33 protein-coding genes and 2 pseudogenes are annotated in these 51,531 nt (G+C 43.4%); 19 read left to right on the top strand and 16 right to left on the bottom strand.

Annotated elements, in window-relative coordinates:
- Positions 1–204: 204 nt before the first annotated feature.
- Both JMX92_RS07170 and JMX92_RS07165 read right to left on the bottom strand, forming a co-directional pair.
- A complete protein-coding gene (locus JMX92_RS07170) occupies positions 205–1,464 on the bottom strand; it encodes a cation:proton antiporter (RefSeq protein ID WP_110816631.1) in 1,260 nt (419 codons plus the stop codon).
- Between the two features lie 356 nt (positions 1,465–1,820).
- Complete coding sequence (locus JMX92_RS07165) at positions 1,821–2,282, bottom strand: DIP1984 family protein (RefSeq protein WP_201544789.1); 462 nt, start codon at positions 2,280–2,282, stop codon at positions 1,821–1,823.
- 146 nt (positions 2,283–2,428) lie between these two features.
- Here JMX92_RS07165 and JMX92_RS07160 point away from each other — a divergent pair, with 146 nt between their 5' ends.
- The gene (locus JMX92_RS07160; protein ID WP_011960624.1) at positions 2,429–2,725 is read left to right on the top strand and encodes a DUF4298 domain-containing protein; all 297 of its coding nucleotides are present in this window, start codon (positions 2,429–2,431) and stop codon (positions 2,723–2,725) included.
- A gap of 93 nt (positions 2,726–2,818) precedes the next feature.
- Here the strand turns inward: JMX92_RS07160 and ilvD are convergent, their stop codons facing one another.
- From ilvD to lipB, 3 genes are all read right to left on the bottom strand, one after another.
- Complete coding sequence (gene ilvD / locus JMX92_RS07155; RefSeq protein WP_011960623.1) at positions 2,819–4,723, bottom strand: dihydroxy-acid dehydratase; 1,905 nt, start codon at positions 4,721–4,723, stop codon at positions 2,819–2,821.
- 126 nt (positions 4,724–4,849) lie between these two features.
- Entirely contained in the window at positions 4,850–5,533 is a 684-nt protein-coding gene (locus JMX92_RS07150) for a hypothetical protein (protein WP_201544787.1), read from the bottom strand.
- A gap of 26 nt (positions 5,534–5,559) precedes the next feature.
- Complete coding sequence (gene lipB, locus JMX92_RS07145) at positions 5,560–6,363, bottom strand: lipoyl(octanoyl) transferase LipB (RefSeq protein ID WP_413786863.1); 804 nt, start codon at positions 6,361–6,363, stop codon at positions 5,560–5,562.
- A 236-nt stretch (positions 6,364–6,599) separates the two neighbouring features.
- Between lipB and JMX92_RS07140 the strand changes: the two genes are divergently transcribed.
- From JMX92_RS07140 to msrAB, 6 genes are all read left to right on the top strand, one after another.
- A complete protein-coding gene (locus JMX92_RS07140; RefSeq protein ID WP_011960620.1) occupies positions 6,600–7,478 on the top strand; it encodes an SDR family NAD(P)-dependent oxidoreductase in 879 nt (292 codons plus the stop codon).
- Between the two features lie 194 nt (positions 7,479–7,672).
- On the top strand, positions 7,673–9,085 hold the full coding sequence (locus JMX92_RS07135; protein WP_155587375.1) for a coniferyl aldehyde dehydrogenase: 1,413 nt from the start codon (positions 7,673–7,675) through the stop codon (positions 9,083–9,085).
- Positions 9,086–9,246: 161 nt separating this feature from the next.
- A complete protein-coding gene (gene arfB / locus JMX92_RS07130) occupies positions 9,247–9,663 on the top strand; it encodes an alternative ribosome rescue aminoacyl-tRNA hydrolase ArfB (protein WP_201544785.1) in 417 nt (138 codons plus the stop codon).
- A gap of 224 nt (positions 9,664–9,887) precedes the next feature.
- Positions 9,888–11,846 carry a glycine betaine ABC transporter substrate-binding protein gene (locus tag JMX92_RS07125; RefSeq protein WP_201544795.1) on the top strand — a complete coding sequence of 653 codons (1,959 nt, stop codon included), beginning with the start codon at positions 9,888–9,890 and terminating at the stop codon, positions 11,844–11,846.
- Positions 11,847–11,899: 53 nt separating this feature from the next.
- On the top strand, positions 11,900–12,781 hold the full coding sequence (locus tag JMX92_RS07120) for an ATP-binding cassette domain-containing protein (protein ID WP_201544783.1): 882 nt from the start codon (positions 11,900–11,902) through the stop codon (positions 12,779–12,781).
- A gap of 156 nt (positions 12,782–12,937) precedes the next feature.
- Positions 12,938–14,710: a bifunctional peptide-methionine (S)-S-oxide reductase MsrA/peptide-methionine (R)-S-oxide reductase MsrB gene (msrAB, locus tag JMX92_RS07115; RefSeq protein ID WP_201544775.1), complete on the top strand. Its 1,773-nt coding sequence runs from the start codon at positions 12,938–12,940 to the stop codon at positions 14,708–14,710.
- Positions 14,711–14,733: 23 nt separating this feature from the next.
- On the opposite strand, the gene ggt is transcribed toward msrAB, so the two are convergent.
- The 4 genes and pseudogenes from ggt to xseA form a co-directional block, all read right to left on the bottom strand.
- The gene (gene ggt, locus JMX92_RS07110; protein WP_201544773.1) at positions 14,734–16,587 is read right to left on the bottom strand and encodes a gamma-glutamyltransferase; all 1,854 of its coding nucleotides are present in this window, start codon (positions 16,585–16,587) and stop codon (positions 14,734–14,736) included.
- 109 nt (positions 16,588–16,696) lie between these two features.
- The gene (locus tag JMX92_RS07105) at positions 16,697–17,890 is read right to left on the bottom strand and encodes a glycerate kinase (protein WP_201544771.1); all 1,194 of its coding nucleotides are present in this window, start codon (positions 17,888–17,890) and stop codon (positions 16,697–16,699) included.
- Between the two features lie 207 nt (positions 17,891–18,097).
- Positions 18,098–18,307, bottom strand: a pseudogene (gene xseB / locus JMX92_RS13515) (exodeoxyribonuclease VII small subunit); the annotation flags it as partial.
- Between the two features lie 79 nt (positions 18,308–18,386).
- Positions 18,387–19,913, bottom strand: coding sequence for an exodeoxyribonuclease VII large subunit (gene xseA / locus JMX92_RS07095; RefSeq protein ID WP_201544769.1), 1,527 nt, complete (start codon positions 19,911–19,913; stop codon positions 18,387–18,389).
- Between the two features lie 193 nt (positions 19,914–20,106).
- Between xseA and JMX92_RS07090 the strand changes: the two genes are divergently transcribed.
- From JMX92_RS07090 to JMX92_RS13510, 3 genes and pseudogenes are all read left to right on the top strand, one after another.
- Positions 20,107–20,634, top strand: coding sequence for a peroxiredoxin (locus JMX92_RS07090; RefSeq protein WP_011960609.1), 528 nt, complete (start codon positions 20,107–20,109; stop codon positions 20,632–20,634).
- Between the two features lie 654 nt (positions 20,635–21,288).
- Entirely contained in the window at positions 21,289–30,183 is an 8,895-nt protein-coding gene (locus tag JMX92_RS07085; RefSeq protein WP_201544767.1) for a beta strand repeat-containing protein, read from the top strand.
- A gap of 662 nt (positions 30,184–30,845) precedes the next feature.
- Positions 30,846–31,111 (top strand): annotated as a pseudogene (locus JMX92_RS13510) (DDE-type integrase/transposase/recombinase); the annotation flags it as partial.
- A 43-nt stretch (positions 31,112–31,154) separates the two neighbouring features.
- Here JMX92_RS13510 and argE read toward each other — a convergent pair.
- From argE to JMX92_RS07065, 4 genes are all read right to left on the bottom strand, one after another.
- Positions 31,155–32,300 (bottom strand): acetylornithine deacetylase, encoded by a 1,146-nt coding sequence (gene argE, locus JMX92_RS07080; protein WP_265089770.1) that lies wholly within the window; start codon positions 32,298–32,300, stop codon positions 31,155–31,157.
- 36 nt (positions 32,301–32,336) lie between these two features.
- On the bottom strand, positions 32,337–33,269 hold the full coding sequence (locus tag JMX92_RS07075; protein WP_201544765.1) for a LysR family transcriptional regulator: 933 nt from the start codon (positions 33,267–33,269) through the stop codon (positions 32,337–32,339).
- An 84-nt stretch (positions 33,270–33,353) separates the two neighbouring features.
- On the bottom strand, positions 33,354–34,028 hold the full coding sequence (locus JMX92_RS07070; RefSeq protein ID WP_201544763.1) for a DUF1028 domain-containing protein: 675 nt from the start codon (positions 34,026–34,028) through the stop codon (positions 33,354–33,356).
- 53 nt (positions 34,029–34,081) lie between these two features.
- Positions 34,082–34,495, bottom strand: coding sequence for a RidA family protein (locus JMX92_RS07065; protein WP_110924355.1), 414 nt, complete (start codon positions 34,493–34,495; stop codon positions 34,082–34,084).
- A gap of 254 nt (positions 34,496–34,749) precedes the next feature.
- On the opposite strand from JMX92_RS07065, the gene JMX92_RS07060 reads away from it, so the two are divergent.
- From JMX92_RS07060 to hisD, 9 genes are all read left to right on the top strand, one after another.
- On the top strand, positions 34,750–35,982 hold the full coding sequence (locus JMX92_RS07060; RefSeq protein ID WP_201544761.1) for a flavin-containing monooxygenase: 1,233 nt from the start codon (positions 34,750–34,752) through the stop codon (positions 35,980–35,982).
- A gap of 45 nt (positions 35,983–36,027) precedes the next feature.
- Positions 36,028–37,509: an aldehyde dehydrogenase family protein gene (locus tag JMX92_RS07055; RefSeq protein WP_201544759.1), complete on the top strand. Its 1,482-nt coding sequence runs from the start codon at positions 36,028–36,030 to the stop codon at positions 37,507–37,509.
- Between the two features lie 210 nt (positions 37,510–37,719).
- Positions 37,720–39,162, top strand: a complete 1,443-nt coding sequence (locus JMX92_RS07050) for a Na+/H+ antiporter NhaC family protein (RefSeq protein WP_201544757.1) — start codon at positions 37,720–37,722, stop codon at positions 39,160–39,162.
- Between the two features lie 82 nt (positions 39,163–39,244).
- Positions 39,245–40,045 (top strand): helix-turn-helix domain-containing protein, encoded by an 801-nt coding sequence (locus JMX92_RS07045; RefSeq protein ID WP_201544755.1) that lies wholly within the window; start codon positions 39,245–39,247, stop codon positions 40,043–40,045.
- A gap of 366 nt (positions 40,046–40,411) precedes the next feature.
- Positions 40,412–41,560, top strand: coding sequence for a tyramine oxidase subunit B (locus JMX92_RS07040; RefSeq protein WP_201544753.1), 1,149 nt, complete (start codon positions 40,412–40,414; stop codon positions 41,558–41,560).
- Between the two features lie 123 nt (positions 41,561–41,683).
- Positions 41,684–42,106, top strand: a complete 423-nt coding sequence (locus tag JMX92_RS07035; RefSeq protein WP_201544751.1) for a RidA family protein — start codon at positions 41,684–41,686, stop codon at positions 42,104–42,106.
- A gap of 24 nt (positions 42,107–42,130) precedes the next feature.
- Positions 42,131–43,429 (top strand): NAD(P)/FAD-dependent oxidoreductase, encoded by a 1,299-nt coding sequence (locus JMX92_RS07030; RefSeq protein ID WP_201544749.1) that lies wholly within the window; start codon positions 42,131–42,133, stop codon positions 43,427–43,429.
- Between the two features lie 214 nt (positions 43,430–43,643).
- Positions 43,644–45,056: an aspartate ammonia-lyase gene (locus JMX92_RS07025; protein WP_201544747.1), complete on the top strand. Its 1,413-nt coding sequence runs from the start codon at positions 43,644–43,646 to the stop codon at positions 45,054–45,056.
- A 247-nt stretch (positions 45,057–45,303) separates the two neighbouring features.
- A complete protein-coding gene (hisD, locus tag JMX92_RS07020; RefSeq protein WP_201544745.1) occupies positions 45,304–46,599 on the top strand; it encodes a histidinol dehydrogenase in 1,296 nt (431 codons plus the stop codon).
- 557 nt (positions 46,600–47,156) lie between these two features.
- Here hisD and JMX92_RS07015 read toward each other — a convergent pair.
- From JMX92_RS07015 to JMX92_RS07005, 3 genes are all read right to left on the bottom strand, one after another.
- Complete coding sequence (locus tag JMX92_RS07015) at positions 47,157–48,281, bottom strand: dicarboxylate/amino acid:cation symporter (RefSeq protein WP_265089769.1); 1,125 nt, start codon at positions 48,279–48,281, stop codon at positions 47,157–47,159.
- Between the two features lie 304 nt (positions 48,282–48,585).
- Positions 48,586–51,099 (bottom strand): hypothetical protein, encoded by a 2,514-nt coding sequence (locus JMX92_RS07010; protein WP_227675302.1) that lies wholly within the window; start codon positions 51,097–51,099, stop codon positions 48,586–48,588.
- A gap of 128 nt (positions 51,100–51,227) precedes the next feature.
- Positions 51,228–51,531 (bottom strand): integrase core domain-containing protein (locus JMX92_RS07005; protein ID WP_201544737.1); only part of this gene is annotated, 304 nt, incomplete at its 5' end.

Below are 51,531 nucleotides of genomic sequence, written 5' to 3'. Positions count from 1 at the left end.
TGACAGTTATGAGGCTATTGTCGATGCCACTTGCTTGGCTTGGAATAATTTGCTTAAACAGCCACAAAGAATTCGGTCGTTAACTGCTCGTGCTTGGGCGCAACTTTAATTGTTGGGTTTGGTATAAAACCAGTCAGGTTTAATTTACTTGGCGATTTTACAAGATCTGCTAGAGGTGGGCCGCTTGGCGAGATGCCTTTGCCGTTAAGCAGGTTTATTAGTGCTGCTAGGTTTAGCGTCATCAATAAGTCTGGGTGCCACTATACCGTGCAAAAATATAGAGACAATAATGACGATGCTACAGATAATCCATAAGTCTGTGGCATCATCGAGTGCAAAGACGTCTTGATTTAGAGCATAGGCTAAGTAATAAAAAGATCCGATACCGCGGATGCCTAAGCTTGAGATGACAAAACGCTCCTTATTGGGCAAATTAAGCCCCGCCAGTCCTATCCACCCAGCAGCGGGTCTTACCACGAATAAGAACAGTAGGCTTGTGGCATATACTTGCCAGCTTAAGCTTACATCTGAGCTTAAACCTTGACCCAACGCCATCCCAAATACCACCAATACCAAGGACATAAGCAGCCCCTCTGATTGTTCAGAGAAGTCATGTAATGCGGTATGGTAATCATGAGTGTGCTCGCTGTGACGGAAGGTGAAAGCGGCAATAAACACAGAGATAAAGCCGTAGGCATGCACAAATTCTGCCACACCATAAGCCAATAACGTCATCGCAATGACCACATAGCCTTGCGACATAACGGTGTCTTTATTGCTTTTTGAGAAAACCAGCTTGCTAAGCAGCTTACCAACCAAGACACCAACGGCGACACCAGCACCGACTTTCCAGAGCACATCTACACTAAGCCAGTCGACTAAAAGAGACAAGGACAGCTCATTTGCCTTACCGTAATACTCCGCAATTTTTATTGCCAGATAGACAAAAGGAAAGGCCAGACCATCATTGAGTCCTGCCTCAGAGGTAAGGGTAAAGCGCGGGGTGTCCTCATTACCAGAGTTAGGCGGGCCTACTTGAATGCTAGAGGCCAATACCGGGTCTGTCGGCGCCAAAATAGCACCCAGTAAGATAGCTGCCGCCAAGCTCAAGCCAAAAATATAATAGCCAAGCGCTGCCATTGCCGCGATACATAAAGGCATGGTGATGAGCAATAGCCGAAAGGTGGGCCGCCAATGCTTATAGCTAAGCGGGGTATCAATCTTTATACCGGCACCAACTAAGGACACCAGTACCACAAGCTCACATACCTTTTCGACCACCTCACCATTGGCGATAGGATTTAAAAAGGGGAGCGCAGACCAAAAATAACCCATGAGTAAGCCAAAGCTTACCTGTAGCATCGGCAAAGATAAGGGCAGACGTTTTAAAAAAACAGGGGATAGGGCACCAAACAAAAAGGCGATGCCACACACTAGAAGAAACTGATTGTAGTTTTCAAGCATCAGAGTATCGATAATTTGAGTTAAGAAGAAAAAACACTGTCAATAGTAGGGCTTAGTATTGGTCAGTAACAGAGATTAATAATGGCGTATCTGCCCAGCATTAAACATTGTTTTTAGGTAATATTTATCGAAAGAAGCCGACTGTCAGTGACGGGTAGTGAGCTTTAAATAGTGACTTATGCTAAGTGACAAGTGCGGGGCATAAGAGGTAAAAAAAACGTCTGCCCACAACGCATGGTCTGCCACTGCAGTATATTTTCAACCCCCTGCTGTGGAGATAAGGGGTCTGTCACTCGCCCAGTCGGCCTCAAAAGTATTGTAACAAATAAAGCGGATAACATAGCGGTTATTATGCGTTACTCTTGTACTAAGTCGATTTGCCAATTGCTGGCTTGAATGATTAGATTTAAGTTACGCAGCTTCATTGCTAAGTCATCTGCTTGTTTTTGAAGTGCGGATACTGAAATCATAACCCGCCATTTGATTTCGCGCGGGCTATAGCGGTCCACCTCATTACTGGCGGCTGCTATGGCCTCGACAAGCAACTTGTGACGCATCTGCAGCATATCGCGCTGTGCCAATAGGCTTAGCATGGACTGACCTTGTTCCGTGGTGGCAATGGCATTAGTGCGATGAATGCGCTCTATTAAATTGGAAAGCTCGCTTATGACTTGATTGGCCTCGACAAGCAACTCCTCAGGTGCTTCATTGGGAGTGTCTTCCTCTTGTACTTTGACATTATTGGCAATTCTGGCGTTAAGCTGAGCCAGTTTTTTTTGTAAGTCACTGCGAATAAGTAAGGCTTCGGCAAGTTTCATAATATCTCAACTTCTCTTTATTTATAGGATTGTAAGATAACCTCTGCCGGTGTTATTGTCTATAAGGATTATGAGAATCGATAGTGTCATTAAGCATAAACCAACGTAGTTTTATTGATTTTTATACTAAAAAAAAGGGTAATGTGATGGAAAATTATGATGCACAAGCACTACAGAAAAAATATGAGCATTGGCATGATTTGCATCAGCAGATACATGAAGCTCAGGAGAAATGGCGAGAAGCCAGTGCCTTATTGTCTGAATTGCAAACGTATTACCAAAGTGAGCAGTGGCGAAGAGATTATGAAAACAACGTCGCTGTTGAGTGTGCAGATAATGTGCACTCTATCCTCAGCGAAGATGCGCTATGGAGTGCATTAACTGACCATCAAGAGCAGGCCATTCGTTGGATGCGGCTGGGATTAGATGCTATAGACCATTAGCGTCTGGCCTAAAATAAGCTGTGGCCTAACACTGTACAAAAAAAGCCAGCATCGGCTGGCTTTTTTTTGAGTTTTTATTCATTTTACAGCGTATTAACGTTCAACTTGACTCACATCACGTACCGCACCGGTATCCGCGCTGGTGGTCATGGCGGCGTAGGCACGTAGGGCTTGACTGACATGGCGCTCGCGACTTTCAGGTTTCCAAGCTTTGCTACCACGTGCTTCCATCTCTTCACGGCGGCGGGCAAGCTCACTGTCAGAGACTTCCAGGTTAATGCTGCGATTTGGAATGTCGATGTGGATGGTATCACCCTCATTTACTAGACCAATAGCGCCACCTTCGGCAGCTTCCGGGCTGGCATGGCCGATTGATAGACCCGAGGTGCCCCCAGAGAAGCGGCCATCGGTTAATAGCGCACACTCTTTACCCAAGCCTTTTGATTTTAAGTAAGAAGTCGGGTAGAGCATCTCTTGCATGCCCGGTCCACCTTTCGGGCCTTCATAACGGATAATGACAATATCACCGGCCACGACTTTGTCCGCCAAGATGGCCTCTACGGCGTCATCTTGTGACTCAAACACACGGGCACGGCCAGTAAAGGTTAGGATGCTGTCATCAACGCCAGCAGTTTTTACCACGCAGCCACGCTCAGCAATGTTGCCGAACAATACGGCCAGACCGCCGTCTTTAGAATAAGCATGCTCGGCAGAGCGGATACAGCCAGACTCACGGTTTAGATCCAGATTGGACCAGGCTTTATTTTGTGAGAAAGCTTGGGTGGTACGTACGCCGCCTGGTGCTGCGATATACAAATCACGTGCCGCTTCATGATTGGGATGATCAGTATTCATCACATCCCACATCTCAAGCGCTTCTTGCAAGGTCTTGGCGTGAACGGTTGGCAAGTTTGTGTGCAATAGACCGGCACGATTTAGCTCGGCCAAAATTGCCAATACCCCGCCGGCACGGTGCACATCTTCCATATGGTATTTTTGGGTAGCAGGCGCCACTTTTGATAAGCAAGGCACGCGGCGACTTAACTGATCGATATCGGCCATTTTAAAGTCAACTTCTGCTTCATGCGCAGCGGCCAATAAATGCAAAATGGTATTGGTTGAGCCGCCCATGGCGATATCAAGGCTCATGGCGTTTTCAAAGGCTTCTTTGGTAGCAATAGAGCGTGGCAGGGTCGACTCATCGTCCTGCTCATAGCGGCGTTTTGCTAAGTCAACAATACGGCGACCGGCTTCTAAGAAAAGGGCTTCACGCTTGGCATGAGTGGCTAGCAATGAACCGTTACCGGGCAAAGATAGACCTAAGGCTTCGGTTAAGCAGTTCATTGAGTTGGCGGTGAACATGCCTGAGCATGAGCCGCACGTTGGGCAAGCGGAGCGCTCAATCTCTAACACGTCAGCATCGCTTACGTTGTCATCAGCGGCGTCAATCATGGCATCCACAAGATCTAGCTTACGGATTTTTTTGCCATCTTCATTGACGGGGGCATCAAGATTATGACTGGGCGCTAAATCTTCAGCCAATACCTTGCCGGCCTCCATAGGGCCACCCGAGACAAAGATAACTGGGATGTTTAGGCGCATGGCTGCCATTAACATACCTGGGGTGATTTTGTCGCAGTTTGAGATACATACTAACGCATCTGCGCAGTGGGCATTGACCATATACTCTACAGAATCTGCGATTAAGTCACGGCTTGGCAAGGAGTACAGCATACCGCTGTGACCCATGGCAATGCCATCATCAACCGCGATGGTGTTAAATTCTTTGGCAACCCCGCCCACACGCTCAATCTCACGGGCAACCAGTTGGCCCATGTCTTTTAGATGGACGTGACCTGGAACAAACTGGGTGAAGGAGTTGGCAATGGCGATAATTGGCTTATCAAAGTCACCATCAGTCATACCTGTGGCACGCCATAATGCACGGGCACCAGCCATATTGCGGCCTGAAGTTGAGGTCTTAGAGCGGTATTGCATATAGCATCCTTTTTATCTTAGGTATTGAATTACTCAATAGGTATTGTAACCTATAAACACAGATTTGGTTAAAGCAAAAAATATTGATTAAGTATAAATTAAAATTATGATTTAACTCAAAAAATATTAGACCAAGCGGAGCTCAATGGCCTCTTGTAATTGGGTAAGTTGTGGTTTTTGATCCTCAAGTAATGCCAATATTGTCAGCGCATATTGAGCCGGTAGTACCTGATAGCCCTCTAAGCGCTCAAGCGCCATCCACTCATCCTCTGCTGTGACTACCAAAGGCTGAGTGCTTTTATTAAGTACAAACACATCGCCATAAAAGTGCCAATCTTGCATAGAGGCTTGTAGGGCCTCGGCCTTATTTTGGGTATAAATAGGATCACGATCTTTAGCCGTGTTGGTGAATTTTAGGCGCAGTGCAATTTGCAACCGATCACAAAACATCACTAAGGTGCCGGTGACTTTCACTTGCCAAGGGGTTTTTACCAAGTCTTCACTGATGCCTATAAGTTTGGCCGCGTCTGCGGCAAACATAGGGGTTTGAAACTGTTTTAATAGCTCGGCAGTTAGGGGGTGAGCGGACTTAATATCATCGCTTAGCGCATCATAATGATATAAAAATGGCAACTTCTCATCTTGACTGATGCTTTTGTCAATAATTTTGCAATTGTGAATCTGCCACGGCGTATCATTGGTGAGTAAGTCATTGAGTATCAAGGTGTTAGGATCGGCGGTAAGCTTTGGTGCATCCGTTAGGCTCAGATGGGATGCTTGTAAATTAGGGGCGGGGAAATCTGTATTCATAACAGGCTCTCAAAAGTAGCGTGGGATTAAGGAGCAGCGCTGCGCAAAGAAATGGCACCCATATCACGCTGGATAATATTCGTCAGTAGCAGCTTGGTCACCTCAAGCTCAGTGACGGCGCCTGGCAGCACCTCAAAGCCATGATATGGGGAGGTGTCAATGCTATTTAACGCCACAAAATCAGCCAATCTAAGCATTTGCATGCCGGCATAACCACAAGGGTTAATGGCATTAAAGGCACCCAGATCACAAGTGAGGTTTAGGGCAATGCCGTGGTAGCTAAAGCCGTGCTTAATCTTAAAGCCCAATGAGGCAATCTTACCGAGCATCAGCTCATCTTTGTTATAAATATAAACACCGGGCGCATCTTTACGGGCTTTGGCATAAAACTCTGTAGCGGCTGGCTGACGGCTTAATACCGTATTTAACACATCTTCAATGCTTTGCTCTGCATGTGATACCAAGTCTCGCACCGACCAGCCGGCATTATTTAAGTCAATCAGCCAATAAATGACCAATTGCCCTTTGCCATGCCAGGTGACTTGGCCACCACGATCGGTATGGATAATGGGTGTATCACCGCGCTGTAATATGTGCTCTTCTTTGCCGGCTTGACCGAGGGTATAAACATCCTTATGCTCGACAATCCACAGCTCATCGGGGGTGATAATGCCTTGGCGTTTTTGTTCGATACGCTTTAAAGTATGGCTCAGCATAGCAGCGTGCGTCTGCTCATAATCGGCATCAATTAAGGTACGTAATTTAAAAGCGCTTGGCGCTTTGGCGTCGCCTATAGCGTCGCTTTGGGTTTGGTTGTGAGTAGAAATCATAATCAGCTATTGTTTTATTTGGAGGTTATAGCATATCATGGGGTCATCGAGCTCGCCATAGCTGAACACTGCTATATTGATTGCTTTTTTTAAGTGTCGCATGAGCGACCAAAACTTTCATGTTATGACCTTTGTTTGACTTTGCTCTGTATTATTTGTAAACCTGTTGTCTTCCTAATTCTTCTACTTTGTTGTATCGATTCCATGCAATCGATGCCTTAAAAGGACTTTGTTCAATGAAAAAATCTGCCTTACGTAAAGCTGTAAAAAACAAAAACATCGTAATCACTGGAGGCTCTAGTGGTATTGGCGAGAGCACCGCTTACTTGCTAGCAGAGGCGGGCGCGCATGTGATTTTAATTGCCCGATCTGTCGATAAGCTTGAGGCAGTACAGGCTAAAATTACAGCCTTTGCCGGTAAGGCCAGCATTTATAGCTGTGACTTAACGGACATGGACGCCATTGTAGAGACAGCCCAACAGATTTTAAAAGAGCATAAGCATGTAGATATCTTAGTCAATAATGCAGGCCGCTCAATCCGCCGCTCTGTTAATGAGTCACTCGATCGCTTTCATGACTTTGAGCGGACCATGAGCATCAACTATTTTGGTGCCGTTAAGTTGGTGTTAGAGTTTATCCCAGGTATGATGAAGCGCAAAAAGGGTCAGATTATTAATATCTCATCGATTGGGGTACTGGCCAATACGCCTCGTTTTTCGGCCTATGTGGCATCAAAAGCTGCCCTTGATGCGTTCAGCCGCTGTGTGGCTGCTGAAGTAAAAGGCAAAAAAATCCATCTGACTTCTATTTATATGCCTCTGGTGCGTACGCCTATGATTGCGCCGACCAAGATGTACAACTACATGCCCGCGCTAAGCCCGCAAGAGGCGGCAAACTTGGTGGCCAAGGCCATTATCGAAAAGCCGGTGAGCATCTCAAGCAACATGGGCCGTTTTGCATCAGCCACCTATTCTTTAGTGCCCAAATTTAACTTAGGTATTCAGTCTTTAGGCTATCGCATTTTCCCAGACTTTAAGGCCGCTAAGCAGAAAAATGCGAAGCCCAATGTGCTTCAAAGAGCCTTTGCTCGGATTTTGCCTGGTGAGCCACATTAATAATTTATTACGTTATATGAATGATTTAAAGCAGAATACGACTCTTATTTATGCTATCTTTTTTAGTCATTAGTTTAAGTTAACCTATGTTTAGCTAAAGCTTGGTGTTATTGGCCGGATCATAACGGGTTGTTCACTCTTGGATTATCGTTATGCTGCATAAATTTACTCATAACCATCAAAAGGATATTTGAATGAGTCAAAGTATAGTTAGGACCACTGAGCAATTGAACGCTCAATTTGAGCATATGCGTGAGCTGACTCGAAAAAAGCCCATTAACGACTGGTCAGATAGAGAGGCTTTATTAAATAGTTTGTCGGCGATGCTTACCGAAAACAAAAAGCGTTTTGCCGAAGTGATTAGCCAAGATTTTGGCAATCGTAGCCAAGATGAAACTCAGTTTGCAGAAATTTTTCCAAGCTTACAAGGCATCGCGCATGCCAAAAAACATGGCAAGTCTTGGATGAAGACCCGACGCGTGTCTATTTCTACCTTTTACCGCCCTGCCCATAATGAGCTTCAGCCGCAGCCTTTAGGGTTGGTGGGTATTATGGTGCCTTGGAATTATCCGCTGTTTTTAGCTGTCGGTCCGATGATTGATGCGCTGACTGCAGGCAACCGTATTATGATAAAAATGAGTGAATCGGCGCCGTTATTTGCCGAAACCTTTGCCGAAGCGGTGGCTGAATATTTTCCGTCTGATGTGGTGTCTGTGGCCGTCGGTGAGTTAGATTTGGCAGTGGCTTTTAGTGGCTTGCCATTTGATCATCTGCTCTATACTGGGTCGACCAATGTGGGTAAGCAGGTTATGGCGGCAGCAGCGCCGAATTTAACCCCAGTAACTTTAGAGCTTGGCGGAAAATCTCCAGTTGTGGTACTAGAAGATGCCAATTTAGAGACAGTGGTTAATCGCATTATGATGGGTAAGACGCTTAATGCTGGCCAAACCTGTATTGCGCCGGATTATGTGCTTATTCATTCAAATCTGCACAGCAAGTTTGTGAAGCTTGCTAAAGAGTGGATGATTAACCATTATCCAGATATTGCCAACAATGCTGACTATACACGTATTATTAATGCCAGTCAGTTTAAGCGGGTGCAAGGCTATCTTGAGAAATTGCCACATGAGCAACTGGTCCCGTTAACCGACATCGCGGCCAATGCAGATACCCAGTTTATGCCGCCGGTAGCGGTACTTAATCCAGCCCCTGACAGTGAGGTTATGCAAAATGAGCTGTTTGCGCCGATTGTTCCGCTAGTGCATGTCAATGGGGTGCGTGATGCGGTAGAGTTTATCAATAGCCGTCCCAGACCTTTGGCATTATATATCTTTGGCGAGGACAATTCAGATATTGAGTATGTGCGTAATTATACCGTATCGGGCGGTGTGGCCATTAATGAAGTGATTATGCACGTGGCTCAGCATGAGCTGCCCTTTGGTGGTGTGGGTCATTCAGGCATGGGTGCTTATCATGGTCAAGCAGGTTTTGAGCGTCTAAGTCACATGAAGCCGGTGTTTGTGCAATCAAAATTCAATGCGCTAAACATCATGTTGCCGCCTTATAGCGACTTATTTAGAAAAGGGTTGGACTTTTTGTCTAAGTAAAGGTTGTGAATTAACCTAGGACACTCAAGACAATGACCACACCCAATTTACCAAGTCTATATTAGTCTCATAAAAGGCCCTTCTATCATAGAGGGGCCTTTGTTTTTGGTAGCTGTGATCAACACCAAAACCTAACTAAAACAAAGAGATAAAAGGAAATTATGATTGTTATCAATAAACATATTCATTTAACCGACAAAGAGGTCGAGCTTCACCCAATGCGGGCGCAAGGCGTGGGTGGCCAACATGTGAATAAGGTGTCCTCTGCCATTCATCTGCGCTTTGATATTGTTGCCTCAAGTCTGAGTGATGCTGTCAAGCAGCGGCTGCTTGATAGCAAAGACAGCCGCATTAGCAAAGAGGGCGTGCTTATTATAAAAGCGCAGCAGCACCGCACCCAAGAGCGCAATAAACTTGATGCTATTGAGCGCTTAAAAGACTTTATAAAAAAGGGTACTGAGGTTAGCAAAACTCGAACACCGACCAAGCCTAGCCGCAGTGCCAAACGCAAACGTACCGACAGTAAAGTGCAGCGCGGCAGAACCAAGGCGCTACGTGGTAAGGTCGATTTTGAGTAGGGCACAATGTTGGCTTGGGGGGCAGGCTGTGGGGCAGGCGTTGTTTAGTGATCGTCAAGTGTAACGCTACACTCTGTATTGGTAATTTTTAACAGATTACGGTATAAACAATATAGATATTTTTCACAATAATATAAAACAATTTTGACCCCCATAATAAAATAGGTACTCCCTTGCGCCCACTTAACTTGCGTCACCCTCGCTCTATCAAACATTACTCCCTGATGGGCTTGCTGCTACTGTGTCTGTCTATGTGGTCTGCGCCGGTTATGGCCGCTTGTGGTGCAGGCGATGGCAAGCCGGTGAAGTTTGGCTCCTTAACTTGGGAGAGTGGCCAATTTATCTCCTCTGTGCTACAAATCATCGCAGAAGATGGCTATGGCTGTGATACCGATCTGGTGCCGGGTGCAGGCCCTGCGTTAGAGACGGCATTGGCACAAGATGACATACAAGTGATTGGCGAGCAGTGGGTGGGGCGCTCGCCTATCATGGAGGAGGCGATTGCCGCAAATAAGGCTGCCGTCATTGGGGATACCTTACAGGGCGGTGCTACTCAAGGTTGGTATGTGCCCAAATACGTCCTTGATGACAATCCTGGGCTAAAAAGCTATCAAGATTTACCTAAATATGCCCATCTATTCACCGATCCTGAAGACCCTACCAATGCGCGATTTTTAAATTGTCCCACGGGGTGGACTTGTGAGATATTTAATACGCATTTGCTAAAAAACACCGGCTTGACCACACCCAATAGTGAGGGCATAAAATTTAATAACGTCCATCCAGGCACCGGTGCGGCGCTAGATGCTGCGATAGCCTCAGCCTTTGAGCAGCGCAGGCCTTTGTTGTTTTATTACTGGCAGCCAACCGGTCTTATGGCCAAATATGACTTTGCTGAACTTGCTTTTGCCAAACACGATGAGCTGTGTTGGGATAAGCTGCTTGATGCAGAGAGTCAGACCGATTGTGTGTCAGGTTTTCCGGTATCCAATCTAGGGATTGCGGTCTCCACCCCTTTTATAAATACCTATCCACAGCTGGCCACTGCCTTTAAAAAAGTGCAGTTCGCCCCTGATACCCTAAACGGCGCTATTTTGCAGATGAGTGAGAATAAGCGCAGTGGGGAGGCGCAAGCCCGTCTGTTTTTACAACAAAACCCTAAGCTATGGCAGCAATGGGTGACACCTGAAGCAGCACAAAAGTTAGCCACAGCGCTTAACGTATCTTTAGATGGCTCTACAGCTGACATGGGTACTAATATGGGTACTAACCCTATCAATACTAGTGCGGCAGCTTTTAGCGGATTTCCTGAGTGGTCATTTGAAAATCAATTAAATAACTCACTTAGCTATGTGGTACAAAACTTTGGCACTGTATTTCGGTCAATTAGCCACGGCACCTTGACCTATTTGTTACTGCCGATAGAAAAGCTTATGCATCTGACGCCGCCGTGGCTGATTATTGGCTTAGTGGCGCTGTTGGGCTGGCTGGCAACCCGAAAGATTTGGTTTGCGGTGAGTTGTGCGCTTGGTTTGTTCTTAATTGGTGCGTTTGGACTGTGGCCTGCTTTGGTGCAGACCATGGCGCTGCTGATTGTGTCGGTAATTGTGACTATGGTCGTGGGTATTCCCATGGGTATCTTAATGGCCGGCAGTAGCAGCTTAAGAAAAGTAGTCACTCCGGTGCTCGATGTGATGCAGACCATGCCAAGCTTTGTGTATTTAATTCCAGTGCTCATGCTATTTGGTATTGGTAAAGTACCTGCCTTATTTGCCACCATTATTTATGCCTTACCGCCACTGATTCGTTTGACCATGCTGGGTATTAAGCAAGTGCCACATGAGATGATAGAGGCCGGCCGCTCTTTTGGTAGCAATCACAAACAGCTGCTAATTTGGATCAAATTGCCACAAGCACTACCCAGTATTATGGCCGGCATCAATCAGGCGGTCATGATGTCGCTGTCGATGGTGGTACTGGCCTCTATGATTGGGGCGCCAGGGCTTGGGGAGGATGTGCTGCAATCGATTCAGACGCTAAATATCGGTCAAGGTTTGCAGGCAGGCACCGCCATTGTGATTATGGCGATTATTATTGATCGTATCACTCAAGCCTTTGGGCAAGGACGGCGCGCACGTGATGAGCTTCGGCACTCAAACCACAGTCATAAGCTGTCGCCTTAACCCACTTTGTTCGCCCTATTTAGTTTTTATTCATTTAGCAAAAGATGACCGCCATGAGCCACATTCAATTACAAAACGTCAGTAAAGTTTTTGATGCCACGCCAAATGAGGCTAAGCAAGTGCTTAGCCTGTTACAGCAGGGCATGAGCAGCAGTGAAGTGCGTGAGCAGACCGGATATTCGGTAGGCTTATATGATATTAATTTGAGTATAGAGGCGGGCGAGCTGCACTGTATTATGGGGCTATCAGGCTCCGGTAAGTCCACTTTAATTCGTCATATTAATCGGCTTATTGGCCCAACTGACGGCAAAATCTGGATAGACACTCAGCACAGTGTGGGGAGCGCTGATTATTTGGACGGTGCTGAGCATATCTCTGATCAGCCGAAAGTGATTAATGTGTTAAGCCTAAGCGATAAGCCATTACAGCAGTTTCGTCAGAACAATGTCAGCATGGTGTTTCAGCATTTTGGCTTAGTGCCGCACATGACTGTGATTCAAAATGTGGCGTATGGACTGCGGGTACGAAAAATGACCAAGTCCAAGCGTCATGAGATAGCACGTCATTGGTTGCATGAGGTGGGATTAGAGGGCATAGAGACCAGCTATCCTGATGAGCTGTCGGGCGGTATGCAGCAGCGAGTGGGCTTGGCGCGCGCCCTAGCGGTAGATACGCCCATTATCTTAATGGATGAAGCCTTCTCAGCACTTGACCCGTTAATTCGTGGTCAATTGCAAGACCAATTGCTTGAGCTGCAGCATAAGCTTAATAAAACTATCGTATTTATCACCCATGACATTGATGAGGCGATTAGACTAGGTAGTCGTATCAGTATCTTAAATGGGGGACGTTTGGTACAAACAGGCACACCGCAGCAATTAAAGGCGCATCCTGCCGATGCGTATGTGGAACGCTTTATGGTGGCCAGAGGCTGACCTCTTATGTGGTAGTTATATTGCAGGCTTGTATTTTGCACAAATCAGCCTTTGCAATCTACATCAACAGCCGCCATTATAAGGACATAGCCTACAGGTTATCACTATAAATAGCTTAGGTAAAATAGCCTAAGCAAATAAAAAGGTCCTATGCCCATGTCACACTCAGCCACTCAAACACCCGCTGACAAGCGCCCGCAATTAAAGCGCCTTGTCATTCTAACCGGCTTTATAGTCGCCAGTGGCACCTTATTGCCTGCCTGCGGCAAAGTATCTCAAGATAACACGCCCAAACCCACAGCAGAATCTTCGAACACAGGGGTTACTGACAGCCGTGATATGCTGCCAAGCGACGTGATTAACCAACTAAAGGCTTTGCCACAGCTAACCCAAGGCCTTGGGCGTAATGGGGCTGAGGTTTTGGATCCTAATAAGCCAACTTTGGTGAAGTTTTGGGCAAGTTGGTGTCCGCTTTGTTTAGGGACGCTTGAGGAGACCGAAAGCTGGCGTAAAGATAACGCCTTTGACGGACTCAATGTGGTCACAGTGGCAAGCCCTGGCCATCTGAATGAAAAACAAGCGGCAGACTTTACTCAGTGGTATGCAGGCGTGCAGGCAGATTATCCTAAGTTGCCGGTATTAGCGGACAGCTCGGGCAGCTTAATTAAACAGCTGGGCGTGCAAGTGTATCCAAGCTGGGCTATTTTGGATAAGCGCGGTAATCTGGTGCGCCTGATTAAAGGTAATTTGAGCAAAGAGCAGGCGTATGCGTTAGCTGAAAACGCAGACAATGATTTTGCAGCGCTTAAAAATAGCAAAGCCAAGCCCACTCAAACGGGCGCTGATAGTACGGTAAGCGCTAAGTCTGGTAGTCCTAATAATAAAAACGGGGTGTATTACAATTCAGCTGGCACGCCGATTAATACCAAGACCATTTATTTGGCAGGAGGCTGCTTTTGGGGGCTAGAGGCCTATATGGAGCGAGTTGATGGGGTCGTAGATGCCATCTCTGGCTATGCCAATGGCAACCCAAAAGTGACTGACCCAAGCTACGAGCAAGTGATCGCTGGGTCTGGTCATGCTGAGACGGTCAAAGTAGTCTATGACGCTGATAAAATCGATTTGGAAACGGTTTTAAAGTACTATCTAAGGGTAATTGACCCGACCAGTCTGAACAAACAAGGCAACGACCGTGGTGTGCAATATCGTACCGGTATTTATTATACTGATGCGTCCGATAAAGCAGCAGTTGACAAGGCGTTAGCTTCTATTAAATCTAAATATACTAAGCCAATTGTGGTTGAGCACCAGCCCTTACAAAACTTCTCATTGGCCGAAGAGTATCATCAAGATTACTTGGCTAAAAACCCCAATGGCTATTGTCATATTGATTTAAGTCTAGCGGACGATAAGCTACAGTCAACCAATAAAACAGTCAAGTTGGCGGCGGCCAATACAGTTGCTGAAGCACTTAACCCCAAGCGTTATGCAAATTTTGATAAAAATGCATTAAAAAACACCCTAACTAAGGCGCAGTATGACATTACCCAAAAGGCAGGTACGGAGCGCGCTTTTAGTCATGAATACGATCATTTATTTGCGCCAGGTATCTATGTGGATGTGGTAAGCGGTGAGCCCTTGTTCTTATCCACTCATAAGTATGACTCAGGCTGTGGGTGGCCAAGCTTTTGGCAGCCGATTGCCCCTGAAGTAGTTACTGAACATAAGGATATGGCCTTTAATATGGTGCGCACTGAAGTACGTTCGCGCGTGGCTGACTCACATCTGGGTCATGTCTTTAATGATGGCCCAAAAGATAAAACAGGTCTGCGCTACTGTATCAATGGCGGCGCGCTACAGTTTATTCCAGTCGATAAAATGCCGCAGTCAGGCTACGGCGTTTTTGTCGATCAAGTGGCGGTTAAGTAAATACTCGTTTAATTAGTGGCTGATTAGTAGCCCACTACTGCAGCATCTACCTGTCTTGGATCAGTGGCCCCATATTTGCCTTTTGGGGTTACCATGATGGATTGAGTAGAGCCCATGGTCTCTTTTGGAGATATCTTATGGCCCATGGATTCAAGCTTGCGGATGGTGTCCACATTAAGCGCTTTTTCAATACGAATTTCATCCGGCATCCACTGATCATGGATACGCGGAGCATGAGTGGCGTCCGCAATGTTCATGTCATGGTCAATGACGTTGGAGATTATCTGAGTCACTGTGGTGATAATACGGCTACCACCTGGACTGCCAGTCACTATGTAAGGCTGATTGTCTTTAAAGACAATTGTCGGGCTCATAGAGGACAGCGGGCGCTTGCTGGCAGCAACAGCATTGGCGTCATTACCCAATAAGCCATAAGCATTTGCGGTGCCAGGTTTGGCCGAGAAGTCATCCATTTCGTTATTTAATAAGATCCCTGTGCCTTCAGCGACTAGGCCGGTGCCATAAGAGAAGTTTAGGGTATAGGTATTGGCCACCGCATTGCCATATTTATCGACAATAGAGAAGTGCGTGGTCTCATCGCTTTCGTAAGGGACAGGGTTATCCGGCTTAACTTGGCTGGCAGGGGTGGCTTTATTGGGATTAATCTTTGCCCGAAGCTTCTGAGCATAAGCCTTAGAAGTAATACCAGATAGGGGAACATCGATAAAGTCTGAATCACCCAGATACTCTGCACGATCTGCATAGGCCAATTGCATCGCCTCAGACATTAAATGAATGGTCTGGGCACTGTTTTGCCCATAGTCCTTAAGCGGATAACCCTCCAAGATATTAAGAATCTGCACAATGTGGGCACCCCCCGATGATGGTGGCGGCATAGAGGCAATCTCATAGCCGCGGTAGGTACCACGTACAGGCTCACGCATCACCGCTTTGTAATTAGCAAAGTCTTGTAGGCTCATGATACCGCCTGCTTCATTAACTGCTTTGACGATTTGCTGTGCTGTTTTGCTTTTATAAAATCCATCGGCACCTTGTTTGGCAATGAGCTTAAGCGAGGCGGCAAGCTGTGGCTGATACAAACGCTCGCCGACGTCATAAGCACTGCCGTCGGGCTTAAAGAATATCTTAGCCGTACTGGGCCATTTTTTTAGTCTGTCCTCTAAGGCGTTCAATGAATCAGCCAGGCCAGGTGTCACCTCAATGCCATTCTCAGCTAAGTCAATGGCGGGTGCCATGACTTTACTTAGCGGCATACTGCCAAATTGCTCAAGTGCTGTGACCAGGCCTGCCACGGTACCTGGTACGCCAACAGCCAAACCATGATAGCGAGACAGCTCAGCGTCTGCTTCTCCATCTGCGCCCAGATACATGTCCTTGTATGCCTTAATCGGCGCCTTTTCACGATAATCCAGAGCCACAGTTTTACCGGTTTTGGCATCATAAATCATCATAAAGCCACCACCACCGATATTGCCTGCGCGCGGTAAGGTGACTGCCAATGCAAAGCCGACAGCCACGGCGGCATCTACTGCATTGCCGCCATCTTTGAGGATTTGCAAGCCAATCTCTGAAGCCAGTGCTTCTTGAGATGCCACCATGCCATTTTTTGCCCATAGCGGGTGGTGAATGGCATCGGGTGAAAATATAGCAGTGTCATCTAAGCTTGCCGTGGTGCTCGTGGGTTTAAGAGCAGTTGTCTGGCTAGAGGGGGGAAGGGCTTTTAAGGTTTTGGTTTCAAAGATCTGTAGCGCTTGGGTGTCAGCCGCCGCAGTTGAGCCAAATCCGAAACTTAATAAGCTGGATAACGCTAAAGCGGTAACCAGCTTGTGATAAGACGGTAACGGGTGTTTTTTCATCGAACAATCCTCTCTTCCATGAGTGGCTTGATGCGGTCATGCTGGCGCGATATGACACAATGGCAAAGTTGATTAAAAGCTCATTAAACTCTCATTAAAGTTAACCAAACTATAGGTTGAGCTGTTGGCCAATTTTTAAAGTAACCGCTAACTGATAAGCGGTATGTGCCACATTAGAATACGCTTCAGCCATGACTTTATCTAAGCTGTCTAGTTTTTGAATACTGGGCACAACCACATCAAAAGGTGACATGGCAAATGCTTTGGCATTAGAGTCAGCACAAACGCTGGCACTCGGCTTTGAGTGTAACGAATAATGACGATCCACACTACCACAAATTGCCATTACCGGTACATTATGTGCTCGAGCTTGTCTGGCCACGCCACTGGCCACCTTACCCATAGCAGTCTGTGAGTCAAGCTTACCCTCACCGGTAATGACTAAGCTTGCTGTGGTCAAGTGCTTGTCTAGAGCCACCGCATCAGCAATGGTATCAAAGCCGGATTTTAATTCAGCGGCACAAAAAGCCATTAGCCCAAAGCCAAGTCCACCTGCTGCACCTGCGCCTGCAGAGACACGGCAGCTATCGGCGCAGATGCTCTGGGTTTGACACACATCAGCAAAATGCGATAAAGCTTGATCTAAGCTTAGCACTTGCTCAGGGGTAGCGCCTTTTTGTGGTGCAAAGACATGACTGGCACCCGTAGAGCCACATAGCGGGCTGGTCACATCGCAGGCGACAGTGATCTTGATATCAGACAATACATGTAGCGCGGTACGGTCAATACTGTGAGTATGAATAAGGCTGGCACCCCCTGGCGGCAACAGCTTGCCAGACGCATCTAAGATCTTAACGCCCAAAGCCTGTAGTATACCTGTGCCAGCATCATTGGTCGCACTGCCGCCAAGTCCAATTAAGATCTGCTTTGCCCCTTGGTTAATGGCATCGAGGATCATTTCTCCCACGCCATAACTGCTGGCGATGAGTGGATTTCGCTCATGATCTGCCAATAAATGCAGTCCGCAAGCTTCAGCGATCTCGATAACGGCAGTGGCATCAGCGGTGAGCAAGTATTTGGCGGTAATGGCGCGCATTAACGGATCATGCACGTCAATCTCTCGCCACTGTCCATCGAGTACATAAGACAATACTTCAGAGGTGCCTTCGCCGCCATCGGCTAAAGGCAATAGGGTGTAATTGGCTTCAGGATAAACTTGGCTAAACCCTTCTTGAATAGCACGGCACACACCAATGGCGTCTAAGCTTTCTTTGAATGAGTCAGGGGCAATTAAAATATTCATGGGCAGTGGGGTACTCAAAAGACAAATAGATAATAAAAATTGGTCATGTCGATGACGCTTTTAAAACGACTGATCATCCAATATCGTTGCCCCTTATTCAGCATCCTCCTCAGAAACTTGAGTCTGTACCTCTTGAGCTGAGTTTGTCTTTGCATCCGGCTTTAAAGCAGGGTCTGCATTTTTTTGCAAATCAGCGGTTGTCCCATCTTCATCAAAGGCTGCATCAAGTGCTTGCTGTACCGCTTCAATGCGTGCTTGGCATACTTTATAAGCGGCGATAGATTGCTCTACGGTATTCATCAGATTATCAATATCGGGCTCATTTGAGTTTTGCAGCTCTTCGGCATTAATCTTTAGAATTTGATAGGCTTCTTTAAATGTTTTTGGCGTGGTTTTTTTGCGGGTACGTGTGGCCATAATAAAATCCTTATAGGGGTTGATAGATTTACAATATATTAAGCATTAAGATAAGAGCAAAAGAGTCAATAAGCATCAATTAGCTTTGGTCAGATTCAACATTTGGAAGTGTGGTAACCTCATAGACCACCGCTTTGAGCTCACCGTCACTCATAGCAATCTTCAAAAAGTCACCTTTTTCAACAGTAGCTACCGAGCTTAGGTATTTATTATCCAAGTTTTGGACAAACGCATAGCCTTGGTCAAGTAAGCGGGCTGGGTTCTGAATTAAGACCACTTGTTGGTAATAACGTACTTGCCTTTCAGCATCATCGAGTCGTTTATAACTGCTATTTTTGAGGGCTTGATACAGGCTGTCCATTGACGCATTGGCACGAGATAAATGGCTGTAGCTTAGCTGCTGGATACGCTGCATATTGGTTTTGGCCGTCATACTTGCTTCACGAAGCTCAAACTTGGCATGCTGCTTGATGCTATTAAAATGTGAGTCGCTTAAGTGTTGCCAGCGCTGCAGGTTATAGCTGCTTGAATTTTGAATGGTGTTAAACTGACGTTCGGTGGCCATTGCCGCTTGATTAAGCTGCTGCTGGCTGATGTGTTGAATGGCATCGGCATAGTCTTGGGTGCGCTGCATTAGGCTGGCAAGGTGATTGGTGATACCGGCAATGACTTTAGACGGGGTATCAAAGCTGGTGTGCGCTACCTCATCCAAGATGACATTGTCACGCTCGTGACCGATACCGACCCAGACGGGAATGGGCTGCTCAGCAACCAAAGCGGCCAATTCATAATCATTAAGGTAGGCTAAGTCACCAACGGCGCCACCACCACGGATAATGACCATGACATCGGGCAGTCGCTCGTACTGTTTTTTGAAGACAAGCATGCCTTTGGTAATGGCATGGCGGATCTCTTTGGGGGCATGATTGCCTTGGAAAGTGGCGTGATGATAGTGAAAGTGACAGGCACCTGTGCCCTCAAGCCTATTGGCATCAGCTTGAAAATCACCCAGACCGGCGGCCTTTTCAGGGGCGATAACCAGCACATGCTCGATATCAAATGGCGGCGGGACTTGCTTATTTAAATTCAAGAGTCCTTCAGCGCTTAACTGCTCAAGCATGGCGGCATATTGACGCGCCAAATCTCCTAAAGTGTAGCTGGGATCTATATCATTAATGGCTAGCGAAAAGCCATATAAAGGATGGAAGGTGGCGCTCACATTGAGTAAAACAGTGACATCTCTGTCAAGCTTCATGCCGGTGGCGCGCTCGAACTTGGTCAATACTCTGGCCGCTTTAAAGCGCCATAAGTTACCGCGGCAACTGGCAATAACTTTGCCCTCGTCATCTTTTTCAGCCAACTCAAAGTAATAGTGTCCACCTTTGCTGGATAAATTACGAATCTCAGCTTTGACCCAAACGCTGTGGCGAAACGTTTCTTTAACCACCAGCTCAACGGCTGCTAAATAATCACTGAGCCTAAGCACGGTATTTTCTAATTCATCGTCAATCGGATCGATGAGCATCTCGCTTTTTATGTCTTGGGCATCAAAGTCGCTATTGTCCGAGTCTGGCATATCAAGGCGAGATAAGTCTGGCTTAGGCATAATATCAGTCTATATCAAAAAAGAGGTTAAGGTTCAAAACTGTGAAGGCGATACTTGTGAGAAAAACACAGAGGGTATTATAGCCTGATAAATAAGGTATGCCCTAAAGATTTGAACCCAGACTGTTAAAACTGTTAATATATAACCGCAGTAATTCGACAACAAAAACACAAAACCTAAATTGGAGATAAGAATGATTACCCATGTACCTGATGTAACCTTCAAAACTCGTGTCCGTGACGAATCTATCGGTGGAGAAAATCCATTTAAATGGTATGACTTAACCACAGATGAGTTATTTGCCAATAAAAAAGTAGTTGTGTTCTCCTTGCCGGGTGCTTTTACACCAACCTGTTCGACCAGTCACTTACCGCGCTACGAAGAGCTTTACAATGAGTTCAAAGCGTTAGGTGTAGATGAGGTTGTTTGTGTATCAGTAAACGATGCGTTTGTTATGTACCAGTGGGGCTTGAAGCAAGGCCGTGAAAATGTTTTCTTGCTGCCTGATGGTAACGGTGAGTTCACTCGTAAAATGGGTATGTTGGTTGATAAGAGCAATCTAGGCTTTGGTATGCGTTCATGGCGTTATTCGATGTATGTCGATAATAAAGAAATCAAACAAGTATTTATGGAGCCAGGTTTCGATGACAACTGCCCAACTGATCCATTTGAAGTATCAGATGCCGATACTATGTTAGAGTACTTAAAAAGCCAGAAATAAATCACGCTGATTTTTAAGTGACAAAACGCCAAGTGTTATGAAACTGCGTTGTCTTTATTAAGGCAACGCAGTTTTTTTATATTAAACGAATTATAAGCGTTGCAGTATGAGAATATATTAATTAGTAGACGAGGAGGTTGTGTTAAGAATGGGGTGTTTACAGATATACTGGTGGCATAGATAAAAATGTTTTTTATTGACACTAGACAAAAAATAATAATTTAGACTGATTTATTCTAAATCCTTTTGAAGTAAGTGGATATTGATATCTGCTTACTTTTTTTATGTAACAAAATAAAGTAGCTCTAAAAGGACAATAACTATAAAAGATTAAAATATTGAACAAATGTCTAGTTTTTCATCTAAGTACTCATCTCCTATAAGTAGGGGGGTGAGCCAAAATATATTACTTATGTTAAGTTTTAATTAATAGTTTTTCTCATTGTTATTTTTCGGAATAGAGAGGGGGTCTTGCTGTTTATATTAAAATATTAATGAAAAATATATGTTTACATCAGTACGCTCGTATCCTAGGATAAAATTAGACGTAAATATCTTATAAATACTACTCAGTAATATTATAAAAATAATTTGCACTATTAAGAAAACAAGTTAAATCTAATATTGATGGGTTGCTTTACCAAGGAATGAGTAATGAAAAACATTATAGTGAAAACCCATAATAATAAGACACAAATCTCAGAAGTCACGGCAACGATTCATGATAATAATCAAAAAACAGTTATTGATGCGGCTAAAAATGTAAATTATGAGTTCTTGGATGAGTCTTTAGGGTATGCGCCCAATCACATCATCACCAAACGTGTTGGTAAAGATTTGCACGTTTCTTTTGAGGTTGAGGGTAAAGATTCTGACCTAATTATTAATGGCTTCTTTGACGACGAAAACCAAGCATTAATAGGCTTGGCTGAAGATGGCCGCTATTATTACTATATTCCTGACACGGGCGAAGTGGTTGATTATGTGACTCAGCTAGAAGTTGGTGCGATTGAAGGGCAAGCACTTGGCGGCGAGTCAATGATTGAGCCATTGTGGATTCAAATGGCGTCGACAGGTTTACCTTGGTGGGCTACTGGAATCGGCGGCTTATTAGCGGCCGGTGTGATTGGTGCAGCTGCTAGTAGCGGAGGCGGTGGTAGTAAAACAGAACAGCCGATTGATGCAATTGATGATGGTAGCGTAAATAATCCTTATAGTTCTGTGGCAGAAGACACGCCACTTACCAATTTGAAGGTTCTTTCAAATGACAGCAGTCCTGAAGGCCGTCCGCTAAGCATAGTTGCAGCCAGTAGTCCCAATGGTGAGGTTGCTATTAACCCTGATGGCACGCTTAATTTTATGCCTGCGGCAAACTTTAATGGTCCGACCACAATAACCTATACGATTAGCGATGGCGCTGGTGGTAGTGATACCGCGACGGTTCATATTGATGTGACTGACGTTAATGATGCGCCTGAAGCAGAGTCACAGCGTATTGTTGCTGATGAGAATACAATAATAGAGACACCGCTAACCGGCAGTGATGTTGATGGTGACGTCGTTAGTATAACGGTGATACAGGTTCCACCAGCCAGCCAAGGTTTTTTAAGTTATGAAAAAAATGGCACTCGTGTTGAGATAACTGCAAATGCAGTATTGACACCAGAAGAAGCTGAAAGTGTGACGTTCACTGTAACAGAAAATTTTAACGGAACCGTTAATCCAATTAAATTTAGCACCACCGATGACGATGGTGCGGTATCAACTCCTGCCACAGTTGAGATTACGGTGAGCGATGTCAATGATGCACCAGAGGCCATGGATGCGACAGTCAACACCCATGAGGGCACACCGGTATCCGTGCCGCTGATTGCCACTGACATTGATGGCATGGTTAAGAGCATTACCATTACCGCCATTCCAGATGCCGCCCGTGAAGGCGTGTTAACCTATATCGATGCCGGCGGCAACGAGCAGATAATTACTGTTAACACCGTACTGAGTGTGGATGAATCGAGCACAGTGGTGTTTACGCCAGTGGCAAACTTTAATGGCGCCGCCACGTCTGTGACATTTACCGCAACTGATGATGATGGTTTGGTATCAGCGCCTGCGACAGTCACGCTTGATGTAACCGATGTCAATACACCGCCTGTGGCAGATGATGCAGTCATTACCACGGATGAAGATACAGCAGTGCCTGTACCGTTTACTGGCAGTGATGTGGATGGCACCGTTGTTAGCGTCACCGTCCTGCAAGTACCGCCAACCAATCAGGGTATTCTGGTGTATGACAATGATAATAACCCAGATACAAAGCCGGTTCAGATTACGGCAAATGCAGAGCTGAGTTTGGCTCAAGCAGAGACGGTTCAATTCGTGCCAGCAAAAGATTTCAATGGTGTGGTAAATCCTATTAGATTTACGACCACCGATGATGACGGCATGGTGTCAAGTCCTTCCATAGTCTCTATTAACATATCATCTGTCATTGATGTGACTTACGTGGTGATGACAGGCGATGGCACTGTCGTAGAAGCAGAGGCTGCAGGCTATGGTGTTCAGCTTCTAGACAATGAAGGCAGCCCAGTAGTAGTGACTCAGGACACAGCGGTTACCGTCACGTTCAATAATAGCACCACCCAAGATGCTGACACCGAGTACAGCGACGGCAAAAGCATTACCGTCACCATACCAGCAGGTTCATCAACTGCATCATTTGATGTACAAACGATCGATGATTATCTAGCAGATGATGGGGAGCGTTATAGCTTAACCATCACTGATGTGGACACAGATGAGTTTGAAGCGGTAGACATTAATGGTTTCACAGACTCTAATAACGTAGTACATAGCAATACAGTTGGCACCACCATTGAGAGTAACAGCACGGCTGATAGTAGCAATGAAGGCGGATATGACAGCCGAGACACCGTTTATGTTGAACTCACCGGTGATGCCAGTACAGATGAAGCCGCGGGCAGTGAGCTTAATCATCAAATCAACCTAATTGATGATGGCGGCAATCTTGTTGTTTTAACAGCCGCTCAATCTGTCACCGTTACCCTAGAGTATTATAACGATGGCACCCAAGCGGCTGACTTTACGACTAAGACGACGGACGTCACCCTTACCGGCACAAACACCGGTAACGTCACCAACGTTGTGGCAGATGACTTATTATCTGAAGGGGTAGAGCGTTATAGTGTTCGTATCATCGCGGTGAGTGATAATGACAACAGCTTTGAGACACTGGCTATTAGCGACAGTAACAAGGCTACGGGCACCATCATTGATAACGATAGTGCCCCAGTCATTAGTATTGCCAAAAGTAGCGATGTGAATGAAGATGCCGGCACAGTGACTTACACGGTCAGCCTATCAAACCCAAGCACCCAAAGCGTGAGTGTGGACTATGCTACAGCAAATGACAGCGCTATTTATGGTGAAGACTATGATGTCATTAGCGGCACCTTAATCTTCGCAGCCGGTGAAATAAGCAAGACCCTCACCGTTGCCATCACAGATGACAACATTGATGAGGCAGCTCAAGACTACAGCGTCACCCTATCAAACCCAACCTATGCTGCGGTTAGTGGCACCGAGGGCAGTGTCACCACCACCATCATCGACAATGATGCTGCGCCTGTGGCGAGTATTACAAATACCAGTACCGAGGAGGGGGGCGACTTAGTGTTTGATGTGACACTAGATCGCACCAGTAATACAGATACGAGTGTTGACTTGAGTCTGGGTAATGATACAGCCACGTTAGGTACAGACACTAGCACACCGATTCAAATCAGCACCGATGGCGGCATTACCTGGACAGAGGTGACAGACCCAAGTAGATTTAGTGCGATTGTTCCTGCAGGCAACACAGAGATATTGGTACGTGTGCCTACAATGGATGATTATCTTAAAGAGGGTGCAGAGACACTGACCCTTAGTGCTGAAGCAAAAGATCAAGCAGGCACTGGAACAGGATCTGCAACTGGCACCGGCAGCATTGTTGATGAAGCGCCAACAGCAGAAGACACCGTATATGTTCGTCTAACTGGCGACTCTACGCTAACTGAAGATGATGATAATAGCCTTGAGCATACATTAGAGTTGGTGGATAGCAGTGGTAATTTAGTAACCTTAACCGGCAATCAACAAGTCGTCGTTAATCTAAAATACGTAGACGACGATACCAATGCGGCAGATTATAGCGACGTACGATTAAGCTCATTCACTTTCGATGCAGCGAGTGGTAGCAGTATTACCCTAACCAATAGCGTTGTTAATGACACTTTAAAAGAGGGTCGAGAAAGTTATCTTCTTAAAGCCTCTATCGCCTCAAGCCAAGGTTTTGAGCGTGTTCGTTTGGACGCTGAAAATAGTGTCATTGGTGAAATTATTGATGACATTAGTCCTAAGCCAGACACCAATCGTGTGCAAGAAGATGGCATCAGTATGGCCACAGGCAATGTATTATCTAATGATGAGATGGGAACAGGAGCTACAGTCAGCCTAACGACCACACCTGCCGATGCTGGTAACTACGGTTCATTAACTTTAGATGCTGATGGTAGTTACACCTTTACTTTAGACAATGGCTTACCTGCGGTACAGGCGCTTGCTAAAGGCGAAACAAAAGAGTTGGTGTATGAGTATAGGTTAGCCGGTAACGCGGCGCCGACCACATTAACGATTGCTATTGAAGGTGCCAATGATGCGCCAACGTTAGATTTATTTAATAGTAATACGACAACCACAAGCTTTATCACTACTTTTGAAGAGGGAAGCGGTGCAGTCGCTATTGCTGACAGTAGTGCGATTGTGGATATTGATACCAATGACACCATTAACAGTGCCGTTGTCAAAATAACCAATGCTCAACTCGGTGATGTGTTATCAGCAGGTACTTTACCGGCAGGTATCACAGCCACCTTAATAGGTAGTGTCCGAATTGAGTTATCAGGTTCTGCCAGTCGAGCAGATTATCAAACAGTGATTGATGCGATTACCTTCAATAACACCTCCGCAACACCAAGCGAGATTGATCGGCTAATAGAGGTGGTGGTCACTGACAACAATGGACTATCCAGCAATATCGCCACGACGGTTGTTGAGGTAGATGCAACGCCACAAGCCGTCAATGATGCCACGCAGGTAGAAGAAGGCGGTGTCACCATTAGCAGCAGCACTGAAAACCTAAACTTATTGGCCAATGATGATTTAGGCACATCAGATACTGCAATGACTGGATTTAGTTATAAAAACGAGAATGGCGATTGGACGCCAGGTAGTTTCGATACGACTGTTGACACACTATATGGCTCATTAACCATCAGTACTGATGGTAGCTGGTCATACACCTCTGATACGGCAGAAGAAAACTTAGCGGGCGTAACTGACACCATTGAATATAACATTCGAGACGGTAATGGAGATGAAAGCAGCGCTGCCTTTAATATCATGGTTTCTGATACCAGTCCAACAGCATTAATCCCAGAAGTAACCGTTAGTGAAAGTGACTTGCCAAATGGTACAAATGAGATTAAAAACTCATTAATCGCTCGTCATAATCTTAATATCACCAAAGATGCCGATGACATTGTTGATGTGATATTCAACAGCGTCACGATTGACACGTTAGTTGCCTTAGGGCTGACGTCTGGTGGCGAGGCTCTATCCTATGAGTTTATCAATGATGGCCATACGCTTACTGCAAAAGACACGAGCGGTGAGACGGTATTCACCATTGAGCTCAATAATACCAATGACAGTACAGGCTCAAGTCAGTCGTTTAGATTTACACTCAATAAAACGTTAGATCATGCATCTGATACAGATGTTGTCAATCTGCCAATAAGTTATGAGCTTAAAGATGATGACAGCAGCACGACTCAGCAGTTTGTCGTGAATATTGATGATGATGGGGTTAGGGCGGTTGATAATGCTGTTGTAGAGGTAGTAGAAAAGTCAGGAGACATGATATCAGGCAATGTCATCGATAATGACCAAGGTGTGGATGCCAATTTATTACTTAATGACTACACTTACCTCGATGAAAATGGTGATTCTGTCACCTCGACAACGTTTGGTGCACCAGTTGATACGCCAACAGGCTCATTAACAGTTAATGAAGATGGCAACTGGTCATTTGTTGCCAATAAAGCCATTGATAACCGATATCCTGCGCCAAACCTGCAAGATGATGGGTCGTTTAGCTACACCTTGGTTGATGCTGACGGTGATATATCAAACAGTGCGACTCAAACAATTCGAGTGACCGATACTGCGCCAGTGGTTGTCAGTGACAAAGGCGTGGTGCTAAAAGAAGATGAGTTATTTGGTAGTTCGGGCATGCGTAGTACGCATGAAATCACTGTGACAGATGTCTTTAGTATCACCACAAATGCCGATGACATTGAAGACATCTACTTCACAGTTGAGGATGGGTCACAGCCGTCATTCACCTTAAGTAATGGCACGCCGCTATATTATCGCTATAAAGAGGTTAATGGTGAGCCAGACCTGCATACTATTTATGCAACGAAAACCCAAGCAGGCCCAATCAAAGAGGGTTTAGAAAGTGATGGGGAGACTGTTAATGAGTCTGAGAATAATGTTGCTTTTAAGGTCACCATCAATCCTGACAACAACAGTTATGTCGCCATCTTGTATGACACGATTCGACATCCTGATGTGGATGCGAATGATGATAATCTGATTGATAATGCCATATTTAATCTGCAGTATGCACTTGAAGACAGTGATGGATCTATTGTTGAGGACTCGTTTAATCTTGACGTTGAAAATAGACTTGTCGCGGAAAACCTAGTGTTCATTATCAATGAAGCCGATTATGGTGACTTGACCGATGATGGCTCGGATGTATTGGTTATTAATGTCGCAGAGACCTTTGACGGTGGTGTCATTCAGCTATTAAGCAAAGACTTTGTGAGTAAGTCGACCATTACGTCAGGACAAACCCTTTATATTGATGTTCATGGCAAAGAAGTTGCTGCAAATGACCCAACGGCAGTTGGTTCTGTCAAAAACATCGGTAACGGGGTTATTGAGTTTGATCCAGCAGAAAACTATTCAAGCTTTGTTGGCGATGATGTAAGTTTTAATGTTCGTGCGCAAGATGGCGGTATGGCACTCACCCGTAGTGTCACAGTCAAGGTTAATCCAATCGAAGATGCACCAATTATCGTCATTGATGATGCAGAGGTGAGTATCGTTGATGATAATTATACGATTTATGTCGAAGAAGATACTTCAGCACAGCTTGGGTTTAAAGCGCCAATTATTGGTGATTTGGGGGTTGAAAACGGCACTCTAGACATACTAAATCCTGATTATTTGGTAGCAAATACGGGTAATGATGATGATTTAGAAAATGGTGGTTCAATTGACCGCTCCGAGCGTTTGGGTGCAATCACATTAAGTGGTATACCTGACCGTGCTGAGCTGTTTTATATGGATAGTGATAATACCAAACAGGTGGTTTATGCCGTTACGGATACAGCGGGCAGCGTCACTATAAAGCTCACCGATGGTGTTCATATCCTAGACTCAGAAATGAGCTTTGATAAAGAAATGACCACCGAGCAGTTTGAATCATTGCAAATAGCGCCGCCTGCAAACAGTGGCACTAACTTTGATGTGTTCATGAGTGTGACTGAGTATGAAGTGGATGAAAATAATACGCCATTGAGCACAGACAAAGGTTTTGTCACCACGACTGCCACGATTATCGTTGATGTGCAAGCAGTGACCGATGCACCGGTGATTGACTTGGTTGGCAATAATGAGGTAACGGTAGGCGCAAACCTAATCACAGCCAGTATTGATGAAGACACAACATTAAGTCTACAAAATGTGATTAATGAACGCTTTGAAGATAAAGATGGCTCAGAGCGTTATCAATATCAAATTACAGGATTGCCTGAAGCAACCACAGTTGTTATTGCAGGTCAAACGCTCACAGCAGGCTCTAATGGCACGGTGACGTCATCATTTAAGACAGTGAATATGAATACTGATCCTGTCATTGATATGACGCCGCCACAAGATTACGCCGGTGTAATCGAAGCAACCCTGACGCTAATTACCAAAGATCGAGAGCCTAATGGAGAAAAAGACATTACAGATAAAGACGATAGCAGTGCAAATATTGCTGAGCAGTCAACCTCTGTAGAACTAGAGCTGACCGTTAATCCTAAGCATGATATTGAGGTTGCCACACCTGGCGAAGGTAAAGAAGATACTCAGATTGCCTTATTTAAAGACGAAAATGGTGATCCAACCATCACAGTAACCGATGCAGATGGCAGTGAAATGATCACAAGTGTCGGTATCTCTAAACAGCAAGTAGATGACTTTATATCAGCCGGTGGCAAATTCATTATTGATATAAACGGTACCGAACAACCAGTCGACACATTCATTGAACTTCCAACTCAGCCAGGCTTTTATCAGTTTTATGGAGACAGTGTTTCAGGCATTGTGGATTTACTTGATATCACAATTGTTCCCCCTGCGCACAGCAGTAAAGACATCGATTTCACCTATTATGTCGAAACAACGGATACCTCAATTGGTGCAGGTGCATTAGCGCAGACAGATGGTGATACTTTTGACAGAACCATTAAAGTGACGCCAGTGGCGGAAAGCGTTGATACTGATAGCGACGGTGCAAATGATAATGATGTGACCATGAATCCTGATTACACTTACACAAGCACCATTTACGAGGATGGAGATCATGATGATGACTCTAGCACAGCGCCTGATTGGTTTAATCTGAATGATGGCATTGATCTAAAAGCAGCGTGGTCAAATGAGGATCAATCATCGCTGACAAATGGAACGGGGAGTGTTTATACGGATTCTGAAGAAACCTTTGCCCGCCTAACGGTGCAGATTGAAGACAGCCAGAATCCTGGCAGCTTTGCTAAGGCAGCGGGCGCACAGTTTCAATATGAGCTAAACGGCAATACTGTTGAGGTGACAGCTGGTAAAGACGGTATCGATGTTCCAGCAGTGGCGCTTGATACGTTAAAATTTATTGCGCCACCAAACTATGCCGGTGAGGTGCAGATTGTGGTCAATGCTGTGACGATTGATTATGATGAAGATGACGACACAGCTACGCAAGAAACAGTGTCAGGTGAGTCTATTCTGAGTATGACGGTGACTGCTGTTGCAGATGATGTCTTGTTAAGTGTTCAGCCAGTGCGTGGCTTTGAAGACGCGGGCCGTAGTAAGGGCAATCCGCCTGAGGATGTCGACCCAACTTATATTCCAAGCGGTTTTATAGACATGCCTGAAAACGGCATTCCTCTTAAAATAAAAGCGCAATCAGAAGATAAAGATGACTCTGAAACCTTTAACATCACCATCGACAACTTACCAGATGGCAGCGCTTTGTATGTTTATGACGCAGTGAGTCATACTTACATACTGGTGGCTCAGAATTATACAGGCGCAATTGATTCGTTTACGCTCAATGATGCAGATTCAAACCCCGATATTAATAGCGTCACCTAAGAAAAGTAAATTTCATATTCCACTCCTCTACACTATATAGATAATAGCGCATAGAGCTTTCCTGACTTGTCAGAGTAAGATTGATCCATGGCATATGCAGATATTAATAATATTTTAAACACCATAATATTGAGGGGTTTATTACCTAATAAGTTATTGTTTCAATAAGAAATTGATCTACTTTAGCGTTAACTATTTCTAGTACTGAGCTCAATTTTTAGCATAGGTCGACTACAAAACTGACTATATTAGTGTATTTGCACTGACTCTAACACTTGCTGGCATGCTTGAGCCAAATAAGGGTCAACACCGTCCTGTTTAAGCACCCATTTAATATAACCAGTACCTTCAGAGCTTGTAGCTAAATCTGCGATAGCCTCGCTTTTATATTTACTAAAACTTAAATGTGTGGGTACATGTGCTATTTGGCTAAATTATATAAGTTATCCACACCAGTGATAACATGACCTTGATTGTTAGCTAAATAAATCAGACTACCAAGCACTAGCTCAGTGAAGTAAATATCAGCAATGGTAGCATGCACGTTCTTTGTTTGAGCACGTGCCACATCTCGGTGGAAGGGTAATCTCACCGAAAAATAAGAACACTCATAAACATGTACATGTAATAGATGTTAAGGAAAGCGTGCTCAAATTATGAGTACGCTCAAATCAAACCATAGTAAGTTGGTCTACCCAAACCTTCTAAGCCAAACATTTAATACCAATCGACCTAATGAGGCTTGGGTTAGTGACATTACTGACATATGGACAAACGAGGGTTGGCTATACTTGGTAGGTGTTAAAGATTTCTACACTAAAGATCTGTTAGGCTATGCCGTATTGAACGCATGACCACTAATTTAGTACGCTATGCGTTCAATACGGCAATCAAGAATAAACGAGCCAACCAACGAATAATTGTACATTTTAATTTTTCAATGAGTTTCAGAGAATTGAGCAGGTTTGACGCTATTTCAGCTGTTTTAATAAGTTCTCTAAAAACAAGTCACACTTATCCATTTCAGAGACTTCTACATACTCATTGGGTTTATGCCCTTGCTCCATAGAACCTGGCCCACAAACAAAAATAGGGCTATCAAAGGTTTGAGAAAACAAACCACCTTCTGTCCCAAAAGATATCTTCCCAACGGTGGTATCATCTGAGAGTAGGGATTTCAAAAATTGCAATTCAGGATGCTCATGACTGGTACTTAACCCTGGATAAGCATTCATAAAGTGGATATTGGCATATTGACTGTGAGAGTGTTTTTGCAGGTTTGTATTGATGATATCTGTAATCGTGTCAATGCTGTCTTCCGCTATGTGACGTATCTCATAATCTATGGTGCAGCTGTCTGAGACCACGTTTAAGGCAGTACCACCTTGAATTTTTCCAACATGAATAGTGGTGTAAGGGATGTCATACTCTTCATCACGTTGTCCGCTAAGAGCCAATTCATTTTGACTGTCTACCAAAGACGTCACTACTTGTGTGGCAACATGAATCGCATTGCGGTAATTGGGTGCCATAGAAGAATGCCCATTCTCTCCACTACAACGCGCTTGATAAACTGCCTTGCCTTTATGTCCTAACGCTATTTGCATCGAGGTAGGCTCACCAATCACACAAAACCGTGGCGTCTTAATTAACGTTGGCAACTGAGGCAATATATTTCTAACACCCAAGCAACCAATTTCTTCATCAAAAGATAAGCATACATGCAGCGGGATAGTCAGTTTCTGCTGGCTGGCTTGGCACATTATTCTAATCACACAAGCAATAAAGCCTTTCATATCCGTCGAACCGCGCCCATAAATTTTATCATCACGTTCATCAGCGATGAAAGGATCACTTTCCCAGTGGTCTTTATTAGCAGGAACCACATCGGTATGCCCTGATAATAAGACACCGTGTTCCTCGGTTGGACCAGTAGAGGCGAATAAATTGGCTTTGTTGCCTTCTTCGCTATAATCGACAATCACGAAAATACCGTGGCTTTCGAATAGAGATTTAACAGCTTCAATTAAAGATAAATTACTTTTATAAGAAGTCGTGTCAAAACTAATCAGGGTTTTTAATATTTCTATACTGCTGTCTTTATTTATTATTGACATAAATAACCTCTTAAATCTGGATGTTATTGGTCGTTTTTATAAAGGACTCATTCCAGGAATATTGCCATCAGCAAAGCAACGCTGACAGTGTTGAATAAAGGATTTAACCAATAGCGTGTTATGTGCATTAATTGGCGTCATAACACCTATTTTCATTGGTCTCAGATTTCCTTGAATAGGTATGCGTACTAACTCTTTGCCATCCATAGCGGTATTTACTCTAGGTCTTGTATTAAAAATACTGTAACCCAACTCATTGGCGACCATGGTTTTGACAATCTCAACATAATGACTTTGGGTATGAATATTCGGTGTTAAACCTTGCTGTTCAAAAAGTGATAAAAAATACTCATAACTGTAGGGGATATCTAATAAAACCATAGGCAGTTTGGACAAAGTTTTTAGGGTAACGGACTTCTCTGATGCTAAAGGATGGTTCGCAGAAACTAAGGCATAAGGGGGTAAGCTCGCTAGTGGCTGAAAGTTCACCTGCTTCTCATCAATCTCCAAATCAAAAGTTAGTGCTAAATCTAGTTTGTTAGAGAGTACTGACATCATAAGCATACGAGGCGTATCTAGGTTTAAATCGATCTCGACTTGTTCAAAGGTTTGCGAATAATGTTGGACTACTGCGGAATATAAGGTGGGTGCTGCACCAATATAACAACCCAGCTTGAGTTTGCCTTTTACCTCACTAGAGATCTCAGCAGCCCAAGCATAAAGATCTGACGTTTCATCTAGAATTCTTTGGCATTTTTTTTTGAGTATTTCGCCTACTGGGGTTAGCTGTAGACCTTTTGCGTGTTGCCGAATAAAAAGCTGCACCTCTAATTCTTTTTCAATATGAGCAATAGCGGCCGAAATCGATGGCGACGAGATATGCACTTCTTCTGAAGCGGCTAGGATGCTGCCATGTTTGGCAGCACCAACGAAATATTCCATCTGACGTAAAGAGATTCGGCGGTTCATGTATATACTCATATATTTAATAAAAGGGTACTGTCACTGTACCCTCAATTATTAAACATAACGCGTCGTATTACACTATTTTATTCACAAATCACCAGGCACGCCGTAACTTGGTGCAGTCGTTGGATCTACCGCTCTTGCTATATAGTCATTCATTTGTGGCTCATAAACCTGCCAAGCAGTCGCTAAATCATCAATTGGGTTCTCTGACCAGTCTAATCGTAAGTCGACGATAGGCCACTGTATGTCTTTAGCCATAACCATCAAGCCAACGGAATGAACAGGTCCAGCTTCACCGCCAGCAGACAAACCTGCTTTCATAGCCACCAACAGGCGCTCTGCTAGGGATCCATCAGTCTGCTCAAATGCCTCAACAATCGCTTGTGGCACAGTATCGTTATCGAGCAAGTTTCCGGCACTAACCACATCTGTGCTGATGAAATGCCCATGAACGCCTAACGTCTGCTCGCCACTGAATACCGCGCCTTTGTCTTCATTATTCAAAGCAACCAACTGGCGATACTGTATAAAGTCTTCAGTTTCAACCAAACGTTTAATAGCGTTCTCTGGCGTGTCGCCTTTCTCTAAAGCATCGAGAATTTTGGTACCCAGAATAGGATCAGTAATGTTTTGACTCATTACCATGCCGACCCCAGCGCGACCATGCAAACATCGTGACGCAACTGCAGGTGAAGAAGATGACACGGCACCTCCAATTTGTCCTGTTTTTTTACAGCGAGCAATAATAGAAAAGGTCATGTTAATCTCCAAATGCAATAGTGTTTACCTGATAGTTTAAGTCTAGGTCTGCGTTAGTCAGGAATGACAGCAGTGGCGTCTACTTCTACTAGCCACTCAGGTCTGGCTAATGCCGTGACTACAATACCGGTAGAGACCGGGTATACGCCTTTTAGCCACTTGCCGACGACACGGTAAACGTCTTCACGATAGCGTGGATCAACGATATAAATCGTGATTTTGCAGATATCTTCTAATTCACCACCTGCTTCTTTTAATAGCATATCAATGTTGTACATCGCTCTTTCTGTCTGTCCTGCCACATCGGCAAGGCAAACACTTTCTGTGGTTTCGAGATTCTGTCCAATTTGACCTCGAAGAAAAACAGTACGCCCTCTAGCAACGACTGCCTGACACAGATCATTGTCTATACTTTGTTCGGGGTAAGTTTCTTTGGTGTTGAAGCAGCGAATCCTTTCATGTTTCATGTTCTGTACCCTTTAGTTAAATAAATGAAGAAAATTTAGTATAGGTAAACTCTGAAACCTTATCTATTCTGATTTTTTGTACTTCTGATTCAGAAATAGTAAACCAGAGAAGCGAAATTATTTTGGGCATCATTACTTACTTGTGAGTTTTCTATTGATTTTGTTTTTCTGAAGCAATAGTTATTAAAAGAGTTATTTAAATTGTTGTTGTTTCACATAGGATGTAGATAGAAATTAATTTACTGGAGAAAATAATGCAGACGACGGATACGTTAGTAATTGGCGGTGGACAAGCTGGTATTGCAATGAGTGAGCACCTGTCTAAGGAAGGCATTGAGCACATTGTCTTAGAAAAGAATCGTATTGCAGAAGCATGGCGTACTCGCCGCTGGGACTCTTTAGTTGCCAACGGACCTTGCTGGCATGATCGCTTTCCTAGCATGCTGTTTGAGGATGACCAAGAAGGGTTTATTCATCATGACAAGGTTGCGGATTACTTCCAAAAATATGCCGAACATATCAATGCCCCTGTTCAAACAGGTGTTGCGGTTACTAAGGTTACGCCTTTACAGGGCAGACAAGGCTATCACGTCACTACCTCAGAGGGTGAGCTAGAAGCCAAGCGTATTGTGGTAGCAACAGGTGCATTCCAAGTACCTTCTATTCCACCGATTATCCCTACAACTGTTAACGTACAACAAATCCACTCGGATAGTTATAAAAATCCTGAACAGTTGCCAGAGGGTGCTGTATTAGTGATTGGTAGTGGTTCATCAGGCGTACAGATTGCTAAAGAATTAAACGCCGCTGGCAAAAAAGTTTATTTGTCTGTTGGTGCGCATGAACGTCCACCAAGACGCTATAGAGGCCGTGACAATGTTTGGTGGTTAGGCGTATTAGGCGGTTGGGACAGAGAAAAACCAAATGATGGACCATTAAAAGGCTTTGCTGTCAGCGGTATGAATGGTGGAGAAACAGTTGATTTCCGTAAATTAGCTCATGACGGTATTCATTTATTAGGTTTAACAAAATCATTTTCAGGCGACACGCTAACGTTCAATGATGATTTATTTGAAAACGTCAATGAAGCGGAGCAAAACTATTTGGCGCTTTTGGATGTGGCAGATAAATATGTTGAGGATAATGGTCTAGACCTACCTGAAGAGCCAGAAGCACGTGAATTCTTAGAGTTACCTGAATCTATTAGTAATCCGAGTCTATCGATAGATTTTAGTGAAAGTAATATTACTAGCGTGATTTGGGCAACTGGATTCAAGTATGACTATAGTTGGTTAGAGGTTGACGTATTAGATGATGTCGGTCGCCCACTACATAATCGCGGTGTCACTTCAGCAACTGGTATTTATTTTGTCGGCTTACCTTTCTTGTCAGGTCAGGGGTCATCCTTTATTTGGGGAGTTTGGCATGATGCTGGGCGTATCGCTGAACATATCGCTATTAAGAAAAAATATCACGAGTATAGTTAAGGACGCTAAATACGCTAACAAACCAAATTTCTATAGGAATAATTGATGAATACATACAACGAACTCTATATTGACGGCAAATGGGTGACACCATCAACCGGAGCCACTATCGCTAATATCGACCCTAGTAATGAAAGTGTGATTACTGACATTGCTAACGCGTCTGTCGAAGATGCAGAAGCAGCTATTAAAGCCGCTAGAGAAGCATTCGATAACGGTAGTTGGTCTGGACTCACAGGCTCACAGCGTGCGAAGTATCTGCGCGCTATTGCCAAAGAGATCAGAGATAATTTGGATTTTTTGGCGCAGTTAGAAGTACAAGACAACGGCAAGCCTTTTACAGAAGCTCAGTTGGATATGAACGGTGTAATCGATTGTTTTGAGTTTTATGCCAACCTAGCAGAAGATTTCGATAACAACCAAGAGTCTGAGCTAGAGATTCATAGTGAGGGTTATAGCTGCCTAGTTCGTAAAGAGCCATTAGGAGTAGTCAGTGCCATTATTCCATGGAATTTTCCTTTAGATATGGCCGCTTGGAAAGTCGCTCCTGCTTTAGCTGCAGGTTGTACGATGGTATTAAAGCCCGCAGAAGTCACCTCAATGACGGCCATAGAGCTTGGCCGTATCTGTCAAAAGGTTGGGTTACCTAATGGCGTATTAAACATCGTCACTGGTCATGGCTCAAAAATAGGGCCGATCTTATGCGAGCATCCTGCTGTAGACAAAGTCGCCTTTACTGGTAGTGGCCCAGTCGGCAAGCAGATCATGCGATCAGCTGCAAATACGGTGAAGAAAATTAGCCTTGAGCTTGGTGGGAAATCACCACTCATTATTTTTGATGATGTCGATATTGAGACAGCAGTCGAATGGATTATGTTTGGTATTTTTTGGAACCAAGGTCAAGTCTGTTCTGCAACCTCAAGAGTATTAGTTCAAGACGGCATCTATGATGAATTGACAGCACGCTTAGTACAAGAAGCTGAAAAGATCGTCATTGGTAATGGTATGGATAAAGGGGTTCAGTTGGGGCCTGTCGTCAATAAAAAACAGTATGACGCTGTTATAACGACGCTTGAAAAAGGTAAGTCTGACGGTGTTAACGTCTTAACTGGTGGCAAACGAGCCAGCGGATTTGATAAAGGCTATTTTATTGAGCCGACCGTTTTTGGAGATGTTCCTGAAGATCATCCTATTTGGACAGATGAGATTTTTGGACCTGTCGTTGCCCTTCGTCGTTTTACAGATGAAGCAGAAGCAGTTGCAAGTGCCAATAATTCAGAGCTGGGTCTGGCCGCTGGCGTTATTTCTAAAGACATTGATAGGGCCAATCGTGTCGCTCGAAATCTACAAGCAGGTATTATCTGGGTCAATTGCTCACAGCCGCTATTTTTACAAGCGCCTTGGGGTGGTTACAAACAGAGTGGCATAGGGCGAGAGTTGGGCACTTGGGGACTTGATAATTATTTAGAAACCAAACAAATCACGACATACCACAGTGAAGCGCCTTTAGGTTGGTACTTGACATAGAGGCTAGTTGTTACTTTTTGTTTGGTACAGAAGTCATATTCAGAAAAATTTAAGTTGGTTGGTGGCATGGATGTTATCAATCAATAAAAGTTGCTAATAGTTTATTCGCTCTGATTCATAACACAGAGCGAATAAATTATTTTTAAATCTTAATACTATTTATCTTATATTTCACATTGGCTATTAATCATATTAAGGGATTTTATGAATATGACTCTAAACCCACCCACGCCAAATTTTCTATTAAAAAGGGCTCTGCCCACACTCGTTATTATAGTGGCGATCTATCTTTTATCGCTATTACTTGGTATTCACATTAATGCCGTCGCTCTAACCATTATATTAATGGTCACGTTTTGTCTAATAAAAATGCCGGTTCCCATTGCCCTTATTATGGCTGCTTTATTAGGTGGTCTACAATCGGGGCTTTCTTTTGGGGATTCATTAGCTGCTTTTAATGAAAACTTGCTTTCAGGTGCTCAAATTGGTATTACCTATATCATGATTGGTGCCTTTGCAGTGGCGTTGGCTCGTAGTGGATTATTAGAGCTGTTCGCAGCTAAAATCACCAAAAAAATGGACAGCAAAACGTCCACTGCGCATAAACGTATTAAGTGGACGCTGTTTATTATATTTGCAGTCGCCGCATTGATGTCACAAAACCTGGTTCCCGTACATATCGCTTTTATTCCTATTCTTATCCCACCACTGATCCATATTATGAATGAGTTGAAAATGGATCGCCGTGCTGTTGCATGTGTCTTAGCCTCTTGTATCAGTGTTGCTTACTTACTCATCCCATATGGTTTTGGTGATGTGTATCTCAAACAAATATTATTGGCAAGCGCTAATGACGTTGGTGCAAGCTTAGGCTTCGTTGCGACAGCCAGCATGGCACCCAAAGCGATGTTCTTTCCAGTGATGGGGATTATTGCCGGGATGTTGTTTGCGGTATTTATCACGTATCGCAAACGCCGTGAGTATAAAGACCTTCCGGTATTAACCTCTACAGTTAAATCAGACAAACCCATCAATAAATTTCAGATTGCTATTACGCTCATCTCGATTGGGGTCGCTTTAACTTTACAAATTATGTATGACTCATTATTAGTAGGGGCGTTAATAGGTTTTGTCATCTTATCGTTTTCTCGTATTTTCCGTTGGAATGAGCAAGATGGTGTCTTTACTCAAGGTGTTGCATTGATGGCAGAAATCAGTGTCGTCATTACACTTGCGACTGGTTTTGCAGGTGTGATTACTGCGACTGGTGAAGTAAACTCATTGATTGAACTTTTCATGAATTATATTGGTGACAACAGAGTGATGGGTGCTACTGTCATGATATTGATGGGGCTCTTTATCACCATCGGTTTTGGGGATTCATTTGCCTCTGTCGCAATTCTTGCGCCTATCTATTTACCATTAGCCTTATTACTCGGTTTTTCACCATTAGCCAGTTTGGCTATATTGGGAGCATCAGCAGCGTTAGGCGATGCAGGCTCGCCAGCATCTAGTATCACACTAGGGACCACAGCAGGTTTGAATGCGGACGGACAGCATGACCATATGATAGACAGTGTTATTCCTACCTTTACACATATTAATATAGGAATGGTGCTATTCACTTGGGTTGCTGTAGTGTATATACTTTAATGACTCATAGAATGGTGACCAACCTCGTTTTTGGTCGCCATTCCCAGCCTTTGATACCTATTACTATTTGTCAGGGAGGCTCATGAACACTCAATTAATCAGTCCAATTCAGCCGTATTTTATATTAGATGCGCAAAACAGCTACCAAAAAAAAGAGATCAATCGTGATGGTATTGCTCACTTTTATTGCTTTACCTTAGACAAAGAAGGGGATGCAGTTAGTGTGGTGCCTGATGCCAGTATCGATATTATTTTTAAATTGCACAAAGACAAACCTGAAGCATGGGCGTGCGGCAGTTGGCGAAAGCTTGGAAAAACGGTCTTTGAGCATGGCTGCTCATACTTTGGCATACGCTATCAAATTGGTATAGTGCCGAGTTTTTTGTCTATCAAGCCAGGAGATATTATTGATCAAAGCATTCCTTTACAGGATATTTCTGTATTAGGCGCTTCTTTGGTCGATAGGCTATCTGACTGTCAAAGCTTCGAACAACAAATCAGTGTCTTCCAACAAACTTGCAGTCAAAAGACGGATTTATTGCAGTCCTCTAAGCTATATCATGTACTGATTAACCTGATGTTAAAACATCACGGTAATATCAGTATCACCGAGTTATGTCATCAAAGCGGCTATTCTGCTCGAACCATCAGTAATTCCTTTAATGATTATTATGGTTTTTCTCCGAAAGCCTGCAATCTAATTTTGAGATATCAGCACGTATTAGATAGGTTGATGCAAAATGACTGCAAGCGCCTAACCGATCTTGCAATCGACACTGGTTACTCAGACCAAGCACATTTCTTTCGACAATTTAAACAATACAATGGACAAGGTCCAAGAGAGTTCCAGCATATGCTGAATAAGTATATTCACAGGACTTAGTTCTAGGGCTTCGCTCTATAGATCCGTTATTGTTATAAAATCGAAATTTTATGGCGTCTGTATTTTAATTATCTGCTATTTTTAATCGTCCTATTCTCATTGAACGGCATCAAGCTATTGATGACCGCATATTTCTGCATTGTCTCTCCTAAAGTAATTTATCTCCTTAGCTGTGATCGCTTCTTTGATATCGCTTGATTCGTTTCAATTCATCAATTCCAACACCTCATAATTTTATTATTAACTTGCTTATAAAAAGTCAGGTTTTAGGTTTTCTATTGCCGATTTATTCTATTTATAGGATTTGTAGTGTGTGACTATTAAGTGACAGCAAGCAACGTAAACAAATAAGGAAGTGAGAATAAAATGACAACGGAATATGCCAATACGAAGATTGATTTTATTTATTTATCAGAGCCAGACATGATTGCGGCTGGCGTGACTGACATGGCTCAGTGCGTAGATACCATGGACGATATGTTCAAACTGCTATACAGCGGTGACTATCGTATGGCTGGACCTAATAATGATTCTCATGGCGCCATGATGATGTTCCCTGACGAATCTCCATTTCCTAATATGCCAAAAAATACGGCTGATCGACGGTTTATGGCGATGCCTGCTTACTTAGGCGGTAGCTTTCAAACGACGGGTGTCAAATGGTACGGCTCAAACACAGAAAATAGAGGTAAAGGTCTGCCACGCTCTATTCTCACCTTTATGCTAAATGATACTGACACTGGCGCGCCTTTGGCTTTGATGTCAGCAAACTTATTATCAGCGCATCGTACAGGGGCTATTTCTGGTGTAGGTGCGAGATACTTAGCTAAGAAAGACAGCAAAGTAGTCGGAATCTTAGGACCTGGAGTCATGGCTAGAACGGCACTAAGTGCGTTGGTTGTAACGTGTCCTCAAATTGACACCTTAAAAATTAAGGGCCGAGGCCAAAAAAGTTTAAACAAGTTTATAGACTGGGTGACTGCAGCGCATCCACAGATCGACGTGCAAATCGTCGATGAATTAGAGGATTTAGTTCGTGGCTCAGATATCGTGACTTATTGTGCTTCAAGCGTCGTTGGCGATGCGGCAACTTATCCCATCATTAAAAAGGAATGGTTAAAGCCTGGCGCATTCATGGCGATGCCAGCGGCTTGTAATATTGATGATGCGCTCGCTACCTCTGATTTCAGAAAAGTTTTAGATTGCACTGGATTATACGAAGCTTGGTTTGAGGAATCAGACCATAAGCCTGCTCATAATTATGTGCCAATCATTGGCGTAAAGTTCATGGATATGGTTGATGAATGTGCTCTAAAAAAAGAAGACATAGAAGACTTAGCCAAAATCATCAGTGGTGATGCACCTGCACGCCAAAATGACGAAGAGATTATTATCTTGTCTGTTGGTGGCTTGCCTATCGAAGATGTGGCGTGGGCGACCGTCGTATATCGCAACGCGATTGAAAAAGGTATTGGTGTGAAGCTTAACTTATGGGACACCCCAGTTCTATGTTAAGTAGTGCCATCTAGCTAAGCTTATTTATTTCAGGCTATTAACTTATTTACGTAGCCTGACAGCGTTATAACTTTTGATAAGTTATAAATTGTGTTTTAACTACATTCAACTGAGAGAATGACAATGACGAAAATTACTAAATTAAAGACAGGTTCAGCGCTAGAAGAGCACAGCAGTTATTCACGTCTAGTATGTGTAGATAATTGGATTTTTGTTTCTAACACAGCGGGACGTTGTCCTGAGACCAAAGAAATTCCAGACGATTTGAAGGAACAGACTCTGCAAGTATTTGCCAATATTGAACGGGCGCTAAAAGCAGTGGACGCGTCATTGGCAGATGTGGTGATGTCTCGTGTTTTCATTCAAGATCCAAAAAATACAATGGATATTATGGAAATAGTCGGGGAGAAGTTTAGAGGTGTTGATCCTGCTACTACCGTTAGCTGCCCACCGCTGGGTTCTGATATCTACAAAGTAGAGATAGAAGTGACTGCGTTCAAAGGCGCCTCAAGTGCAGAAACAGTTACCATCAATATTGGCCAATAATAAGCCATAAGGAGTACGGTTCCAATGGCACCTATCATAAAACCGATTATCAATCCTGCGACCAATTTACCGCATGCTACTACTGTGGTCATCATTGGTGGCGGTATTGTTGGATTAACCGCCGCCTTAACACTTGCTGAACGCAATGTACCTGTCGTGGTACTAGAAAAAGGAAGAATCGCGGGTGAGCAGTCCTCTCGTAATTTGGGATGGATTCGAAAAACCAATCGTCTTTCTGATGATGTGCCTTTGGCGCTAGCCTCTGACAAGTTGTGGGCAGAGATGTCTAAAAGAGTAGGTGCTGATGTGGGATATAGTCAGTCTGGTATCTTGTTTATTGGCAGAACACCTGCCGAAATAGCAGGGTATGAGAGTTGGCATAACTCTACACAGTCATTAAATCTTGATTCGCGTATGGTCACGGCCAAGCAGATTGACCAGCTCGTGCCAAACGGTCGCGGCAAATGGGCGGGCGGGATTTACACGGCATCTGATGGGCGCGCAGAGCCGACATTGGCATCGAGTGCTATTGCCAATGCCGCCATTGCTAAAGGCGCTGTCATCATCGAAAACTGTGCGGTCAGAACGCTGGCCACCAAAGGCGGGCGTGTGTCTGGCGTCATTACTGAACAAGGTGAGATTCTTTGCCAAGAGGTGTTGTTGGCGGGCGGGATTTGGTCGCGTAGATTCTTAGGAAATTTGGGCGTCAATTTGCCGACATTACCAACGATATGCTCGGTGTTGAAAACCAAGCCAATGGATATTAAATTTGACCCCTCTGTAGGCGCCCCAGATTTTTCATTCAGAAAGCATAGAGATGGTGGTTATATTATTTCGCAAAGAGGTAAGTTAGATGCGCCATTAACCATAGACCATTTGTTGCTAGGGTTAAAGTTTTTACCTGCGTTAAAGGGGCAGCATAAATTCTTAAAAATTGGCTTAGGTAAATATTTTTGGGATGATTTACGTCTAGCACGCAAATGGAAAGAGGACAGTGTATCGCCCTTTGAAAAAGTTCGAGCCATGAATCCACTGTCAAATGAAGTACTGACGGGCAATGCCTTAGACAATCTACGTGCATCTTGGTCGGGTTTTGAGCATGCAGAGATTGAAACACAATGGGCTGGTGTGATTGATATAACGCCAGATTCTAACCCTGTGATAGATCGTATCGATAAAATCCCAGGTTTGACTATTGCGACTGGGTTTTCAGGGCATGGATTTGGTACGTCGCCTGCTGCAGGTCAACTTGCTGCCGATATGGTCATGCAAAGTGACACACCTTTAATTGACCCAACACCTTACCGCTTTTCACGTTTTTAAAGTATTTTTATTTATGTCACACATGGATGAGACATAAGCAACATAGATTGATTTGCCGCAGGGCTCGTTATGCTGATAGCAGTATAAAAAGCAATATCGTCTCTGCCGCAACGATTTCTTTAACCAAGTAACGCTATCAATTGCCATTCCAACACGAATGACAACATAAGCACATTATCATTAATCAGGGTTCTATAAAAAGGAGTTTTACCCGATGAATACTGCTACTCGCCAAGAGCATGATCTAATTGGCTATCGTGACGTTCCAGCCGATGCTTACTATGGTATCCAAACTTTACGTGCCTTCGAAAACTTCACCGTTAGTGGTGTACGCTTGCATCAGTTTTCTACGTTTGTTAGAGCGTTGGCTACTGTAAAAAAAGCCGCGGCAATCGCTAATAATAAAGTTGGTGTGCTCGATGAACGTATCAAAGACGCTATCGTCGCTGCCTGTGATGATGTGATCGACAACAAATATCATGACCAGTTTATCGTCGATATGTTTCAAGGCGGTGCAGGTACTTCAACCAATATGAATGCCAATGAAGTCATCGCCAATAGAGCGTTGGAAATCCTAGGCTATCAGAAAGGCGACTATCAGCACGTCCATCCAAATAATAATGTCAATCTTTCACAATCGACTAACGATGTCTATCCTACGGCGATGAAAGTCGCTTTGGATGACTACTGTACGCGCTTGTTACAAAAGATGAAGGTGCTACACGACAGCTTCATAAATAAAAGTATTGAGCTTGCTGATGAATTAAAAATGGGTCGGACACATCTACAAGATGCAGTACCTATGACCGCCGGTCAAGAATTCAACGCTTTTGCAACGATGATCAAAAAAGAGATGGCTCGTATAGAATCTAGTCGTGTGTTATTTCACGAAATTAATATGGGTGGTACAGCGATTGGTACGGGATTAAACGCACCTGTTGGCTATTCAGAGCTGTGTGCACAAACATTAGAAGAGCTTACAGGCAGACCTTATTACATCGCTGAAGATTTGATTGAAGCCACGCAAGACACGAGTCCTTATGTGGCATTGTCCGGCAACTTACGCTTACTCGCTGCACGCTTGTCGAAAATCGCCAATGATTTGCGCTTACAGACGTCTGGCCCGCGGGCAGGTCTGGCTCAATACCGTCTGCCAGAAATGCAGCCTGGTAGCTCGATTATGCCGGGTAAGGTAAATCCGGTAATCCCAGAAGTTGTTAATCAGGCTTGCTTTCATGTGATGGGGGTAGACAATGCTATCGCTATGGCCTCTGAAAGTGGTCAGTTACAGCTGAACGTATTCGAACCCGTCATGGCATTCAATTTATTTACGGGCATGAGCATGTTGTCAAATGTCTGTGAGGTTTTTGCGACTCGTTGTATTGATGGTCTTATGATGAATAATGAGGCTTGCCGTGTTGAGGTATTTAATAATATAGGCTTGGTCACTGCACTGAATCCACACCTAGGTTATGAGTCTTCTTCTTATGTGGCTAAAAAAGCGCAAGAAACGGGCGGCAGTGTTTACGATATTGTTTTAGGTGAAAAGCTAATGAACAAAGAGACTTTGGACTTTGTTTTATCTCCTGCCAATATGGTTTACCCAAAAGTGAAGCTGATGCCTTAGTGTCAATGTCAGTTTTGCTTTGAGTTAACAGAAAGGTCGTATTCGCATTTGCTAATACGGCTTTTCGTTGTCTGATGATCAAGTCATTAGAGTAGGTCAAAAGTTACTACATCTTTTACGCTCAAAGTGATTTAAATGAACGTTAGACATCAAAGAGAATCTATCAGCCTAGTTTAATTTTTTAGAGCTGAGGTTGTTTTGTTCAATCAGTTATCAACATCAATTACAAACATTAAGGATGAGACTTATGCGCCAGTTAAGTACCCAAGACACAGATTTTGAGCAGCAGCTAGCTACTTTGCTTGCCTTCGAAACTGTCAACGATGCCAACTTACTAAAGACAGTAGATGACATCATTGCTCAAGTTAGACTCGATGGTGATAGCGTCGTACTGGCACTAACTCAGAAGTTCGATCAACATCCAGCCACATCAATCCATGAGCTTGAGTTGTCTAAAGAATCTTTGGCTGAAGCGTTTGACACATTAGACGATGAAGCAAAGACTGCATTGACCATTGCGACAACAAGAGTAAAAGACTTTCATCAACGTCAGGTACAAGAAACGTGGCAGTATGAGGATGAGCTGGGCAATCGACTAGGGCAAAAGGTCACGCCACTTGATCGAGTTGGTATTTATGTGCCAGGTGGTCTGGCCTCTTATCCCTCATCAGTCTTGATGAATGCCATTCCTGCTAAGGTAGCTGGTGTCAAAGAAGTGATTATGGTGGTGCCAGCACCTAAGGGTGTACTCAATCAACTTGTTTTAGCAGCAGCTCATTTAGCAGAAGTCGATCGAGTATTTACGATAGGCGGAGCGCAAGCAGTTGCAGCATTGGCGTATGGTACAGAGACTATCCCGCAGGTGGATAAAATTACGGGTCCTGGAAATAAGTTTGTGGCCGCTGCAAAGCGTGCAGTTTTTGGACAGGTGGGTATCGATATGATTGCAGGACCATCAGAAGTGCTTGTATATGCTGAAGGCGAAACGGATGACCGTGCTGATTGGCTAGCGATGGACTTATTGTCGCAAGCGGAACATGACCGTGTGGCTCAAGCTATCTTTGTGACAACCTGTCCTAAGCAGCTTGCTGAAGTTGCTGCTGAGATTGAAAAAGCGTTAAATGATCTGCCAAAAGCCGATATCGCCCGAGACTCTCTAAAGCATCGCGGTGCACTAGTGTTAGTGAGAGACCGTAGCGAGGGCATGGCCGTTATCAATCGAGTGGCACCTGAGCATTTAGAGTTGTCAGTAGACAATCCTGATGAACTGCTCAACGATATTCGTCATGCAGGTGCTATCTTTATGGGTCGTCATACACCTGAGGCGATTGGTGACTACTGTGCAGGTCCTAACCATGTGTTGCCAACATCGGGAACGGCAAGATTTTCTTCACCACTTGGTGTCTATGACTTCCAGAAGAAATCATCTATTATTTACTGTAATGAGAGTGGTAGTAAGCCGTTAGCTAAAACTGCTGACATTTTAGCTCAACGTGAGGATTTGGATGCGCATGCGCGTTCTGCACGCTATCGGTATCAGTAGGATAGTTAGCCTAATGTTATTAGGCTTATCAAACTCCGATATTCAAAACATCGACTGAGTAAAACACCAGGTAATAAAGGGTTACCAACACTATGAATAATATAGTGTTGGTAACCTTTTTTACTTCTATAAAAATCAGTCATACCTTATATACATTTATAGTATTGAATCGCTCCGGGACTGTCAGAGACTTAATATTCTAAAAGAATAGGACAATGAAAACTGAAATCTAAACTTCCGAGAGTGCAAGCGCAAAGCTTAAATATAAGCATCGAAGAAGCTTCCGACAAAGTCGGGGCGATTTGGATATCAAAATATTATATAATTTTATTTTACTAAAGTTTAAACAATAAAAACCCTTACAAGCTAATAGCTGTAAGGGTTTTTGTATATTAGGCCTATTATCAATTAAGCTTAATAATTAAAGTAAGTTAATCAAAGTTGATTGATAGGTTGATATGATAGTGAATATTTTTCTTTCACCGAGAGTTATATGTAGCGCCAATAAACCTACATTGATCTTACTTATCAAAATCTAATAAATTATAATTAGCTCCTTACATTACAGCTTCTGAAGTGACAATCACTTGGTTTTCCTCAACAGTATCTCCTTTCCACTTCTCAGTCTGATCAACTATTTTGGCACCAACTAAATCTCCAACAACGTTACCAAAAGTGAAGATCATATCTACTAAGATATTAATACCTGCCGTCAGTGCCACAATCTCAATCGGTAAGCCTGCTTGTGTAAAGACGATAGACATACCAATTAATCCAGCCCCTGGTACGCCAGCAGTACCGATAGCTGCCATAGTGCCGATTATAACGATAGTAGCCAACTCTGGCGTTGATAAAGTCATCCCCATAATTTCTGCGGCAAAGATAACTGCAACACCAAACCGTATTGCTGTACCATTCATATTTACTGTTGCGCCAATAGGCAATGTGAGCTTTGCAACTCGTTCACCAATACCGGCCTTTTCTGCACATTTAATAGTAACTGGTAAAGTACCGATACTACTACTGGTAACAAATGATGTAAAAGCAGCTTCTTTAATATCCTTGTAGAACTGGATAACTTTAATACCAAACACTTTCATCATTATTGGGAACGCAACTCCAACCAGGATAATTACTCCAAGGTATGAAGTGCCGATAAACTTCCCAAGAGCGATAGCAGTGTCTAGTCCTTGAGTTCCAAATGTATTAGCCGTAATACCTAACACCCCAATAGGCGCATATATCAAGATACCATTAAGAATTTTAGATATTACTTCATTACAAGCTTCGAGGAGTTTAAATAAGAAGTCGCCCATTTCTTGCTGTTTTTTGTCCAATGAGTGGCGCATAAACAAAATAGCTAAGCCAGCTATGACAGAAACAAAAACTACTGCTAGAATATTCCCTTGAGCAAGAGCATTAAAAATATTACTCGGCACCATATTCAGTATTGTATCTATAAAGGATGGGCGAACAGGAGCATCCATAACAACTTCTGTAGGCAAAGAAAAACCAGCCCCTGGGTTTGTGACTTTAGCTAAGATGATGCCGATTACTACTGCAATACCTGTGGAAAAAAGGTAGAAGGGAAATATTTTTAATCCTATACGACCTAATTCTTTAGGGTTTGAGTGATTAACCGCTACCATCAAAGAAAATATTACAAGCGGGATCACGATCATTTTCAAACCCCAGTATTCAGCACATCACCTGAGTAAAACACTAAACTAAAGAAGGTTGCTAACACTATATTATGTATAGTGTTAGCAATTTTTTTACTTATATAAAAATCAGTTATGCCATGTATTAATTTATAATCTTAATATTCTTGTCACCGAACTAATGAGGTAGTTGGTATCTGACAAATATCAAATCAGCCTATAAAATGATTATTAGATCTTTTGCATAAGTCATTGCCAGCCCTTGATACTCTGTTAGCGGAGGTAAATAAAACGGTACTTTTGCAAGAGATCTATTACTTATGTATTATTTTGGTAATACAGTTTTTCTAGTTCTACATAATTTGAAGCCTTCGGGTACTGGTTTAAAGTTGTCATTATCCTCAGTCCACCGTTTTGCTTTACTCTGGAATTCTCTCAGCATATTAATATCTAAAGTCGCTGTCACAACATAATTATTATCACCACCTCGCAACCTTGCAATCTCTCTTAAATATGTCTTTTTTGCGGGAGCATGGATTCTACTATCTCCATACTTTCTATTGTTAACTAATATTTTATAACAATGCACATCTAATGCTGATGATTCTATCAAAGAAGAAAATGTATCTAAATCTCTATTCCAGCTCAATGTCATCAATGCATCAACTTCACCTTGAAAATCTATTCTTGCTTTACTATTTAGTAGTTCTGAACAGATCATTAAACCAAAATGAAATCCATCATGAATATAGACTGGCTTTCTATATCTCTTCTTGTTTATATCTTTTCCTGATATGGCCCACTGCTTCCCATACACTGTTGTAAGATTTTTATCTTCACCTACAGCAGGTTGTAATTTGGGCTGACGAATCCGCACAAAAGCAGGATAACCTAGTCTATTGTCAGATAATACTAACACAGCTTCAGAAAGCACTTTATCTCCAGGGAAGTGTCGATATTCAGTTCCTGCGATCAAACTAATCCCTGCTTTACTTAGTGTTAAAGATATACTGTCTACCCATTTTAATGGTATTGATAGCTCAGGAAAAATCACGTAATTTGGTTTAGGTTTAATGGTTAGAACATCGTTAACTATTTTTACTAATTGTCGATAACGTTCTTGACTTAAATTAGGTTTATTAGAAGCTGTTGATGCATAGTCATAATCATCTGTTTGTATATTAGTCAATGCAACAATAACCTTGCTGTTTCTATTAGTACCTATTTTAAGGAAGTTTCTTTTCTTATTTGATTGATTATTACTTGGTTGCTCTACGGCAAGTAGTGTTGGCTTAACCCATACACCCCTTATAGCTTGAGTATACTTCGCCCAAATGACAGCAGAGCTGTTAGAGTATATACTCATTGCACCGTTGTTTAAACCAACACATTCAGGTGCCAGTTCAGCTATTTCAGATGGGCTTAGAGGTCTAGTTGGAAATAAATAAGGTAAGTAACTTTCATTAGTTTTTTTACCCTTTCTTACAGCTGATAGTCTGATAGTTCTTGTTGATTTCATAAACTTTTTAAGAACTACAGTATCAATCAAGCCTGACCCTTCAAGAATCTCTAATATCACACCTTCTTTATAGCCTACTCTTATTTGCATCAGCTGTTGCGCTGACTTGCTTTTTAAAATTTCTTTATAAGGCTGCTTTGCTAAATCTGCTAATGCAATGTGGGGCGCTTGCTTCTCAAAATCAGCAATTTTAAAGTCTAAGTTAAGTAAATCTTCTACTTCTGCCAGATTATTAAGTATTTGGTTGATGAATAAGTCAGAGAGTCTTTTTTTGTTAGTAAGTCGTTCTTTCGAAAACAGTTTATTAGGAGAATAGTAACGAGCCGCGGCGTCAACAAATAGCCAAGTCAAGGTTCCTTTTATATATCTCCAAATATTTTTCTCTGTAGTATTCAGTTGAGTACCATTGATTATGACATTGTTGTTATGTGTTTCTATCTTGGATAATACATCAATAGCTTCATAAGCCTTAAGTGCTATTCTCTCAGCTTGTTTCCACTCATTCATGCCAATAGCAAATCCTAACAAACGCGGCACATAATTAAAGTATGTAAATATCGCATCCGCTCTTAATATATGATTGAGAGCAAAATCATAAAACTCATTACGGTGCTGTCTCCATTCGTTTGGAGGCAAATCCCGCGCTAATGTATCTACATGTCGCAGCTGTAATGCCCATCCTAATCGGCGAATTGTTAGTCCATCGGCTCTTCTGAGAGTATCTGCGCTCTCACCAATATTGCCAGCAGCAGACAATACTTTCGCTGCTGTAGAATTCTCAAGTTGGTCTGGATAGGGTAGCAATCGATGTTCACTTGATAATTCATTTATGTCTTTTTCAATGCTATCCAGCAGATCAAACCCCGCTTGTCCCTCTAAAATGAATAATTTTTGCTTATTCGACTGAAGTTGTATTTTTGACTTTCCTTGAATGCTTTTTCCTTGTTGGATACTCCATATCTGAGCACCTTTATTGGTTTGATAAAATACATCTTTTCCTAACCTTTCTTGGAAAAATTTCATTAGGTCTGTACTATTGGAAATAGTACCAGGGTCGCGTATTACGATAAACATATCATCGACGTAGCGACCGTAATGAACTGGAGATATTTTCTCTAGTATTAATTTATCCCACTCATATAACAGTGCATTTGAAATAATGCGACTGCATGTTAGCCCAATTACTAGGCCCCCATTAATTTTGCTATCACCTTTAGTTGCAAGACTACCAAAGTTTGAAGCTTTCTCTGACCAAGCGTTTAGAAAGAAAGCCAATGCATCAGTAAAATCTCGTTCTTCACTAGTTAAGTTAACATTCATTGTTTCGCACAACGCTTTACTACTTATCGCTGTAGGATCGATTAAATGGTAATAACTTTTAAGATCTAAAGAAACTGCTAATACTTTACTGAACCGCCCCGAGTATATCGGAGAGTGGATTACTTGAGTCAGGCAGCTTTGTTTGACTCATTAAGACTATCATAGTATCGTCTCTCAAACTCAAAAGGCGACACATAACCAATCGTACTATGAATGCGAGTTTTGTTAAACCAATCGACCCATTCAAGAGTTGCTAATTCAACATCACTTACACCTTGCCACTGCTGTTTTAAATATTCAATCACCTCCGTTTTATAAAGCCCGTTAACCGTTTCAGCCAATGCATTATCGTATGAATCACCGGTTGTACCAACAGATGCAATAACGCCAGAATCAGCCATCTTATTAGTATAGCGAATGGATAAGTACTGA

Source organism: Psychrobacter sp. H7-1 (assembly GCF_904846585.1).
GTDB lineage: Bacteria > Pseudomonadota > Gammaproteobacteria > Pseudomonadales > Moraxellaceae > Psychrobacter > Psychrobacter raelei.
Note: the sequence above shows the minus strand (reverse complement) of the source record. Positions and strands in the feature narration are given on the sequence as shown.

Coding starts and splice junctions, on each gene's coding strand:
- JMX92_RS07085 (WP_201544767.1), top strand. CDS start 21,289: ATGAAAAACATTATAGTGAAAACCCATAATAATAAGACACAAATCTCA.
- JMX92_RS07125 (WP_201544795.1), top strand. CDS start 9,888: ATGGGCTTGCTGCTACTGTGTCTGTCTATGTGGTCTGCGCCGGTTATG.
- ggt (WP_201544773.1), bottom strand. CDS start 16,587: ATGAAAAAACACCCGTTACCGTCTTATCACAAGCTGGTTACCGCTTTA.
- ilvD (WP_011960623.1), bottom strand. CDS start 4,723: ATGCAATACCGCTCTAAGACCTCAACTTCAGGCCGCAATATGGCTGGT.
- JMX92_RS07120 (WP_201544783.1), top strand. CDS start 11,900: ATGAGCCACATTCAATTACAAAACGTCAGTAAAGTTTTTGATGCCACG.
- JMX92_RS07060 (WP_201544761.1), top strand. CDS start 34,750: ATGCAGACGACGGATACGTTAGTAATTGGCGGTGGACAAGCTGGTATT.
- JMX92_RS07025 (WP_201544747.1), top strand. CDS start 43,644: ATGAATACTGCTACTCGCCAAGAGCATGATCTAATTGGCTATCGTGAC.
- JMX92_RS07050 (WP_201544757.1), top strand. CDS start 37,720: ATGACTCTAAACCCACCCACGCCAAATTTTCTATTAAAAAGGGCTCTG.
- JMX92_RS07035 (WP_201544751.1), top strand. CDS start 41,684: ATGACGAAAATTACTAAATTAAAGACAGGTTCAGCGCTAGAAGAGCAC.
- argE (WP_265089770.1), bottom strand. CDS start 32,300: ATGTCAATAATAAATAAAGACAGCAGTATAGAAATATTAAAAACCCTG.
- JMX92_RS07135 (WP_155587375.1), top strand. CDS start 7,673: ATGAGTCAAAGTATAGTTAGGACCACTGAGCAATTGAACGCTCAATTT.
- JMX92_RS07165 (WP_201544789.1), bottom strand. CDS start 2,282: ATGAAACTTGCCGAAGCCTTACTTATTCGCAGTGACTTACAAAAAAAA.
- JMX92_RS07140 (WP_011960620.1), top strand. CDS start 6,600: ATGAAAAAATCTGCCTTACGTAAAGCTGTAAAAAACAAAAACATCGTA.
- hisD (WP_201544745.1), top strand. CDS start 45,304: ATGCGCCAGTTAAGTACCCAAGACACAGATTTTGAGCAGCAGCTAGCT.
- JMX92_RS07065 (WP_110924355.1), bottom strand. CDS start 34,495: ATGAAACATGAAAGGATTCGCTGCTTCAACACCAAAGAAACTTACCCC.
- JMX92_RS07170 (WP_110816631.1), bottom strand. CDS start 1,464: ATGCTTGAAAACTACAATCAGTTTCTTCTAGTGTGTGGCATCGCCTTT.
- xseA (WP_201544769.1), bottom strand. CDS start 19,913: ATGCCTAAGCCAGACTTATCTCGCCTTGATATGCCAGACTCGGACAAT.
- JMX92_RS07030 (WP_201544749.1), top strand. CDS start 42,131: ATGGCACCTATCATAAAACCGATTATCAATCCTGCGACCAATTTACCG.
- JMX92_RS07055 (WP_201544759.1), top strand. CDS start 36,028: ATGAATACATACAACGAACTCTATATTGACGGCAAATGGGTGACACCA.
- JMX92_RS07045 (WP_201544755.1), top strand. CDS start 39,245: ATGAACACTCAATTAATCAGTCCAATTCAGCCGTATTTTATATTAGAT.
- JMX92_RS07090 (WP_011960609.1), top strand. CDS start 20,107: ATGATTACCCATGTACCTGATGTAACCTTCAAAACTCGTGTCCGTGAC.
- JMX92_RS07150 (WP_201544787.1), bottom strand. CDS start 5,533: ATGAATACAGATTTCCCCGCCCCTAATTTACAAGCATCCCATCTGAGC.
- JMX92_RS07070 (WP_201544763.1), bottom strand. CDS start 34,028: ATGACCTTTTCTATTATTGCTCGCTGTAAAAAAACAGGACAAATTGGA.
- JMX92_RS07040 (WP_201544753.1), top strand. CDS start 40,412: ATGACAACGGAATATGCCAATACGAAGATTGATTTTATTTATTTATCA.
- JMX92_RS07010 (WP_227675302.1), bottom strand. CDS start 51,099: ATGAATGTTAACTTAACTAGTGAAGAACGAGATTTTACTGATGCATTG.
- JMX92_RS07105 (WP_201544771.1), bottom strand. CDS start 17,890: ATGAATATTTTAATTGCCCCTGACTCATTCAAAGAAAGCTTAGACGCC.
- JMX92_RS07160 (WP_011960624.1), top strand. CDS start 2,429: ATGGAAAATTATGATGCACAAGCACTACAGAAAAAATATGAGCATTGG.
- JMX92_RS07015 (WP_265089769.1), bottom strand. CDS start 48,281: ATGATCGTGATCCCGCTTGTAATATTTTCTTTGATGGTAGCGGTTAAT.
- JMX92_RS07075 (WP_201544765.1), bottom strand. CDS start 33,269: ATGAACCGCCGAATCTCTTTACGTCAGATGGAATATTTCGTTGGTGCT.
- arfB (WP_201544785.1), top strand. CDS start 9,247: ATGATTGTTATCAATAAACATATTCATTTAACCGACAAAGAGGTCGAG.
- lipB (WP_413786863.1), bottom strand. CDS start 6,363: ATGATTTCTACTCACAACCAAACCCAAAGCGACGCTATAGGCGACGCC.
- msrAB (WP_201544775.1), top strand. CDS start 12,938: ATGTCACACTCAGCCACTCAAACACCCGCTGACAAGCGCCCGCAATTA.